This window comes from Streptomyces sp. NPDC048248 (genome assembly GCF_043201875.1).
Classification (GTDB): Bacteria; Actinomycetota; Actinomycetes; order Streptomycetales; family Streptomycetaceae; genus Streptomyces.
Genome location: NZ_JBICZL010000027.1, coordinates 1 through 57,671 on the forward strand (window position 1 = coordinate 1; position 57,671 = coordinate 57,671).

The 57,671-nt window shown below is 65.1% G+C and carries 44 protein-coding genes and 7 pseudogenes (1 of these 51 running past the window's edge); 16 read left to right on the forward strand and 35 right to left on the reverse strand.

Going from position 1 to position 57,671, the window contains the following annotated elements:
- Nucleotides 1-325: 325 nt before the first annotated feature.
- On the reverse strand, nucleotides 326-619 hold the full coding sequence (locus ACGFZW_RS35375) for a hypothetical protein (protein ID WP_393897429.1): 294 nt from the start codon (nucleotides 617-619) through the stop codon (nucleotides 326-328).
- 416 nt (nucleotides 620-1,035) lie between these two features.
- On the opposite strand from ACGFZW_RS35375, the gene ACGFZW_RS35380 reads away from it, so the two are divergent.
- Nucleotides 1,036-3,573 (forward strand): Helicase associated domain protein, encoded by a 2,538-nt coding sequence (locus ACGFZW_RS35380; RefSeq protein WP_393897430.1) that lies wholly within the window; start codon nucleotides 1,036-1,038, stop codon nucleotides 3,571-3,573.
- A gap of 664 nt (nucleotides 3,574-4,237) precedes the next feature.
- Here the strand turns inward: ACGFZW_RS35380 and ACGFZW_RS35385 are convergent.
- From ACGFZW_RS35385 to ACGFZW_RS35440, 12 genes and pseudogenes are all read right to left on the reverse strand, one after another.
- On the reverse strand, nucleotides 4,238-4,966 hold the full coding sequence (locus ACGFZW_RS35385; RefSeq protein ID WP_393897431.1) for an SDR family oxidoreductase: 729 nt from the start codon (nucleotides 4,964-4,966) through the stop codon (nucleotides 4,238-4,240).
- A 310-nt stretch (nucleotides 4,967-5,276) separates the two neighbouring features.
- The gene (locus ACGFZW_RS35390) at nucleotides 5,277-5,849 is read right to left on the reverse strand and encodes a hypothetical protein (protein WP_393897432.1); all 573 of its coding nucleotides are present in this window, start codon (nucleotides 5,847-5,849) and stop codon (nucleotides 5,277-5,279) included.
- 706 nt (nucleotides 5,850-6,555) lie between these two features.
- Nucleotides 6,556-7,846 (reverse strand): annotated as a pseudogene (locus ACGFZW_RS35395) (IS256 family transposase).
- 254 nt (nucleotides 7,847-8,100) lie between these two features.
- A complete protein-coding gene (locus ACGFZW_RS35400) occupies nucleotides 8,101-9,516 on the reverse strand; it encodes an MFS transporter (protein ID WP_393897433.1) in 1,416 nt (471 codons plus the stop codon).
- A 1-nt stretch (nucleotide 9,517) separates the two neighbouring features.
- Nucleotides 9,518-10,249, reverse strand: a complete 732-nt coding sequence (locus ACGFZW_RS35405) for an HAD-IA family hydrolase (protein WP_393897434.1) — start codon at nucleotides 10,247-10,249, stop codon at nucleotides 9,518-9,520.
- Nucleotides 10,246-10,905, reverse strand: coding sequence for a hypothetical protein (locus tag ACGFZW_RS35410; RefSeq protein WP_393897435.1), 660 nt, complete (start codon nucleotides 10,903-10,905; stop codon nucleotides 10,246-10,248). Before ACGFZW_RS35410 ends, ACGFZW_RS35405 begins: the two co-directional genes overlap by 4 nt.
- Nucleotides 10,898-12,127, reverse strand: coding sequence for a hypothetical protein (locus ACGFZW_RS35415; protein ID WP_393897436.1), 1,230 nt, complete (start codon nucleotides 12,125-12,127; stop codon nucleotides 10,898-10,900). Before ACGFZW_RS35415 ends, ACGFZW_RS35410 begins: the two co-directional genes overlap by 8 nt.
- Nucleotides 12,124-13,125 (reverse strand): polysaccharide deacetylase family protein, encoded by a 1,002-nt coding sequence (locus ACGFZW_RS35420; protein WP_393897437.1) that lies wholly within the window; start codon nucleotides 13,123-13,125, stop codon nucleotides 12,124-12,126. The genes ACGFZW_RS35415 and ACGFZW_RS35420 overlap by 4 nt, the downstream gene beginning before the upstream one ends.
- Before the next feature lie 452 nt (nucleotides 13,126-13,577).
- Nucleotides 13,578-14,669 carry a class I SAM-dependent methyltransferase gene (locus tag ACGFZW_RS35425; protein WP_393897438.1) on the reverse strand — a complete coding sequence of 364 codons (1,092 nt, stop codon included), beginning with the start codon at nucleotides 14,667-14,669 and terminating at the stop codon, nucleotides 13,578-13,580.
- Between the two features lie 595 nt (nucleotides 14,670-15,264).
- Nucleotides 15,265-16,761 carry a glycosyltransferase gene (locus ACGFZW_RS35430; protein WP_393897439.1) on the reverse strand — a complete coding sequence of 499 codons (1,497 nt, stop codon included), beginning with the start codon at nucleotides 16,759-16,761 and terminating at the stop codon, nucleotides 15,265-15,267.
- A gap of 646 nt (nucleotides 16,762-17,407) precedes the next feature.
- On the reverse strand, nucleotides 17,408-18,115 hold the full coding sequence (locus ACGFZW_RS35435) for a SpoIIE family protein phosphatase (protein WP_393897440.1): 708 nt from the start codon (nucleotides 18,113-18,115) through the stop codon (nucleotides 17,408-17,410).
- A gap of 7 nt (nucleotides 18,116-18,122) precedes the next feature.
- Complete coding sequence (locus tag ACGFZW_RS35440; RefSeq protein ID WP_393897441.1) at nucleotides 18,123-19,145, reverse strand: hypothetical protein; 1,023 nt, start codon at nucleotides 19,143-19,145, stop codon at nucleotides 18,123-18,125.
- Between the two features lie 636 nt (nucleotides 19,146-19,781).
- On the opposite strand from ACGFZW_RS35440, the gene ACGFZW_RS35445 reads away from it, so the two are divergent.
- A complete protein-coding gene (locus ACGFZW_RS35445) occupies nucleotides 19,782-20,708 on the forward strand; it encodes a phosphotransferase family protein (protein ID WP_393897476.1) in 927 nt (308 codons plus the stop codon).
- Nucleotides 20,709-21,382: 674 nt separating this feature from the next.
- Here the strand turns inward: ACGFZW_RS35445 and ACGFZW_RS35450 are convergent.
- From ACGFZW_RS35450 to ACGFZW_RS35460, 3 genes are all read right to left on the reverse strand, one after another.
- Nucleotides 21,383-22,345, reverse strand: coding sequence for an NAD-dependent epimerase/dehydratase family protein (locus tag ACGFZW_RS35450; RefSeq protein ID WP_393897442.1), 963 nt, complete (start codon nucleotides 22,343-22,345; stop codon nucleotides 21,383-21,385).
- Nucleotides 22,346-22,811: 466 nt separating this feature from the next.
- On the reverse strand, nucleotides 22,812-24,059 hold the full coding sequence (gene ectB / locus ACGFZW_RS35455) for a diaminobutyrate--2-oxoglutarate transaminase (protein ID WP_393897443.1): 1,248 nt from the start codon (nucleotides 24,057-24,059) through the stop codon (nucleotides 22,812-22,814).
- A complete protein-coding gene (locus tag ACGFZW_RS35460; protein ID WP_393897444.1) occupies nucleotides 24,056-25,006 on the reverse strand; it encodes an ornithine carbamoyltransferase in 951 nt (316 codons plus the stop codon). Before ACGFZW_RS35460 ends, ectB begins: the two co-directional genes overlap by 4 nt.
- A 51-nt stretch (nucleotides 25,007-25,057) precedes the next feature.
- Here ACGFZW_RS35460 and ACGFZW_RS35465 point away from each other — a divergent pair.
- Nucleotides 25,058-25,744 (forward strand): annotated as a pseudogene (locus ACGFZW_RS35465) (transposase family protein); the annotation flags it as partial.
- A 27-nt stretch (nucleotides 25,745-25,771) separates the two neighbouring features.
- Here ACGFZW_RS35465 and ACGFZW_RS35470 read toward each other — a convergent pair.
- Entirely contained in the window at nucleotides 25,772-26,902 is a 1,131-nt protein-coding gene (locus ACGFZW_RS35470) for an inosamine-phosphate amidinotransferase 1 (protein WP_393897445.1), read from the reverse strand.
- Between the two features lie 42 nt (nucleotides 26,903-26,944).
- Nucleotides 26,945-27,886 (reverse strand): TauD/TfdA family dioxygenase, encoded by a 942-nt coding sequence (locus ACGFZW_RS35475; RefSeq protein ID WP_393897446.1) that lies wholly within the window; start codon nucleotides 27,884-27,886, stop codon nucleotides 26,945-26,947.
- Nucleotides 27,887-30,114: 2,228 nt separating this feature from the next.
- Between ACGFZW_RS35475 and ACGFZW_RS35480 the strand changes: the two genes are divergently transcribed.
- The 4 genes from ACGFZW_RS35480 (at nucleotide 30,115) to ACGFZW_RS35495 (ending at nucleotide 34,108) form a co-directional block, all read left to right on the forward strand.
- Complete coding sequence (locus tag ACGFZW_RS35480; protein ID WP_393897447.1) at nucleotides 30,115-31,131, forward strand: ParB/RepB/Spo0J family partition protein; 1,017 nt, start codon at nucleotides 30,115-30,117, stop codon at nucleotides 31,129-31,131.
- A 336-nt stretch (nucleotides 31,132-31,467) separates the two neighbouring features.
- A complete protein-coding gene (locus ACGFZW_RS35485) occupies nucleotides 31,468-33,105 on the forward strand; it encodes a hypothetical protein (RefSeq protein WP_393897448.1) in 1,638 nt (545 codons plus the stop codon).
- Nucleotides 33,106-33,402: 297 nt separating this feature from the next.
- Complete coding sequence (locus tag ACGFZW_RS35490) at nucleotides 33,403-33,906, forward strand: hypothetical protein (RefSeq protein WP_393897449.1); 504 nt, start codon at nucleotides 33,403-33,405, stop codon at nucleotides 33,904-33,906.
- Between the two features lie 58 nt (nucleotides 33,907-33,964).
- Entirely contained in the window at nucleotides 33,965-34,108 is a 144-nt protein-coding gene (locus tag ACGFZW_RS35495) for a DUF6980 family protein (protein ID WP_393897450.1), read from the forward strand.
- A gap of 327 nt (nucleotides 34,109-34,435) precedes the next feature.
- On the opposite strand, the gene ACGFZW_RS35500 is transcribed toward ACGFZW_RS35495, so the two are convergent.
- The 8 genes and pseudogenes from ACGFZW_RS35500 to ACGFZW_RS35535 form a co-directional block, all read right to left on the reverse strand.
- Nucleotides 34,436-35,253, reverse strand: a protein-coding gene (locus ACGFZW_RS35500; protein WP_393897477.1) for an IS5 family transposase whose coding sequence is annotated in 2 segments (ribosomal slippage) — nucleotides 34,436-34,914 and nucleotides 34,914-35,253 — 819 coding nt in all. Because the reading frame shifts where the segments join, the coding sequence is not laid out codon by codon here.
- 987 nt (nucleotides 35,254-36,240) lie between these two features.
- On the reverse strand, nucleotides 36,241-37,032 hold the full coding sequence (locus ACGFZW_RS35505) for an ABC transporter permease (protein ID WP_393897451.1): 792 nt from the start codon (nucleotides 37,030-37,032) through the stop codon (nucleotides 36,241-36,243).
- 14 nt (nucleotides 37,033-37,046) lie between these two features.
- Nucleotides 37,047-37,883 carry an ABC transporter permease gene (locus ACGFZW_RS35510; RefSeq protein ID WP_393897452.1) on the reverse strand — a complete coding sequence of 279 codons (837 nt, stop codon included), beginning with the start codon at nucleotides 37,881-37,883 and terminating at the stop codon, nucleotides 37,047-37,049.
- Nucleotides 37,880-38,893, reverse strand: coding sequence for an ATP-binding cassette domain-containing protein (locus ACGFZW_RS35515; RefSeq protein ID WP_393897453.1), 1,014 nt, complete (start codon nucleotides 38,891-38,893; stop codon nucleotides 37,880-37,882). Before ACGFZW_RS35515 ends, ACGFZW_RS35510 begins: the two co-directional genes overlap by 4 nt.
- Nucleotides 38,881-39,441: a glycosyltransferase family 2 protein gene (locus ACGFZW_RS35520; RefSeq protein WP_393897454.1), complete on the reverse strand. Its 561-nt coding sequence runs from the start codon at nucleotides 39,439-39,441 to the stop codon at nucleotides 38,881-38,883. The genes ACGFZW_RS35515 and ACGFZW_RS35520 overlap by 13 nt, the downstream gene beginning before the upstream one ends.
- A 2,295-nt stretch (nucleotides 39,442-41,736) precedes the next feature.
- Nucleotides 41,737-42,543, reverse strand: a complete 807-nt coding sequence (locus tag ACGFZW_RS35525) for a PIG-L deacetylase family protein (RefSeq protein WP_393897455.1) — start codon at nucleotides 42,541-42,543, stop codon at nucleotides 41,737-41,739.
- Nucleotides 42,544-43,024: 481 nt separating this feature from the next.
- A pseudogene (locus ACGFZW_RS35530) lies at nucleotides 43,025-43,335 on the reverse strand (IS701 family transposase); the annotation flags it as partial.
- Between the two features lie 37 nt (nucleotides 43,336-43,372).
- Nucleotides 43,373-43,915, reverse strand: a pseudogene (locus ACGFZW_RS35535) (helix-turn-helix domain-containing protein); the annotation flags it as partial.
- Between the two features lie 332 nt (nucleotides 43,916-44,247).
- On the opposite strand from ACGFZW_RS35535, the gene ACGFZW_RS35540 reads away from it, so the two are divergent.
- On the forward strand, nucleotides 44,248-45,423 hold the full coding sequence (locus tag ACGFZW_RS35540; RefSeq protein ID WP_393897456.1) for an ROK family protein: 1,176 nt from the start codon (nucleotides 44,248-44,250) through the stop codon (nucleotides 45,421-45,423).
- 993 nt (nucleotides 45,424-46,416) lie between these two features.
- Here the strand turns inward: ACGFZW_RS35540 and ACGFZW_RS35545 are convergent.
- From ACGFZW_RS35545 to ACGFZW_RS35555, 3 genes are read right to left on the reverse strand one after another with little or no spacing between them, the layout of a single operon-like run.
- Nucleotides 46,417-46,572, reverse strand: coding sequence for a hypothetical protein (locus ACGFZW_RS35545; RefSeq protein WP_393897480.1), 156 nt, complete (start codon nucleotides 46,570-46,572; stop codon nucleotides 46,417-46,419).
- Nucleotides 46,500-46,724, reverse strand: a complete 225-nt coding sequence (locus ACGFZW_RS35550; RefSeq protein ID WP_393897457.1) for a hypothetical protein — start codon at nucleotides 46,722-46,724, stop codon at nucleotides 46,500-46,502. Before ACGFZW_RS35550 ends, ACGFZW_RS35545 begins: the two co-directional genes overlap by 73 nt.
- A complete protein-coding gene (locus ACGFZW_RS35555) occupies nucleotides 46,666-47,049 on the reverse strand; it encodes a hypothetical protein (RefSeq protein ID WP_393897481.1) in 384 nt (127 codons plus the stop codon). Before ACGFZW_RS35555 ends, ACGFZW_RS35550 begins: the two co-directional genes overlap by 59 nt.
- 364 nt (nucleotides 47,050-47,413) lie before the next feature.
- On the opposite strand from ACGFZW_RS35555, the gene ACGFZW_RS35560 reads away from it, so the two are divergent.
- Entirely contained in the window at nucleotides 47,414-48,160 is a 747-nt protein-coding gene (locus ACGFZW_RS35560; RefSeq protein WP_393897458.1) for a phosphotransferase family protein, read from the forward strand.
- Nucleotides 48,161-48,423: 263 nt separating this feature from the next.
- Here ACGFZW_RS35560 and ACGFZW_RS35565 read toward each other — a convergent pair.
- Nucleotides 48,424-48,682, reverse strand: a pseudogene (locus ACGFZW_RS35565) (SOS response-associated peptidase family protein); the annotation flags it as partial.
- Nucleotides 48,683-48,757: 75 nt separating this feature from the next.
- Between ACGFZW_RS35565 and ACGFZW_RS35570 the strand changes: the two are divergent.
- Nucleotides 48,758-48,892, forward strand: coding sequence for a hypothetical protein (locus ACGFZW_RS35570; protein ID WP_393897459.1), 135 nt, complete (start codon nucleotides 48,758-48,760; stop codon nucleotides 48,890-48,892).
- Nucleotides 48,893-49,381: 489 nt separating this feature from the next.
- On the opposite strand, the pseudogene ACGFZW_RS35575 reads toward ACGFZW_RS35570, so the two are convergent.
- The 4 genes and pseudogenes from ACGFZW_RS35575 to ACGFZW_RS35590 form a co-directional block, all read right to left on the reverse strand.
- A pseudogene (locus ACGFZW_RS35575) lies at nucleotides 49,382-49,638 on the reverse strand (DUF6009 family protein); the annotation flags it as partial.
- A 479-nt stretch (nucleotides 49,639-50,117) separates the two neighbouring features.
- Nucleotides 50,118-50,522 carry a DUF6009 family protein gene (locus ACGFZW_RS35580; RefSeq protein WP_393897460.1) on the reverse strand — a complete coding sequence of 135 codons (405 nt, stop codon included), beginning with the start codon at nucleotides 50,520-50,522 and terminating at the stop codon, nucleotides 50,118-50,120.
- A complete protein-coding gene (locus ACGFZW_RS35585; protein ID WP_393897461.1) occupies nucleotides 50,519-52,042 on the reverse strand; it encodes a phage/plasmid primase, P4 family in 1,524 nt (507 codons plus the stop codon). Before ACGFZW_RS35585 ends, ACGFZW_RS35580 begins: the two co-directional genes overlap by 4 nt.
- Complete coding sequence (locus ACGFZW_RS35590) at nucleotides 52,039-52,935, reverse strand: bifunctional DNA primase/polymerase (protein WP_393897462.1); 897 nt, start codon at nucleotides 52,933-52,935, stop codon at nucleotides 52,039-52,041. The genes ACGFZW_RS35585 and ACGFZW_RS35590 overlap by 4 nt, the downstream gene beginning before the upstream one ends.
- Before the next feature lie 690 nt (nucleotides 52,936-53,625).
- Between ACGFZW_RS35590 and ACGFZW_RS35595 the strand changes: the two are divergent.
- The 3 genes and pseudogenes from ACGFZW_RS35595 to ACGFZW_RS35605 all read left to right on the forward strand — a co-directional run.
- A pseudogene (locus tag ACGFZW_RS35595) lies at nucleotides 53,626-53,847 on the forward strand (erythromycin esterase family protein); the annotation flags it as partial.
- Nucleotides 53,848-54,082: 235 nt separating this feature from the next.
- On the forward strand, nucleotides 54,083-54,325 hold the full coding sequence (locus ACGFZW_RS35600; RefSeq protein WP_393897478.1) for an erythromycin esterase family protein: 243 nt from the start codon (nucleotides 54,083-54,085) through the stop codon (nucleotides 54,323-54,325).
- Complete coding sequence (locus ACGFZW_RS35605; protein ID WP_393897479.1) at nucleotides 54,250-54,519, forward strand: erythromycin esterase family protein; 270 nt, start codon at nucleotides 54,250-54,252, stop codon at nucleotides 54,517-54,519. The genes ACGFZW_RS35600 and ACGFZW_RS35605 overlap by 76 nt, the downstream gene beginning before the upstream one ends.
- Here ACGFZW_RS35605 and ACGFZW_RS35610 read toward each other — a convergent pair.
- Nucleotides 54,485-54,997: a hypothetical protein gene (locus tag ACGFZW_RS35610; RefSeq protein WP_393897463.1), complete on the reverse strand. Its 513-nt coding sequence runs from the start codon at nucleotides 54,995-54,997 to the stop codon at nucleotides 54,485-54,487. The two genes, ACGFZW_RS35605 and ACGFZW_RS35610, sit on opposite strands and share 35 nt — an antisense overlap.
- A 524-nt stretch (nucleotides 54,998-55,521) precedes the next feature.
- On the opposite strand from ACGFZW_RS35610, the gene ACGFZW_RS35615 reads away from it, so the two are divergent.
- The 3 genes from ACGFZW_RS35615 to ACGFZW_RS35625 form a co-directional block, all read left to right on the forward strand.
- Nucleotides 55,522-56,262 (forward strand): hypothetical protein, encoded by a 741-nt coding sequence (locus tag ACGFZW_RS35615; RefSeq protein ID WP_393897464.1) that lies wholly within the window; start codon nucleotides 55,522-55,524, stop codon nucleotides 56,260-56,262.
- A gap of 310 nt (nucleotides 56,263-56,572) precedes the next feature.
- Nucleotides 56,573-56,791, forward strand: coding sequence for a hypothetical protein (locus ACGFZW_RS35620; RefSeq protein ID WP_393897465.1), 219 nt, complete (start codon nucleotides 56,573-56,575; stop codon nucleotides 56,789-56,791).
- A 418-nt stretch (nucleotides 56,792-57,209) separates the two neighbouring features.
- Nucleotides 57,210-57,671, forward strand: the 5' portion of a protein-coding gene (locus tag ACGFZW_RS35625) for a BTAD domain-containing putative transcriptional regulator (protein ID WP_393897466.1). Its footprint extends 1,560 nt past the window's final position; only the first 462 of its 2,022 coding nucleotides appear in the window; it begins with the start codon at nucleotides 57,210-57,212; the stop codon falls past the right edge of the window.

Below are 57,671 nucleotides of genomic sequence, written 5' to 3' on the forward strand. Positions count from 1 at the left end.
CCCGCGGAGCGGGTACCATATCGCTGCGCGATATGCAAGCGAACCCCCTTGCTTCGCAAGGGGGTTGCCACCCGCTCCGCGGGTGGCCGGGTGGGGAGCTGCGCTTCCCACCCACCTCGACCGCTTCGCGGTCGAGGTGACGCTCCGTTCGCTTCGCTCCCGGAGCAGCGTGGGACTTCGTCCCACTACCGGCCTTCCGCTTCGCTCCAGGCCGCCTGTGGCTGGGTTCGCTGCGCTCCCCCGCCACAGGGACTTCCGGCTACGCCTCCAGTCAGGCCCGCTGACGCGGGCCAAGCTGGCTACGGGCGGGCCGGGGTAGTGGAGTTCAGGCGTTCACGTGGCCTGGGACGGTGCCTTGCCGGGGTGCGGCGTGATGCGCCGGCTTGCGACCTGAGGCGGCCTGGAGGTGGTGCAGCCACAAGGAGGCAGTGCTGAGCAGGCCCGTGAAGACTGCCAGGAGGAGCAGCGAAACCCACATCTGCCGACTCCCGGGATGAGTCCATCCCGTCCAGGCCACGGAGGCCGCCCACAGGAGGACGCCTGCTGTGTAGAAGGTGCGGGTTCGGCGCAGCTGTCGTACGGCCCGCAGGGACATGAGGTGTTCAGTCTTCGGTGCCATGCCGGCGCGCGTACCCCGGATTCGCGCTCTTACCGGGCGGCGGCGAGTGGAACAGATGTGACGGGCAGTGAGGGCGCGAGCGGACGGTGGGAGGAGGCGCCTGAAGGTGTGTCAAGGCCCTGGGTTGGCCGGCCGATGAGCCGGGCTGCCAGCCTACGACCGTGTTGGGGGATTCTTGTGCTCCAGATGCTTCATTTTTCATAGCGAGATAGACTCTGGAATCACGGGACACCACCCTGGATCGCTTCGGATAGGTTGTCGAGATCTTCTACACGGCGTTGCCGACGCTCTGGCGAAGGCGCGCACCTGGTCGACCACGCCAGCCATACCGTGGTCCATGTGGCTCCTCTACGTGCAGGTTTCTATTTCCGACAGCTCCCATCGACCGGACGGCACCGCAGGAGAGGCAGACGCATATGTCCCACACAGGCCGCGCTGATCAGCGCGAGGCCGCCCAGCGGGAAGCCATTGATGCGGTGCTTCGTGCCCTCGAATTGCCTGCACGATCACTTGTGCCCGAGCGAGGACTCCGGACGCAGGTGATCATGGCGACCGGGTCAGGGAAGACCCGGGTGGCGGTCCGCAGCGCCGAGGAGCTCCACGCAGGCCGTGTACTGGTGCTCGTGCCCTCGCTGGACCTGCTCGCCCAGACCGAGGTCGCGTGGCGCGAGGGAGGCCGCAGCGGCCCGATGATCGGCGTCTCCTCCCTGCGGGGCGAGGAGGCCGGCTTCCCCAACACCACGGACGCGGACGAGCTCGTGGAGTGGACCCGCGGCCTGGACAAGGTCACCGTGTACGCCACCTACGCCAGCCTCGGCCTCGGCACACTAGAACGCGCCCACATCACCGGCCTCTCGGCATGGGACCTCATCGTGGTCGATGAAGCGCACCGGACGTCCGGCCGGATCGGCAAGCCCTGGGCCGTCGTCCACGACAACACCCGCATCCCCTCCCTGCGCCGGCTCTACATGACCGCCACACCCCGCCTATGGCAACTCGACGAAGACCAGGAGCAAGGCGTCCCGGGTGAACTGGTGGCGAGCATGGACGACGACCCCGAGGGCCCCTTCGGCAGCAGGGCGTTCACGTTGACGCTCTCGGAAGCCATCGACCGGGGCATCTGTGCCCCTTACCAGGTCGTATGTGTCGATGTGGCGGACACGCAGTTCCAGGCCGCGGTGCTACTGGGCGCGGATGGCCGGTCGGATGAGGTGCGCGGCGCCCGCCTCGCCGCCCTGCAGACCGCCCTGGTCAAGGCGTCATCGGAGGAGGGCTTTCGCAGGACGCTGGTCTTCCACCACCTGACGCGGGAGGCCGAAGCTTTCGCGGCCGGCCTGCCCGACGTCGCCGCCCAGCTGCACGAGATCGACCCCGAGCACTACCCGCGCACGGTCTGGGCCAACTGGCTGTGTGGAGAGCACAAGCCCCTCCACCGCCGCGGGGTGCTGGGTGAGTTCGCCGACGGGATCGCAGGCGACGGCACGGTCGTGGAAAAGGGCTACCTGGGGTCCGTGAAGGTCCTCGGGGAAGGCGTGGATACCCGCAATTGTGACTCCGTGTATTGGGCGGATGTGCGCGGGGCCATGCCGGACCTGGTCCAGGCGGTGGGCCGGGCTCTGCGGATGCAGCCGGGCGAGGGCAAGGTCGCCAGCCTCGTCGTGCCGGTGCTCCTGGGCCCCGGCGAGACAGCGGACAACATGCTGACCTCGAAGGCGTACGGCGGGTTGGCGAAGCTTTTGGAAGCGCTCAGGGCGCACGACGCCAGGGTCGTGGAGGCGTTGGCCGAGCAGCAGGCTCCCAGCCGCTACAAGCCCATCCAGAAGGACGCAGAGGGCAAAGAGCAGGACGCCGGTGGGGACGGGGGCGGGGGGCCTTCGGCTCCGGCGAAGGCGCTGCTGAAGTTCTCCACGCCACGCGACCCCGCGCAGCTGGCAGCATTCATCAACCTCCGCGTCCTCAACCCCGAACACGAGCACTGGCGCCGCGGCGTGGAGGCCGCCGTCATCTACGCCCGCGAGCACGGGGACCTGCGGGTGCCGTTCACGTTCCGCGTCCCGACCGGACAGGACGCGAAGACGGCCGGGTGGCCGGCCTCACTGGCGAACTTCCCACTGGGGCAGTGGACCGCCGACGCCAGGAGGTTCTACGCCCGCGGCGACATGGACACCGACCGCGTCGAACAGCTGGAAAAGCTCGGCATGATCTGGAACCACTACGACGTCGCGTGGGAGGAGGGTCTGACCGCGGCGCGTGGGTGGGCCGCCGAACACGGGCACCTGCTCGCCCCGTTGGATGCCACGTACCAGGGGGCGAAAGTCGGGGTCTGGCTGAAGAACGCGCGGGCCGCCGCCCGGAAGGCGGCAGAGGTCGAGCAGCGGCGTGCCGAGGGTCTGCCCGTGAGGTCGTCGGCGGGGGCGTTGACGGAGGAGCGGCGTGAGCAGTTGGAGGACATCGACGCGTCCTGGTGCCCGGCATGGCCGGTGACCTGGCAGCGCTGCTTCCACCTGACCCGGCTACATCTGGACGAGAGCGGGACGCTGCCCACTGAGGCGGGCGACGTCGTACGCCAGGGCGAGGACCTCGGACGATGGGTGACGTCGGTCCGACTCGGGTGGGACAAGCTCACCACCGTGCAGCAATGGATGTGCGGACACATCCTCGGCATCCAACCCGCAGGCGAGGACGAAAAGCCCAAGCCGCGGACCAGCCAGGCACAGAAATGGGCGATGCACCTCGCCGCGGCCCGACAGTTCTACGAACGCGAAGGACACCTGAAGGTGCCGCGCAAACACGTCGAAACGATCACCCTGGGCGCGGCCGACGGTGAGGACGGCAGCCAGGAACAGCGGGACCTGCGATTGGGGGCATGGATTAGCAATCAGCGCTCCCGGGCGGCGTCGCTGACACCCGAGCGGATCGAGCAGCTCTCCGCCCTCGGCATGCGATGGAACTAGACGAAGGGACAGGACCAGACCGTTTGGGCCTTCGCAATGTGCCCGCATCGCGAAGGCGCCACCGGCTGCGTCCTCCAACCCTCAGCATGCAGATCACCACCGCCTTTCGCCGTGCCCTGGATCCGTGAGCAGCACAAGCGGATCGCGCACCACTGCAGAGTGATTCCGTCTTCTCCGGCGCGTCCTGACGACAGCGACGCCATCCGGCTCGCGGGCCTGTCGGGACTCCGGCCAGAAGCAGCGGAGCCGTATGCTCCCCCCTCTACACACACCTTGCCGACATCAGCAGTCGCTCGGCGTTCCTTGCCCTTGCCGAGGACGAGGCGGTCGAGGCGCGGGCGTAGCCGAGGCGGACGTGGCCGACCGGTTCGGTGCCCGGCCATCGACGGCCACGCCCGCCGATGGCGCAGGCCCCAAGGCGACGGCGAAGCCGCGCCGGAAGGGGCGTGCGAGCGGGCACGCGCGGGTGGGCGTCCGATACTCGTCACTGGGGCGAGTGGCCCTGCGGCGGGCGATGAAGGCGCGATCGGCCTCGATCGTCTCGGCCGGGTAGATCGCGCATGGTGGAGTCGGGTATTGGAACTGTCTGAATGCCCCGGTCCGGAGCGCATGTGCCGCCCGGACCGCGGTGTCAGTCGCTGTGTGTGGACGTGCCGGCTATCGGTCAGACTTGTTCGAAGTGAAATGCCTTGATGAAGCAGTCGCGGGGCTGGGCGACGGCGAAGAGCATGCACTCCACGAGTGACTGTGCGGTGAGGGCGGCCTTGGCCTCGCGCGGTGTGGTCTCCCACTCCTCGGAGAGCGGGTCAGGGTTGTCGAAGTCAGGCGGGTAGAGGGAAATCACCCGGACCCCCTGGGGCCGCAGGCGCTTGGAGAGGATCTCGGCGAACCCTGCCTGGGCGCTCTTGGCCGCGTAGAAGGCGTCGTGCGCGTCCGAGCGGTGATGACCGGCCGTTCCGCAGGCGGAGACCATGGTCACCACGTCCGGCTTATCCGAGCTGAGTAGGAGGGGAAGGAAGTTCTTCACGGTCAGGGCGGTGCCGGTGGCGCCGGATGCGATCGTGTCGACGATGTCGGCGTCGGAGGCGGATTGGAGGTCTGGGCCTTCGAGGTAGCGGGAGCCGTTGTTGATCAGTACGTCGATGCGGTCGGTGTGCCGGGCGACGCCGGCAGCGAAGTCGCGGATCGAGGCCGGGTCCGTCAGGTCGCAGGCGAAGGCGTGGACCTGCTGGTGCCCCCGGCCGCGAATCTCGTCGCGGACACGTTCAGCGGAGGCGAGAGTGCGCGCGGAGAGGAAGACCTCAGCGCCGAGGTCCGCGAGACGAATCGCCAAAGTGCGTCCGAAATCGCGGCCGGCTGCCGTAATGACCACGCGGTGATCGTCGAGTCTCATCTCGGTGCTCCTGATTCGTAGATCGGAGGTTGTGGTGAAGCGCGCGGCTGACCTCGGCGGCGTAGGGCCCAGTCTCCAGCGACGGCTCGCTGCCATCTGACGGCGACGGGGATGTCGAGCCGAGGGTGCGGGCGAGGACCGCGGCGGGCAGCTCGGTGGCAAGCTGGAACAGCGCGATCGAGCTGGCCCGGCGAGCCGGATACCGAGTTGGCGAAGCCGTTCGCCCCCGGCCCAGGCACTGATCGGACGGCCGGACTGACCTCCAGGGAAGAGCCAGGATGCGTCTGTCCGGCCGAGGACGGCATGGCTGCTACGAGGTCGATGACACCAGCTGGGTACGAAGGAGCGCTCGCAGCATCGCGGCGCCCGCCCCCACCGCGCCAAGGTGCAGGAGTGCCGCGAGCGCGAGGCTTTCCGGCAAGGCCGCATCGGCCGGTAGTGCGAATGCCAGGTACAGGGTGAAGGGAAGCTTCCAGCCACTCCAGGCGAACAACGAGCCCGAGCCGAGCCAGCCGAGCACCATCGGGCCCCATCGGGGGACTCGTGCGGGCCGGCCTCGGACGACAGCCCAGGCAGCGGCGGACGCGACCAATGCCCAGAGCCCGAAGACGCCGGACAGCACATACCAAGCGAGGTCCCGCTCGCCGCGGTGGGCGACACCTACGGTGCCGCCCACCGCCCAGTACAACCAGATGAGACCGACTACGGCGCCGACCACGGCCATCCATGGCAGCGCCCCTTGCGAGCCCTGCCCACGGTCCCCGAGCCGACCCGCGAACGCCACCGGCCAGCGCCGCCGCAAGTACATGGGCAACGCGATGGCCAGGCCCAGCCCCATCCCTACAAACCCGATCTGAACCAGCGCGGCCTCCCAGACCGGCATCGACGGGCCCGCTTCACTCCCGCCCTTCGGCTTGCCATCCGCTGAACCCAGCAGCGAACTGAGGACGGCCGGGGGGGCAACACCGGGACGAGGAACCCCGTCCCGACCCAAGCGCAGAAAACCAACGGCGCTCCCGGTATACGCATCCCCCACGGCCGCACCAGCGCGAGCGCCACCGTGATCCCGACACCGGCCATACCGATCGTGGCGCTGTTGAGCACCACCGACTCCGCCATGCCGAACCCGGTCCAGACCGGCAACAACCCCAAGAGCGAACCAACCACCCACGACACCTTGATCAGCAGGTAGGGCGTCAGCGCCAGCGCTGCCCCCTTCGCCGCAACCCGCCCGATGCGATCCCACCGATCCACCTGAACCCCCAACTCAAGAAACCGGGTCCAATCCTCATCCGCCACTGCCCCACGCGCGTCAACCGCCGGGCGCATCCACGTCATCACTCAGAAGGAGCGAGAATCAGCCGATCATCAGTTGTCCGACCCATTTACAGCCCGCTTATGGAGTGAAACAGGCGGGCGCGCACCTCTCCGCCGTCTTCACATCGCCAGCGACCGCGCTCCCAGCAGCCACCGACGCCATCAACTGACATGGCGCAGGACGGTGTCGGGCCTGCCGACCGGGCATGGCTCCGCGTTCTCGGGGTCGGCGAGGGACTGTCCAATCAACGGTGTAACTGGGGTTGTTGAGGTTAGTGGCGTGCTGCGCTGAGTCGGCCGTCGAAGGTGATGTCGAAGGCGTTGAGGGCGGTCTTCCAGCGGCTGGTCCAGCGGGCTTGTCCCTTGCCGGTGGGGTCGAGGGACATGATCGCCATGTAGACGCATTTCAGCGCGGCCTGCTCGTTGGGGAAGTGGCCGCGGGCCTTGACCGCCCGGCGGATCCGCGCGTTGACGGACTCGATGGCGTTGGTAGTGCAGATGATCCTGCGGATCTCGGTGTCGAACCGGAGGAACGGGGCGAACTCCTCCCAGGCGTTCTCCCAGAGCCTGACGATTGCCGGATACTTCTTGCCCCAGGTGTCGGCGAACGCGGCGAACCGCTCCAAGGCGGCGTCTTCGGTCGCGGCCGTGTAGACGGGCTTGAGAGCCTTGGCGATCTTGTCCCAATCCTGGCGGGCGGCACAGCGGAACGAGCTCCGCAGGAGGTGGACCACGCAAGTCCGGACGATCGTGGCCGGCCAGACGGTCTCGACTGCTTCGGGCAGGCCCCTAAGGCCGTCGCAGACCAGCATGAGGACGTCGCCCACGCCGCGATTCTTGATCTCGGTCAGGATATGGAGCCAGTGCTTTGCGCCCTCGCCGCCGTCTGCGGCCCACAGGCCGAGGATCTCCCGGCGGCCCTCCGCGGTGACGGCCAGGGCCACATAGATCGGACGGTTGGCGACCGCGCCGTCGCGGATCTTCACGTGGATCGCATCGATGAAGATGACGGGAGAGACCGGGTAGAGGGTCGGTTCTGCCATTCGGCCATGCCCTCGAGGACCTTGTCGGTGATGGTCGAGATTGTCTGGCGCGAGACGTCGGCGCCATAGACCTCGGCCAGGTGGGCCTGGGCCTCGCCGGTCGTCAGGCCCTTCGCGGCGAGCGAGATGACCATCTCGTCGACGCCGGTCAGACGCCGCTGCCTTTTCTTCACGATCTTCAGCGCGAACGATCCGTCCCGGTCACGGGGCACGGCAATCTCGACGGGGCCGACCTCGGTCAGCACTGTCTTGGAGCGGGTTCGTTGCGGGAGTTGCCGCCGTTCTTGCCCGCCGGATCATGCCGGTCATAGCCGAGATGATCGGTCACCTCGCCCTCCAGAGCCGACTCAAGGAGTCGCCTCGTGAGCTGCCGCAGCAGGCCTCCCTCGCCGGTCAGCTGCAGACCTTCGGCCTGAGCGCGGCCCACCAACCCCTCGATCAGCTGGTCATCCACCGCTTTCGCCGACCGCGGGGCAGCCACCTCTGAACTCTCGTCCTCAGGCGTGTTGCTACTGGTCATCAGCGCATCCTCCATGATCAGGAGTTACACCGTTCTTCTTACAGTCCCACTCGACGACCAAAAGCAGCAGGGCGTGCCGGGTGAGCTCGTCACGTCCATGGACGACGACCCCGATGGCCCCTTCGGCAGCAGGGCGTTCACTTTGACGCTCTCGGAGGCCATCGACAGGGGCATCTGTCCCCGAGGCGCACGTTGAGCGTCTTACAGGTCATTTCCTAGGTATTGTCTTGCGTCATGCTGATGGGGTAACGACTTCACTTGTCCAACGGTTGGTCCCCGACGGGCTGTGCGGGTGGTGCCGCGGTCCCGTCTGTCCGCAGGGTGGCGGCCGTAGACGCCATGGGGGCCGTGAGGTCTTGGCCGCCATCATCTTCGTAGCCGCCGGATGACCCAGCGGCTATCCGCTCGCCCAGCGCAGCCGGGCGGCCCGGTTCGGTGACCCGCCCTGCGCAGGCGCCAACAACGAGGACGAGAACGGCAGGGACGGCCATGGCGGGTGTCAGCCCGAGCCACTCCCCCAGCCAGCCGATGAACGGGGGCCCCAGGAGAAGCCCCATGTGGCTGAGAGTGGCCACGTTGGCGACGGCCGACGCGACCGACGTGTCGGCGTGCTCCCCGGGTGCGGCGGCCTGGTGCCCGGAGAGGCTGCTGATTACAGGGTCCAGGATCGAGAGCCCGGCTCCGAACAACCCGAAGCCGGCCGTCGCCCACCACACGCTGGGCGCGGCAACCACCAGGACCATGCCCAGGCACGCGAGCGTGCTGAACGCCCGCAGGAGGAAGGCCACGGACGACCGTTCGCGCAGCGCGTCACCTCCCAGTCTGCCGAGGACGAGCGCCGCGGAGAACACGATGAAGCCCAGCGAGGCCGCCGCCGACGTGGCCTGTCGCTCCTCCCGCAGGTACACGGCCCCCCATTGCTCGACCGCCCCCTGACTCATCAGGCAGACCATGCCGAGGCAGCCCAGGAGCAGGATCGACTGACCGCGCCGGCCTGCCCGGGCCCTGGGGGCCTTTCCCGCCCCCAGGGATGTTGAGGCCGGTTCATCCGCGAGCAGGTTCCGGGCGGTTGCGATGGTCGGCACTAGGCAGAGCAGCCCTGTGGCGAAGAGATGCACGGCCACGCTGCCGCCGATCCATGCTGACAGACCACCAAGAAGCGAACCCGCCAGCGTTCCCAGACCCCAGGCCGCGTGGTACAGGTTCATGCGCGAGCGGCCCGACCTCTTCTCGACCGCGATGGCCTGCGACGTCATGGTGACGTACACGAGCCCGTCGACGAGGCCGAAGACGAAGAGTACGCCGCCCAGTTGCGCCCCGTTCCCGCTGAGCCCGACGGCCCACAGGAGGAGCGCGAGGACCGGTACGGATCCACGGAGCATGCTTCGCGTACCGCAGCGCGGCACGAGGAGGCAGGAGATCTGCATGGCGAGCAGCGAGCCGACCACGGGCAGCGTGAGTACGACGCCCAGGGCGCCTGTGGACAGCCCGGTCCGCTCCTTTACAGAAGGGATCATCACCAGCCAGGTGGCAAGCATCATTCCGTTCACGAGGAAGGTGACGAGCACTGCGTGGTGAGCAGCTCTCCGTGTGTCCCTCCGGTTTGTGGTGCGGACCTCGCGGTCCTGCCGGGCCCGTGCAGGCCCTGTCCGGGGTTCTTCATCGGCCATGTCACGTTCCCCAGGGGAAGAACGCCAGCAGCACCCGCGCCGTGGCGTTGGAGGGCGTCACACACTCGACCTGCTTAAAACTTGAGAGGCGGTCGGCTGTCCCGGACGAGGTCGCGGCGTCACCGATGAGGACCGCGCTCATGCCAGCAGCCGTGGCGGCCGCGACGCCGGAGTCCGCGTCCTCGAAGACGAGGCAGGCTGCGGGGTCGACTCCGAGAAGGGCGGCGGCCTTCAGAAATCCCTCGGGGTGGGGCTTGCCGTTTGTCACCTCGTCGGCCGTCACCAGGACCTTCGGGCATGGAATCCCTGCGGCGGCAATCCGACTGAGTGCCACTTGGCGCTCCCCTGAGGTGACGATCCCCCAGGAATTCGGGGGCAATTGGGCGAGCAAGTCGCGGCCGCCTGGAATGGGGGTGATGCCGGCGACATCGGTACAGGAAATCTCCCGCATCCAGGCGAGCTCGGCGGTGACCTGATCCTCGGGAACATACTCCGCGATGACGTCCGCATCGCGGCGCCCGTGCCAGTTGTCCAGGACCTCGTCGGGATCGAGATCGTGGGCCAAGGCCCATTTCCTGGTATGCCGCTCGATCGTTGTCATGGACTCGATCAGCGTACCGTCGAGGTCGAAGAGGACCGCCTCGCCGCTCCACAGGGCGGTGCTCGAAACGAGCTGGGACATCTGAATCTCCTCAGAGTGATCAGGCCGACGCTGATGTGCTGTTTCGGTCACACAGCCACCGCCACGGCCTCCAACAGGCAGCTGCGGTAGAGCTGTTCCCACAGGGGGCCTTGGGGGCCGAGCCCGTGCGGGGAAAGGAAGCGGGTCCCGGTCACGCCGGCGGCCGCCCGGCCTTGCCCGGACTCCGGGTGGGGACGGGTGCCGCACGGCAGCGGGAGTACGCGGGGCAGTACGGTGTGGGACACCGGTCCGCCGAGGGCCAGCGCCTCGTCGAGGCATGCCTCCTCGCGGTCCGCCTCGGCGATCGCGCTCCCTGGGTCGCGACCGTTGTCCAGCCGCGCGGCCCACGCGACGCCTCGGGTACGGAAGGTGAGGGCATCGCCGCGGCTGTCCCGCAGGGCCAGCGCCGGCAACAGGGCACGGCGTACGAGCATCTCGCAGCCCAGCATGGTCACTTGGGCCTCGTCGGTACCCCGGCCCCCTTCCCACGGAACGAGCTGGGCTACGTCCGACGGTAGTGCCATGGGGCTCGCCCGGATCAGGGACTCGTCGGCGCCGCACGGGTCGCACGGCATGACCGTGACGAGGACAGTCACCCCGTACCGGGCGGCAAGTGTGTGGACGGCGGCCTCGCGGCGTGCCATGCGCACGACCGCGCCGCGCACCTCGGCGGAGCCGTACACGGAGGCTGGCGAGGGATCAGACATGGGCCGACTCGCTCCGGCCGACGTGCCGGACGGCCGGCCACTTGGTGCCTGCTGCCGCCCGGTCGAGCCAGCCTCGCCATAGGGCACGCGCGCCGAGATCGACGAGGTCCGCCTGCTCGCCTTCGGACAATGCGCGCCGGTCCCGCGCAGCGAGACCGGCGCGCACCCACGACTCCAGGGCTCTCCGGGCCAGTTCGCCGTGTGCGGTGAGCGACGCGTCCCGATGCGACCGCGTCGCCCAGGCATCGGCGCCCAGGAGGTAGCACGCGGCCCAGAACTCCAGGCCGAGGCGGCTGTGGTGCTCGTCGGCGGCCGGCTCCGTACGCCAGGTCTCAACGATCCGGTCGCGTTCCACACCGATCAGCGCGCACCAGTCGTACCAGTACCAGCCGAACCCGTGCTCGATCGGCTCCCTGGCAAGCGGCTGGACCAGTCGGAGCTGGCAGGTGGACTCCACGAACTCGACCGCGTAGTCCGGCATACCGGGGGTAGTCGCCGCTCCGGCTCTCGTAACGGCCACCGTGCCAATGCCCGCACCGGACGTCGGGAGGTGCGCCGTCCAGTGCGTCGTGTCGAGATCGAGGCCCGGTGCGTAGACGGTGGCGCGTCGCCTCCCGTGGGAGTCGTTGCCCGCCGTGCTGCGCTCGTCTCCGTGTTCCAGCAGGTGAGGCACGGAGGCCACGGCGGGCAGGCCGCGCCGGATACGGAATGGGGTGACCACCTCGTCGTCATCCTTGAGGACGTCGGGCAGGGCGGCCAGGTGCGCGGCCAGTGCGGCTGCGTGCGCCACGGGCAGGACCAGACCCAAGGTTGGCGTGTACTCCAGCGGGGACAGGGGTGCCCACGGCGAACCCGTGACCGCCGCTCGTCGCACCAGGTAGGAGTTCTGGGGGCTGTTCCAGTTGACGTACAGGGAGATGCCGCAGTCAGGGTTCGCCGTCACGGCCCGGTGAAGCTGGCGCCCGATGTCCGGGGCCGGGGTGATGTCGTCCTGGAGGACTAGGTGGTGCGTGGCCCCGGGCGCAATAGCCGCCCAGGCGAGTTTGGCGGTACGCAGCGGGCTGGGCGGGCCGCTCGGTTTGGGGTCCGGGATCACGCGCGGGTTCAGCTCCGCGAGTCGGGCCAGCAGGGCGGGCAGCCGGGCGCCCCTAGAAGGGTGGTGCATGATCACAGCACTAATGCGGATCGTGTCCTCGTCACCCACGAGGCGTCGTGCCGTCATCGCACACCCACCAGTTGGCTCACCATCTCGTCGATCGACACTAGGTCATGCCCCGTGGCGAGCAGAGACTCGATGATGAGGGGGAGCGCGGCAACCGTTTGCGAGCGGTCCCCGCCTCCGTCGTGCATGAGCACGACGGCATCACCCTCCGCGCCGGTCGTGTCCAGCGCGCGGGACACGATGCCGCTGATGCCGCCGAGGGCCCAGTCGCAGGTGTCGCGGCTCCACAGGACCGTGGTCAGCCCCGCTTCCTCGGTCCACCGCAGGGTGTCCGGGGTGCGTGAACCGTACGGCGGACGGACGAGGACGGGCCGCTCCCCCGTCACAGCAGCAACGGCGTTACCGGTCGCCTCGAACTGCCGGAGCAGTTCCGTCTGCGAGAGATCGGGAAGGTAGGGATGCGACCAGGTGTGGTTCGCCACGCTGTGCCCTTCGGTCCGCATGCGGGCGACGAGCGCAGGCGCGGCGCTCACATGCAGGCCCACGCAGAAGAAGGTGGCGACGGCCCCGTAGTCGCGGAGAATGTCGAGCACTTGGCCCGTGTACGGCTCGCTCGGACCGTCATCGAAGGTCAGCGCCACACGGCGCGAGGTTTGGGAGCCGCCACCGAAACACTTTCCCTGCTCAACGAGTTCGGCCTCGTACGCGGCGCTGCTCCCGACGGCCCGGAGGTGTTCCTCGATCCTGCCCTTGAGCGTTCCGTTCGCGGTGTCGGTCTCCGGGAGGGCGCGGGCACCGGGCTTGTGCGCCCGCTGCGCTAGCGTGAGAGCGGAGGCGGAGCCGAGGAGGGGGCGAGGAGGCAGGTCCCAGGGGTCGGCGCGGAGCACTGTCAGGCCGAGGTGACGGAGAGGACCGTCGAGCAGTCCGTTCGTGCTGTCGATGACGGCCCGGACCTCCTCGCCGCAGGCGAGCCGCACGTAGCGTGCCAGCCCGACGACGTCGGTGGCGGCGAAGCCGACAGGCGGCAGCGATCGGCCGTCCTCATGGGCGCATGCCACTTCGTAACCCTTGTCGTGCCACGCTATCCCGGCCGACCACATCTGGAACCTTCTTTCATTTTCCTTGCATTTCTGCGGAAACGCGGTATGCGTGGGTGGTTTCTCGATCAGTCCCAGCTCTGTTGTCACCGGTGTCCGCCACCATCGGCGGGGTGAACGTGGTGTCCGTTCATCGGGACACGAGGACAGCTGCCATGGATTGTCCGAGCTGACCTCCTCGTCGCTGGTCCGAAGGACGCATGCCCTGGCCGGCGACGAGGCGAAGCCGGAGCCCTCAGCGATGTCCTCGGCCCCTGTCCGAACACCTCTGTTCACGTGGAGCTCTCGCGCTGAGTCAGCCGCCGCGTGCGGGCGTCCAGCCGCTCGCCGCCACTGTGCGTTGAGGGCTGTCAGGGGCCCGGCGGTGAGCAGAAGGAACGCTGCCTCGGTCGAAGGCGTACGCGACGGCGAATCTACTTGGGGAATAGTGACTGATAGATCGGATGATTGTGCACGGTGCGGCTTCGGTGTGGGGAGAAGTGACGTGCGCGATAGACACCACGAGCAGTGTGTAGCTCTCCCGAAAGGTGGTAGTCCGGGTGGACACCGTCGTTGCTCAAGACCGAACGGAAGGTCAAGTTCAAAACATCACCCGCTTCAACTGGGATTCCGTTATCAAACAACGGTAGGTAGATCGACGCCCAGTTGGTTCTGCCTTGCAGTGCATCAAGGGGCTCCTGATCGGGTAGGCAGCGCATTACCAGCCAAGTGAGCACACCGTCTACCGTGCCTGGTCGAGTCATGGTGAGGCGAGCGTTGGTCTCCTGCTCCACTTGAAGGTCACCGTTGAACTCAAGCCGCTCCACCTGCGCGCTATCCGAGATGATGGCCTCCTGGGCCGGATTCACGACACGCAACCGGACATCAAACGGCCCACCGTTCCATTCGAAAAGCCGCTGAAGTTGAGGTAGTGCTGCGCCTGAGAAAGCCGGTGCACGACCAGCGAACAGATCGGCGAAGTTGACTGCCGCCGCACGTGTCAGGCACAGGTCCGGAATGATGACTGCGTCCGACGTCAAATGGCGTTGCTTCGCATCGGCGAAAACGGCTGCCGCACCCTCGGCACTGGGGAGGGAACCCAGAATCTCCGCCACACACACTTCAGCCTTCGGCTCGATTGCGAGCCCAGTCGACTCGCCGTGCAACAGCGTGACCCGGTGCCCGTCGGGGAGGCCCGACAATGCCTGCGACGCAGCTCCAAACGACCCTTCCATAGCTTCCATGGCGAAAACATGTCTGGCACCAGACCTCAGGCTTTCCCTTGCCCAGAAAAGTTCCGAGCCAGTGCCAATATCTAGGACGATTCGATCGTGCGCATACTTCTCAAGTGCGTCGCGGAACCTCCAATTGCGTTCCGTGTCGGCCATCATCGCATCGTACAGTTCGGCATCATAGATTGGGTACTCGCCGTGGGTCGGCATCAATGCCGGCGCGGTTTCCGTACTGGGGGACGAATCCACCAGCACTCCGGTTCGCCAGCCAGTACCTTCGATGTAATGGGTCATAGCTAACATACTCCGACTCATGTTGGCTTCGCGTTTCACTGCCTTGTGAGGGCTTTCCAGATATCAATTCTCGCTAGCTGATCGCCCTAAGCAACCATGAGGAGCCGGCCCCCACTACACGCTTCTCATACTGAGCTCCAGTCGATCTCGATGGCGTAATTGGCGGCGTCTTTCGGCTGATTGGTTGGGGCCGCATCGACGACTCCTACGTGGTCCTCGAATCCGCCCAAGCCCGAGCCGAAAAAGGGACGAGGTCCGAGCTCCGGGGACCGAGTCAAGCCGGCCTCCATGTGCACATCCTGTCGGACTGCCCTTCTTACCAGGGCCTCGGCAGCCAACGTCCACGACTTCGAGGGGCTGCAGTCGATGGTGGCCGGTCACCTAACGAGACACGGCCCCCACCGTGGCCGGTACTTCAATCCCCAGCGCCTAGACGCCGGCCGGAATTACGACCAGATCAGCCTGCAGAAATGGCTACGTGGCAAGCGCACCGGAGTTCGCGTCACCTGCAAAGGTCTCGATTCCAGCGAGCAGTTGCAGTACAGACGCTGGGTGATCGAGCCGACGACCGTTGTGACTGTCTGGTACCGCAGGCTTAGCCCTCCGACGGAAGTGAAAATGCGTACCCCTGAGCCACCAGTTTCTTCACAAGGCTTTCCGGCAGTCGGCACGTTTTCATGGTGGGACTCATCATGACATCCCGCAGTGTGGAGATTTTTTCATCGACGTTGAAACTTCGATGCCCGCGATGCGGGTCGACGATACGCACGACGTTGTCGGAGTAGCTAACCCACGGTGCAAGGACGTAGCAGGACCGCTCATCGAAGGGGAGTGGTTTCTCCATGCCATAGGCCTTAAAAAAGACCTGCGCGACTGGGTCCTCGTAGTCTGCATAGATCTTGCGCGCGCTGCCGAACAGGACCCTGTGTTCATCGATGTGCTGTAGGATCGGTGACTTCTTTAGCGGCACGGGGGCGTGATCGGACCGCCTGAGCATTTCCATAGTGCGCGCAGTCACAGAACCTTCTGAGAACGCCGCCCGTCCCCGGTCGATAGCGGCTTCCTCCACGACCACGGTCGACGACCTCTCTACCGCCGCCAATATGGCCCTAGCCAGCGACCCAGGGTCCACAACCGGACCCATGGTGGACTGGTGAACAGGAACCAGCGTCAACAGCTGTGGAAACCACTCCTGGAACCCGTTGTGACCGCCCCAGGCCGTCGTCACCACCTGATGGCCGTTGACCAGGGACGCCAGCACAGATGAACCGAAATTCTCATCGGAGTGCAAGGTCGGCGACACCAGGACATGAGGCTCCTGATGCACATCGTAGAACACCCAATCCCGAGGTTTGGCTCCGTGCCACGTCACCACGTCTTCCAAGCCCAACGACTCGGCGAGCTCTCGCAGGTACGTGCCGAAGTTCGAATGTTTGAGCCCCATGTTGGGGCTGCCGAGATCGTCTTCACCGCCGTACACATCCAACGTCACGGCCGACGCCCAGGCGAACGAGGTGCGCATGATCCACAGGGCGAACAACAGGGTGTGCAGGTTCTTTTGCTCCGAGACGCGCCCGACGTAGGCCAACCGCGTGATCTCGACCTTCGTACGCCGTTTCCCGCTGTTCACCTTGAAGTGGTCAACCAGTGGAAACGGGATCAGCTCGACTTGGGCGTTCGGGAAACAAGAGCGAACCGTAGCTGCTTCCTCTTCGCAAGTCACGACGAACGTGTCCCTCTCGGTGAGCACGTCCGCGAAGGCACCAAAGGCTTCGAACCCGTCAGTGCCGTCGCCGTGTAGATAAAGCGTCATTGGCGCGGCCTCCTCCATCTGCGACCTCAGAAGGAGTGCGGCCTTAACGGTTCCGGGCGTCACCGTGGTCAGGACAATGCGCTCCAACCGGGAAGCACCGGCATGAAGGCGCTGCTCTATTTCGGGCGGCAAGGGCACGCATAGCGTGCTGACGGTCTTACGCTCAGACCGGCCGATGCGGTCCCAGACGCGCTCAATTGCCGGGATAATTTCCTGCAGGCTCAACCACCAGTCTTTTTCCCTGGTAGTCAGCACTACGATGCCATCGTTGCTCGACACATGCCCCCCTAAGGTCCGATGTTGGCGCTTTGGTCGTCGCGAACTGCTCGCCGCTGTTCCACCTCATCTGCTTCGGGCGCCGTCCGGCGAGAGCCGACTTCACGGCCTCGTCCTGCGGCCCACGTCTATACCAAGAGATCACGCTCGAACGCCGCCGCACTGATCTCTCTGGCCACCCCGTCTGTGTTCGAAGCAGCCGACCAGCGCCCGCTTGAGAACGGGATTATTGTGACCGTATTTGAGGATTCCACCCCTGGGAAAAAGCCCAACTAGCGCAGCCGTCCACCCCGTAGAGCCGGCCGCCCGCTGCCCGGCCGAACACCACCGGCCACCGTCGGCTGTAACGGTCCGTGAGCGAGGCGGCAATGGGATCATGCGGCCGGCCGCGGAGTTTCTCGTTGGCCGATGGGGTCCCGGTGGTGGCCCTGCACTCTGACCATGCGACAGCTCGGGCCTCAGTTCAAGATCTCCTCCTCGTCCGTGTGCCGGGCGATCCAGCGGCTTGGTCCCCTGCTTGCACTGGAGCCCGTCTCCCGCCGGCTGATCCAGCCGACCGGTTGCGGATTGTGGACAGCACCCTGGTCCAGGTCGCGACCAGAACATCGGCTTCTCGTCCGCTTGTCGACGGCTTCGGAAGGCGCCTGCGTCAGGTGCGGCGGATCACGATGGCAGTGGCGTCGTCCCTAACGCCATCGGCCCCGGTCTCAGCGGCGGCCACCAGGGCATCCGCGAGGGCCTGTGGCTCGCCCTCGTACGTGAGGGCCAGTGCCTCCATCGCGCCGTGCGGCATCTGGTCGTGGATCCCGTCCGACGTGAGCACCACCAGGGGGGACTTGGTCCACGCCTCGGCCACGGTGGCTACGACGGCGGTCCCTACCGTCGTACGGACCCACTTGGCGGCCGGGCGCGGGGGCTCGCCGGTGTACCCACACCTTGCCAGTTGCTCCGCAAGATTGTGATCGACGGTCAGAGGCTGGAGTTGTCCACCCTCCAGGGCGTAAGCACGGCAGTCACCGACCCACGCAATGCGGATCTGGTCCCCATCAGCTTGCGCCGTCGCGATCACTGCGACGGCGTCCGGCTCCGGCTCTTCACCCGAGCCCGGATCGGCCACCAGCTCAGTGCCGGTGAGAAGACCAGCGAGCCCTCCCCGGCGAGCCGCGATACGAGCGATGACCGTGGCGAGCAGCTGCGCGACAGACGCGACACGTCGGCTGTGGCCGATGCCGTCGACCACGGCTGCAGCGGTGGTGCCGTCCTCTTGGAGGTGGACGGCGACCGCATCCCCGCTGGGGGCCGTGGTGCCTGCCCTCGTGGCTGTTCCAGTGCGCACGTTCCTGTGTGCGGAAGCCATGGCCATCTTAGACAACCTCGACGAGTACGGCGGATTGGACGATCCCCACGCCCTCGCTGAAGACAATGGCGAGGTCGCCCGGAGAAACTTCGCCGGCTTTGATCGCAAAGTGAAGAGCCGCGATCGGGTCCGCCCCGCCTAAATGACCGATCTCACGTCCCCGGTCCTCGCTAGATCGCGCGGGCTTAAGGTTACCGAGGAACGGAAAATATTCTTCCTCTAGCACGTGGCGCCCCCTGAAGGGCAGCACTATGCGGGCCACTCGTTCGCGTTCGATGCCAGCATCGGCCAACACTCGTTCAATCACGACGCCTATTCCGTTCCCGCGCATCTTCCAGGCTTCGTCCCGAGATATTTCGGACGTCGAATAAAAGGCGCGAGAGCGCTCTGAAAGGTTCACCGGAAGGCTTACTCCGTGACCGAATGCACGGGGGCCGCGGTGAACTCCTTCGAGGTTCGGCTGTGTGTAACTCACTGCCGCAAGAACACGCGCGATTCCGTGCTCCCTGGACATAACCAAAGCCGCTCCGCCGTCCCCGAATGGCGTATCCGGGTCAACGGTCCACCGGTCGATGACCTCCATTGGCTGCCAGCTTTCAGCGGCAGTGATCAGTGCGGCCGGATGTTCGATATTGAAGGCGAGATGAGCGGCAGCCCAGCGAATTCCGTTCACTACTCCATCGCACCCATTCATCAGTTGCGCCACGTCCCGGAAGCCGCCCTGCCCAATTTCCCGCTCAAGCCACATCACGGGATTTGACATCCGAGGGGAAGGGTCTAGGACGGACGTGTGAACGAGCAGCCCGACGTCGTCGAAGCCGTACCCAGACTCAGCCAGGGCTGATTTCGCCGCGCGGGCGGCAAACACGCCTGGAGATTCGCCCTTCGGAGCAACTGTGACGGTGCGCTGCTCTGTGCGCTCCGCGAGTTTCGACGGATAACTGCCATCTGCCACAGCCTCTGAAACCGGGACGGCATGCGGCAAGTCCACAGCCGTCGCCGCGATAAAGATATTCTCCCAACGCGCCATGATGGTCTCCGTCCACTTTTCTGTGTTTCGGATTGCATTTCTTCGAGGCCGGTCTGAGCTTCTCCACGGGACCATAGCAGAGGAGTTATCAAATTGCTTGTGGAGTAAGCGAGTTGAGGCGGCCGTTGGTGATTTGGTCAGGGCGCCTGGCTCTGAGGATGTTGCCGGCCATCTGTTGCCCGAGGAGGCGACGGTTGACATCTCTGCTCTCAGTAGGGAGAGACGGTTACCGCCCTGCGAGTCTCGTCTGTCCTACTTCCCTCGGATCTCACCGTACTTCCGCCCCAGGCGCCACTGGATGTACCGGAGTTCCCCACCCGGGTTTTAAAGTATTTCCCCGCTTCGGATGTTTCGCCACCGGCATCGCCTTGCGGGGAGGACGCCGCTGCGGAGCTTGTCCGCCACTATCACGCGCGGCATGGTCTCGATACCTTGAGGAGGTCGCTGCGGAAGCAGTCGCCTCCGGGATGATCACCCCCTCCCCCTCACCTTAGTGTCGCGAGCGGGTGTTGGATTTGTATGAACGTCACTCCGGCAGGGTGGAGTTGGCCTCTCGGAAGATATTTGCGCCTGCCGGCGTCTGCGTGATCACATGACACGGTGAATAACTTTGATGAGGAGACGACTGTCCGACCGATGACGTTGGCTTGGGTGAACCAGCATCTGGACGTCGGCGAACGGATCGTCAAGACCGAGACGCTGCACGGCGGCATGACTGCCGAAATGCGCAGGCTGACTATCGGCACAGAAGACGCAGTCACCCGTCACCTGGTGCTGCGCAGTTTCGTCGACCCGTTCTACATGGAGAATGCCAAAGACTGGCTGAGCAGGGAGGCTGGCGCCCTAGCACTACTCGCAGGGACCGGTGTGCTCGCTCCTGAGCTGGTCGCGGTCGACCCGACCGCCGCGCATTGCGAGTATCCATCGCTGCTGATGACGCATCTGGCGGGCCGATCGGTCCTCGACAATGAGGGAGTTGAGACCCGCGTTCCCTTGCTGGCTCGTCAACTCGTGGCCATCCACGCGCTACGGCCCGCCGAGCGCCCTCAGGAGTTTAGGACGTTGACGACGGCCGAGAGCGTCGTGGTTCCGAAGGGCGGCGACGCTACCGCCTGGGCCGCAGCGATCAACGTGATCCGCAAGCCCGCACCGCCCTACGAAGGTCGATTCCTGCACCGAGACTTCCAACCCGGCAATGTGCTGTTCGACGTGCCGCCTTCAAGCCCGACACGTGCCCGGATCACCGGCGTCGTCGACTGGTCACAGCCCTCCTGGGGCCCTGCAGACCTCGACGTCGCACACTGCTGCACCAATCTTGCGCTGCTACACGACCCGGCCTGGGGTTTGCGGTTCGCTGAGGCGTATGAGGAGGCCGGCGGGGCGCTGGCAACGGCGGCGAGCGAGCGACTGTACTGGCTAGTGCGGGATGCGCTGTCGTGCTCCGAAGAAGTTGAATTGTGGGCGCAGGCATACCAAGACGCAGGAAGGACCGATCTCACGACGAGCATCCTGGAACGGCGGCTGGATACCTATGTCACCGGCCTAGTGAACGCGCTGGGCTAAGCCAAAAACGGCCTACAGCAGTACCCTGACCTCATTACTCATCGTGCCCTCATCACGCCACCGAACGCGACGAGGGCACGATGACCGCATCATCCAGTTCCCGCGGGAACTCCGTACCATGCTCGATGGTTTCGGCACAGCGCCGGACAACCTGACTCATGTACGAGGGCCTGCCAGTCCAGTCGGCCGCACGGTTCTGGAATTTAGTGGATCGCCAAAGCACATCGGCTGCGGACGTGCCATTGGGATAAGGCCTGCACGCCACGCTGATTTCAGCAGGCGCGGATCTGGCCATCGGCGACCTCCACGGCATGCCGATCGAACCCGCGGCTTCGCCGCCCAGTTCACTTCTTGCCTAGGATTTCGGCGCCAGCCCAAACCCGAACAGGCCGAGCCCCCGCCCTGTAGCGGCAAGAAGCAGCTCCAGCCCTGCCCGGCCATGCGCCGGACCGGACAGCACCGACCAGACCACGCCGCCGACGGACGGCGCCGCGTTGAGCAGGCCAAGCGTTTCGGGTTGCCGCCGAAAACGCGTCGCGTTGATTCCGCTTACAACGCGGCAGGCTTGCCGATCACCGTCACCCCACCGACCACACGATTGCCTATGACGAACCGCGGCCCCGGCACCAACGACCGCGGGCCCGGATGGGCCGGCGTGGGGACATGGGGAGGGATCAACGGCCGAGTAGGACGCTGTTCTCCAGGAACCAGTCGATGGTCTTCTTGATCCCGATTTCGAGGCTAACTGCCGGCCGCCAGCCGAGGGACTGCTCGGCCTTGCTGATGTCCGGCTTACGCACGGCTGGGTCATCCTGTGGACGTGCAACGAACTCGATGCCCGAGGAAGAGCCGACGAGCCCGCAGATCAGCTCGGCAGTGGCGAGCACCGTCATCTCATTCGTCCCTCCGATATTCACCGGTCCCTGTTCGCCCTGCGCCCACAGGAGCCGGAGGAGTCCTTCCACGGTGTCGCTCACATAGCACAAGGATCGGGTCTGGCTGCCGTCCCCGGTCACCGTCAAAGGCTCTCCGGCGATAGCTTGGCGAATGAAGTTGGGGATCATCCGGCCGTCGTCGGCGCGCATGTGCGGTCCGAAGGTGTTGAAGATCCGGGCGATCCGGGCATCCAGGCCACGTGCGTCTCGATGGGCGACGGTTAGCGCCTCGCTAAAGCGCTTGGCCTCGTCGTAGACGGCGCGCGGGCCCACCGGATTCACATGGCCCCAGTAGCTTTCGGGCTGGGGGTGGACCTGAGGGTCGCCGTAGACCTCACTGGTGGACGCAAGCAGGAATCGCGCATCCTTGCGGCAGGCCAGGTCCAGGGCATGCTGCGTCCCCGTGGACCCAGCATGCATCGTCTCCAGGGGACGCCTCATATAGGCGACAGGGGACGCGGGGGAAGCGAGGTGGAGCACCGCATCGACCGCGCCCCTGATCTCAAACCCGGCCGATACATCGGCCTCCAACAGCTGGAAGCCGCGGTGGCGGGCCAGCGGCTCGACATTGCGTACGTCGCCCGTACTGAAGTCGTCGACGCACACTACTGCAGAGCCCTCAAGTAGGAGCCGCTCGCACAGATGCGAGCCCACGAAGCCGCCGCCGCCCGTGACCACTACACGTCCTTCGTGTTGCACCATGGCTCTTCTCTCCTTGATTTCGATATGACTACGGCGTCGCGGTCCCACGCTTCATGCGTGGGCCGTTTCACCACGTCTGGAACTGTGGGGTGCGAATACGCAGCCTGAGCCAAAAATTCCTTAACGGGACTGCTGAGTAGGCGACGTGTGTTCATAGAAGGCCACATCACTAAGCCACCGGTTTGGGAATTATGCGAAGACGCTGAAATTTTCTCTCTCGGTCAGAACATCCGGGTCCTCGCCAAAGGCGTGAATCCTTCGGTGGAGGCGTCGTAAACGCAAACGATCGTCCGCGCGTCCACCTTCAACCGCCATTGCAGGTGGAGTGCGATCTCCACGATGCCAGAAAAATGGCTCTCATCTGCGCAGCGTAGAGTTCGGCACCTTGCTTGATCTTGGCAGCAGGGGAACGCACAACGTGCGGACGTTCCGCTGCTGTCCCACGATCCGGCGTCGGCGCCCCCGCTCAGACGCGCGTGACGAGAGCCGACTTCACGGATGCATCGAGGATTTCCAGCGCGTGGTCGATGTCGCCGTTGGAGACGGTGAGTGGCGGCAGTAGTTTCACGACTCCACCGGCCGGGCCGCAGGTTTCCACCAGAAGACCGCGTTCGAATGCCGCTGCACTGACCTGGTCGGCCATGGCGCCGCCGGCGGTCCTCAGGCCCAAGGCGAGGCCACGCCCACAGGCCGCCAGCCCTTCCCCGGGGTATGAGGCCACGATCTGCTCGAGGCCTCCGGCGACGTGTTCTCCCTTGGCCCTGGTGGACTTCTCCAGCTCGTCATCGTTCCAGTAGAGGCGCATCGACTCGGCTGCGGTTACGAACGCCAGGCTGAACCCGCGATAGGTTCCGTTATGCTCCGCCGGCTCCCACACGTCCAACTCGGGCCGGATCAACGTCAGCGCCATTGGAAGCCCGTAGCCACTGATGCTTTTCGACAGGCACACAATGTCCGGCTGGATCCCGGCGTCCTCGAAGCTGAAGAAGGAACCGACACGACCACAGCCCATCTGAATGTCGTCGACGATGAGGAGCACGCCATGACTTCGGCACACGGCGGCGAGTCTCCGCATCCACTCGGCGCGGGCGACGTTGATCCCGCCTTCGCCCTGCACGGTCTCCACGATGACGGCGGCCGTCCCGGTGAGACCGCCAGCGGAGGCCGCCAGCTGGCCCTCGATGTCCGCGACACCAACGTGGTCCTCGTCGTAGGGCAGTTCCACGCAGTCCGAAAGAGCTATCCCGGCGCTGCGGCGGATCACCGGATTGCCGTTCACCGAGAGGGCTCCCAGGGTCATGCCGTGGAACGCGTTGCTGAAGTGGGCAACCCACTTTCGGCCGGTGGCCTTCCGCGCCAGCTTGAGCGCCGCCTCCACCGCGTTCGCTCCGGCGGGGCCGGGAAAGACGACCTTGTACTCCAGCCCTCGCGGAGCGAGAATCTTCTCCTCCAGCGCCTCCAGCAGCTGCCCTCTGGCCACCGTCCACATGTCTAGGGCGTGCGTGACCCCGTCCTCTTCGAGGTAGTCGACGAGCGCCCGCTTGAGAGCAGGATTATTGTGACCGTAGTTGAGGGTTCCAGCCCCGGCGAAAAAGTCCAAGTAAGGCGTGCCGTCCACCCCGTAGAGCCGGCTTCCCGCTGCCCGGCCGAACACCACCGGCCACCGTCGGCTGTAACTGCGCACCTCGGAGTCGAGCCGCTCGGCGATGCTCAAGACGGCGCACCCGCCGTCCACAGCAACGCCGCCGCAGCAGCGGACGCCTTGTGGTAGGCCTGCCGCTGCACGAGCGAAGTCACGCTGTTGCCATCCAGGACATCGGACGTCACCTCCTGGTCCCGGACCGCGGGCAGGTCGTGCATGAACACCGCTTCAACCGATCCGCTGAAGCGCCTCATCAAGTCCTTGGTGACGCTAAAGCCCGCGAAACGCGACAGCCAGTCCTGATCGTGCCGAGCCGCACTCATCGACTGCCACCGCGTCGTGTAGACCACGTCGACCGGGTCCGGTGCGGTAGGCACTTCGTGGTGCTGGCGAACAACGCGTGCGCCACGAATGGCGTTCAGCGAATCGATCTCCTTCGCTGAAAATCCCGAGCCGTCCGGGCTGTAAACATCGAGGCTGCGGAAGGGCAGCTTGCAGACGAGCAACGCCAGTGCCCGAACCGTGTTGTTCACCTCTCCCAGATAGGCCAGGCGCAGGTCCTCGACGTCACCGAAGTGCTCACGCATCGCGCAAAGGTCCGCGATCGCCTGAGTGGGGTGCTCCTCGTAAGTCAGGGCATCGATCGTCGCCGGCACGTGCACCGCCAGCTCGGCCAGGTCGCGCTGTGGGCCGTTAGTGCGGGCGACGACGACATCGAGGTAATTGGCCAGCATCGCGCCTGTGTCGCTCCATGTCTCACCCGTGGAGACCTGCAGATCGGCCTGACCGAGATGCAAGATGTCGCAGCCCAGCGTCAGCGCCGCGCTCCAGAACGAAGTCCGGGTCCTGGTCGACGGCACGGTGAACACCAGGCCCACCCTCGTCCCGGCCATTCGGCCCCTGAAAGATTCCGGCGTCTGTCCGTAGCGAAACGCGATTTCGCCGATATCCGTGATGTCTTCCGTGCTGAGATCCGCCAGGCTCAGCAGGGGCCGCCGGTTCGGAAATCCAGCATTCATTGAATTACACCTACTCCTCTAAAGGTTGTCCCGTAACTGATCGGGTTGATGGGACGATTGCAGCAAATGATCGAAAGCTGTGGTGACATCCAACGCGGCTGGCCATTGCGGTTGCCGCTGGAGGACCGGGTGCCGTTGGTGGGCACGCACTGGCGCGCGACCTGACGCCCTGACAGGTGCTCCGCTGTTCACGTTGTTCGGGGTCTCGAAGTCTGCCGCGGATCGGATCCTGGACCACCTCGCACCGCTGCTGGCCATCTCCCCGGCCCGCCGCAAACGCAAGGCCACTGTGTACGTCGTCGCCGGCACGCTGGGTGCCTGCCCGGGACCCCAGCATCGCGGCCTCTAGCACTACCGCTACTCGACGAACCTCCAGGTTGTCATCGGCGCTAACGGCCGCCTCGTGGCGGCCATCGGTGATCCGCTGCCCGGCAGCCGCAACGACTACCGGGCCTTAACGGAGTCCGGAGTCGCCGCGGCTGCCGCGGCATTCCCACCTTCGCCGATGGCAGCAACCAAGGCACCGGCCTGCTGGTTCCCCACCGCCGACAACGCTTTCAGAAGCACCTGAGCACCGAGCAGGAAGCCGAGAAGAAGGTCCATCGCAAGGCCCGCGCCCGGGTCGAGCACGAGCTCTCCCGTTCGAGAACTGGAAGATCTCGCGTGACCGAGGGCAACGGCGTACACCAGGCCGTGCTCGGCATCGCACGCCTGCACAACATGGCCCTCACCGGATAACTCCCACCCGTGCGGGACAACGTCTAGTCAGTCCAGATAGCGTTCGGGACCGCCCTCGCGCACCGTGTCCAACGTGACGCAGTGGAATCCGCCGCCAAGCACTCGCGAATGACGCAGCTGCCGCGGCACGACCGTGATGCCCTTTGACTCCAGCGCCCGGATCAGGTCGATTTGATTGGAATCGACGATGGCCAGCTCCGGACTGACCATCAGCAGGTTCATCCCCACCCAGGGAGTGCTCAGCGTACGCGTGAGCAGTGGTGCCACCGGCTCCTTGATCGGCGGGCACCAGATCACGTCCCATCCGCGCAGCACCTCCGGGATGGTCTCCGGCTTCACGCGCTCGGGGTTGAGCAGCACCAGGCCCGGCCGCAAGAAGCAGATCGTGCTGTCGATGTGCGTGCCCTGGTACAGGTCACGCAAGGGATGCACCCGGATGTCGCCCAGCAACTGCAAGGTTGACTGCAGCCAGCGCAGGCCGATCTCGTTGCCGCTGCGGGAAACCTGGTAGAAGACGTCACGCCCAAGCCGCAGGACGTTGGCCGCCTCGAATGCCGGCTCCGCCTCGCCCAACGTCGGGTTGCCCGCCTCGTCGGTGAGGAACAGGTCGTCCCGCAGCTGCGGTCGCGGAGCGCCCAGCCAGTGCGCACCGCGCTGCAGATAGTCCTGGAACAGCTCCCTCAGATTGGACAGCTCAAAGTACCGGCCACGTGACGGGCTCGGAGTCTCAATGATCGTCGAGCCGACGACCAGGGCGAGGTCTCGCGGGCAGTACGAGTGACGGCCTCGTGTGTGCCAGCCAGGGCCACCGAACTCCTGCTCGTGATCGGACGCGGGCGGCTGATGAACCACCACACCCATCTCGCGCAGTGTCGTCACGAGATCGGCCAAATCCTCGTTCGTCTCCTCAATCACCCGCTTCGGGAACTGCCCCCCGACCTGTTCTCGTTCGGACGGTGAGAGCTCGGGGTAATCGTTGAGCCAGGCCGAGAGATCAGTCTGTGACGGAACTCCCGCGCTCGTTGCGTCGCCGACGATGATCTCTCGCAGCGGACTGAACTCGTCCCAGGAGTTCACCGCTTTCGAGCGGTACTCCGGTTGCGTCGCACTGCTGACGCCGAGGTCTACTTTGGACTTTGTTTCCGGTAGCACTGTCATGTGTTTGGTCCTCCTGTGTCCTCTGCGGCTTTTCTGGCTCGGCTACTCCGGTATGCGCGTGCCCCAGCGACGGAACGTCAGGGCGGATCCGCAGATCATGGTTCGCATCAGCCAGCGATCCGTTCCGTCGAACCGGGGGGTGAACGGCGTGCGAGCATGGACGACCCGCTTGTTGTCGAAGATGAGGAGATCGCCCTTCTCCATCACATGGGAGATGGCGACCTTGTCCAGCGCCACACCGAGCTCTCTCAACGCGTCCGCCGCCTCGGCGTCGGCCTCATCGACCGGTTCCAGGTGGTGCGTGTCGTAGGCGATTTCCGGCGAGGACTCCGATCCCGACAGGATCGGGAGAGGACGCATCGGCACATCGTCCGGCAGCACATGCGCGGGGTCCGGCCGCACGTGGTAGCGCGCCTGGCGGAGAACCGCGATCTGATCGCTCGAGAGGTCGACGTCCTTCACCTGAGCGTACTTGGACGCCCCAGAGGGGTCGCCCCTCAGACAGAGCAAGCCAGCGTAATCGCAGCGGTCCTCGCGAAAGCTGTCCTCGCAGTGCCAGTCGAGCATGCCGGTGCTGCTCTGGCTGGTCTGGGTGAACTCCATCTTCCGCACCGGCACCATGTTCTGGACGATGCGACCGTTGTAGAGGCTCGCGTAGTTGAAGGGCTCCCCGAGCATGACCGTCACCGCGGTGAGCAGCAGGGAGGCGTGCTGTGCCGGCCCGGGAGGCGGTGGTGCGTACGGGGCTGACGCCGTCGCGGGAAGCTCTGCGCTGTCCGGCAGGAGCCCACGCAGGAGGATCACGTCCCCCTCCGGCGCGAATCGCCGGTACCCGATGACGTGGCGGCGCAAGTTGGCGGGCAAGAGCGAGTTCACTTCGAGCGCTAGATCGACGAAATCGTCCGGTGCGAGTTTTTCAAGATCCCTGTTACCCACCAACTTGCCGATCGCAGTCCAAAGCTCTTCAGCTTCGTGCGGCTGCATCTTGATCGTCGATGTAGGCGTATTCGTTGTAGATTCCACTCCAGTCCCCTCTCACTTAAGCGTTTCACCCCTGAGCGTGGATACATAGCGCTCGCATAAGGAAGGTGATATTGCACCTCGATGAACACGTCGAGACGTGACCTGAAAGCGAAGACATCAGCGTATGCCGTCATTAGAAAGGGACTCACGTCGCTCTCGCCGCCGTCTACCGATCAGCCGCATCTTCGCTACACCATTGCCCAGAGTGTTTTCCGTTTCGGAAATGACCAGTGGTAGCGATGTGTTTCACGCTCGGCGTGTTCAACATCTGAGCATGTCCGATCGTGAAATCGCAAGACCCAGGCGAGGCGCAGGGTTCCGCCCTGGAAATGGACGGGCCGAATGTTCGCGGTACGCGAAGATCGACCAGGAAGATGCTTACGCCGACGAACGCAAAAGGGCATCGGCGCTGGTTGCCGTGCTTGACGCAAAGGTCCGGTACAGGGACCTCGCCGTGGATCGTCTCGGATGAGCTGGGGGGCCGCCACCGCCGCGTGGAACACGTTCAGGAATTCCGGGTGCATGCCACGGCCGGGTCAGGAAGTGCTGTGTGGGATCGCGTGTGGCGACATCTGCACGCGGGTCCAGCCGGCCAACCGGCAGTTCACCGGCTGGACTGGTCCCGTTGTGTGTTCGCCCCCTCCCACGTCTGGAGGCCAAGAGGGCAAGCCACACGGTCCCTCGTCGGGCGGGCCGCCGTCGACGAGCACGTCCAGCTGCCGGACTCCCCCACGGAGAACCGACCGAGGCCGGATCGAAGCACCAGGCGCAGGATCCTGCCGATCACCTCCCGCGCAGGCGCCCCGGTATCAAGAGTCTCGGTCAAATCCGGACCGGCGTTGAACAGACCTTCCCCCGCTACGGCTTCGGCGCTCGGAACGTCAGACCGAACTACATGACGCTCCGTCTCGTTGGCCTGCAGCCTCACCTCGGCTCAGGAGGGCCCGCTCAAGACCCTGTACAGGCTGTAGCCACGTCCTGCCAGCGGCCCCAAGGCACAGCGGGAAGGCCCCAGGGAGGCGTGAGAGGTGGTGCCGACATACCAGCGTGGCATGTGCATCCGCGGAATTTCCGCGGTTGCACGACCAGCCCAATGACATCTTGGGCGGCTTCAATGAGTCTTTTACCGACATTGTCCTTCCTGGGCGCTTTCAGTTACCCCGTTGGGCGATTCTCCATCCGCAGCTCCTTGCAAGTGCCCTCCACGTGTGTCGACCGGCGAGCGGTACGCGAGGAGCGGCAACTCGCCGACAGAGGCGCTCCGGACGTGAGGCTCAGAGGAACGATGCGCGTGTGCCGCGATTCATCAGCGCACCCCGCCGCGCGCTGGAAGACCGCTGACCCATGGCGTGAACTCGGTTTCGAGGCGCGATGGTCCGCGGGGAAGGAACCGACGTCGGACCAGTTGCAGGCAGGGGACGGCATCGGCGTCCTTGTGGATGTGGTGCGTCGACAGTCCAGGCAGTCTTGACCAAGGCACGCCGGCGCTTCAGGCTCGGGATCCGATATGCACCTGATCGGCATCGACGGTGGTGCAAGACCAATATCACAACGGAGGAACACGCAGACTCACGCGGATGAGGCGGACGAGATCGTAGCCCTCCATACACATGAGGACATAAGGAAGAGGGACCGAAGCCGAGCCTAGAAGCAGCATGAGAGCCAGGAACCTGCCGCGCGCGGCGGTCAAGATCCTGCTGCGCGACGCTACCGGACAGGTGTACTTGCGTCGCCGCACCGCGGGCAAGGACCTCTACCCGGGCTGTTGGACATCTGGTCGGAGGATTGGCTACTGCCGGGGAAACCCACTCCCGGCCCGCCAAAAAGGAAGCTGAGCGAGGAATTGAGCCTGCACGGCTGCACTCGGCGTTCCGTGATGCACCGTTGGCACATCGATACAGATACCAACTATCTTCCTTAACCTTACGAAACACCCTACGAGTCTGGCAAACACGGGCTGATCGTTCATTATGAGAGCGAGATCGTCGGTTCAGCTGGGACGAACGCAGAGTCTGACTCTCCGACCTCGCATAGATGCTTGCCCCTGATGCGCAGTCGTACCTAGACCACTGACCGCACTATTACGGCAACCAGAAGGCCGGTGCACTCGGGCCCGGATCTCCCCATTGACCTCAACCGAGTGCATGATGCATGATCATCGGCGGACGCACCGATGGGGGAGTTACGTCATGGATATACGTGAAATCGGGCTAACCCGGCATGAGATCGAAGTCGCACTGAGGCAGTTTTCAGCCAATGAAGATCTTCCAGTGGTGGAAGTTCCGGTCACTGAGTTGATCCTCACCGAATCACCTCGTTCGCAAGGAATCTGTACAGCTCACGTCCACACCCTAAAGGAAACGGACGCCACGCTCCCTCCGATCCTCGTGCACCGCGATTCCATGCACGTGATCGACGGTATCCATCGAGTACAGGCAGCCATCCTAAAAGGGATGAAGAAAATCCAAGCCCGACTGTTTAAAGGCAGTCACGACCAGGCTTACCTGCTAGCAGTAAAGCTTAACACCACACATGGTCTACCTTTGCAACTGACGGACCGGCGAAACGCCGCCTCACGCATACTTGACATGCACCCAGAATGGTCAAACCGAGCCATTGCCGAGGTCACCAACCTATCCGACAAGACGATCGCAAAGCTGCGCGGTCGAAAATCAGGGGAATCGGAAAAGCAGAAGCACAGAATGGGCAAGGATGGGAGTTCTCGTCCACTAGATCTCAACGACGGACGCCTACGAGCAAGCCAGGTCATCGCCGACCGCCCAGACGCTTCACTGCGCGAAATCGCAAAGGCCGCAGGCGTATCACCGAACACCGCGAGGAGGGTTCGAAACAGACTACGGGAGGGACAGAATCCTCTTTTCAAGCCAGCTTTTACAGATGCCGGCTCGCTCGTTGAAGTCGACAACAAGGACAGTCACTTACGTTCCCTCACGAATACTATATCGTCGAGGCCTACTGATGTTAGAGGACCGACCTGGGTTAAACTCAAGCGCGACCCCTCCCTGAGGTCGACGGAGACAGGACGATTCCTCCTTCGCAGCCTGAGTGTGCATGCACTTACTGCTGACACGTGGGACAGCGTGATTAAATCGATCCCTCCTCACTGCGCCAGAGCTGTAGCCGACGCCGCCCGTGAGTGCGCGGCGGCATGGCAACAGCTCGCTGACAGGCTTGACAACTCCTAGAACTAATACGTTCGCCGCGACACCCAATGCCTACTCGAGCAGAGTCATAAGCGGTTCTTTCCAGGACCGCTTCAGACGTCAACGCGGTGACCGCTACCAGTTGCCTCGACCTTTCGTATTGATACGTCAGTTTACTCGTAGGTTCTGTTGTTGAGATCCGCGATTTCACTCTCGTGAGCACTCACATGGGGCTGGCGTTTCTGGCTGAGAACCTCGTACCGCAGCGTGATGCAACGTGCCTACTGTCCGTCAGGTGCGCCGTGCGGGACGTACCGGGCCTCGTGGTTGCCGATCTGCTGGTGGCTCGTCCTCGTTCGTTCGTTTCAAGGAGTGCATATGGCCCCCTCAACCCTTCATGAGGAAGACCAGAACCTGTGGTGCTCGGTATACACAACTGCCGACGGCTGGAGTAAGGACGGGGTGTTCGCCGACCACAAGAGCGCGGCCGCACCAGCTCTTGCTCAGGATGGCGACAACCTGGTCTGTGTCCACCGCGGGGCCCGTCAAGGTGTGGGAAACATTCCGCTTCGCTGGACGTCGTACGTCCCGGTGGACGTTAAGGGGCTGCTGGCCAAGGTCGACCAGGTGAAGGGGCGCTGCAGCGAGGGCCTCTCGGCCGCGGATCGGGCTTCCTTGGACGCGGACCTGGCCAAGGCCACTGCCGCAGTCGACGAGGCCCGCCGGTGGACTCCCGACGCCGATCTTGGCAACGGCAACTTCACCTGGCACACCCCAGCTATCGCCGCGTACGAGGGCAGCGTCTACGCGGTGTACTACCGCTTCTGGGACGGAGGCTGGAGCGGGCTCGGCACGACGCACCGACCTGCAGGCGGCACGTGGAATGAGGTGAGGAAGTACGGGGGTGACCTAGGCAATGGGCCAGGGCGCTGGCCGGCCCTGGCCGTTTACAAAGACCAGCTCCACCTGGTCTTCGCCGGCGATGAAACCGGCGAAGAGCCCCAGGGCTCGAAAGGTGGGGTCGTCCAGCACGCAACGCTCGCCGAAAATCATGAATGGGTGCCCGTTCAGCAAGGGCGCGGCGTTGAGCACCTCGAGGTGGCGAACGCCGATCAACAGGAGGTCGCCCTGTCTGCCAACATGCGGCCTCCGGGGAACTATGCCGTGACCGAGCACGACGGCCTTCTCCACCTGCTCTACCGCAAGGAGTACGACCTGCGCCTGTGGCACGCCACCTACGACGGCGACAAGTGGAGCAAGGCCATAGCCCTGGACGGCCTCACCAGCCGCCGCGGCGCATCCATTGCCTCCTACGATGGCAAGCTGCACGCCGTCTACCCCTCCGTAGACAGCGATCTGCTGCGCCATGCCGTCTACCAGGACGGCAAGTGGAGCAAGGGCGAAGTCATCGCCGGCCACGAGAGCCAGCACGACCCGGCCCTGCTTACGTACACCGAGGCTGACGGCAGCCAGAGTCTGCTCCTGGTCCACCGCGGCGTCGACACATACGTGCCCCCGCCGCCAAAGCCATATGTCCCGCCGAAGGCCATCTTCACTCTCCGCGAGAGCGTGTCCAGCCCGAAGGGCGAGGACTACTCCTCCTCAGGCGGCCTCACCTGGGCCGGCCACCAGATCACCCTTTACCGAGTTACGTCCAAAGACGACGGCAGCCAAGGCATCGTCGCCCGGTGGACGGCCAACGTGCAGTACAAACGGGGCCCCTTCTGGTACTACGACGACGGCTCCATCAGCGGCGAACTCCGGCTCCACAACACCGACGACAAGGGCAAAGGCATCCTGGGAGCCCAGAGCATCCAGGGCGACTTCACCGATGGCCTGTACGAGTCCACCGGCCTGTTCGAGAACCTCGCCCCCGGCACCTACGAGGTCGCCCTAGTCCAGGGCCGCAAGACCAGCGGCTACTGGTCCAGCGTCGGCCCGGGCGGAGCAGCCAACCACGCCGCGGCCGAGATCGACCTCCACCCCGTCCGCACGACCATCACCATCCCTGCCTGACCCAGCAGGCAACAGGGCAAGGGGAAGGGGAAGGGGCTGGCCCACTCACCCACGAAGTGGTCCGCAGCGGTGAATGAGTGGGGGCGTAGCTCGTTGGCCTCGCCAGTGAGGAGCTGACGGGCGTACACGTTGACCTCCATGCCGGCTACGGCCGCGTGTGCCTGTAGCGCTGCGTATTGGGCACTACAGCACGCGTGCGCACCCGTGGAATCCCATGCCCGCGGGCTGCCACGAAGCGGGCTTTACGTAGGCTTGCGGAGATCACCCACTGAGGACCACACCATTGGGAGGCATGCTGTGACAGCGCAGGAGCCGGCCGGGGCGATCAGCCATGTCAGCGTAGTGACGAACTGTCAGGGGCACCCCGGCGGGGATTTCGACCAAGGCATCCAGGTCGTGGCCACCGCTTATCGCGCGATCCCGGGGATCGCCGTCGTCTCGGCCTGCGCGGGCCACCCCGGCCGCGACGGCCTACACGCCGCGTGGTCCATTCGCTGGCGGCTGGCCCCAGCCATACCTGGACGTCCGGTCGCCCAGGCTGGCGCCCACCCTCAAGGCGTAGTGAACACCGAGCGCCTGCTCGCGCACGTCGCGATGTACGACGGTGCTATATCCCGGGATCTGGAGCTCCCCCTCCCCTGGCCCGCGGTCTTCCCAGAGCACACGCCGGGTGACTGTCTGGTCTTCGTCATCAAGGGCGCTTTTCACGGTGAACTACGGCCTGTCAGCCCCGCCGCCTACCTTCAGACCCTCAAAGATCACTGGGCCGAAGTCGGCTTCGAACCTGTCAACTGGCCGTAACCTGTGCTCTCGGCCTGTTCCTCCCTCCACGGCCGCACCGGTCGCCGAACTCGGGCGCATGAGACCCGATTGCCTCCCCGGACAAACTGATCGACTTCATTGCCAAGTTCCGGAGGACGGGCTGATCATTCACGACGGCCGCACGTCGAGCATCAACGCCGACTTCTATCCCTGGTGCGGACGGCGTCCCCCTAAGCCATAGCGGGGCCGCTGGTTCGACGCCGTGGGGTCGATCCGTTGGAGGACGAAGTGTCTGTCGAGTTTCAGGACGACCGCTGGCTCACAGCCTGCCCCGGGACTGGCCCGCACCCTGCCCTGCAGGGGCCGGAGGTGGACCAGGTTCATGACCAACACATCGCCGATGCCGACCCCGCCGTCGTGCGGTGTGCATGGTCGCCGGGGTGCGCGACGACGACCCGAACGAGAGGGCGGTCTTGCAGGCGGTAACCGAGTAGCTCGCCATCGGGTCCCGCGAGACGCTGCGGGCCTGGGTGAAGCAGCACGACGTTGACGCGGAGACGCGTCCGGGCTAGATGTGCTGTCCGGGGAGGTGGACTGCGGCCTGGTAGGCGATGGCGAGTTTGTCGGTTCGTGTGGCCAGGCCGCGCCACTGCTTGAGGCGGTTGATGCAACGTTCGACCGTGTTCCGTTGCTTGTAGGACTCGCGGTCGAAGCCGGGTGGGCGGCCTCCGTGGCGGCCTCGCCGTTGGCGGTGGCCGAACTGGTCGGACGGCTGCGGGATGACCGCGCGGATTCCCTGGCGTCGCAAATGTGCCCGGAGGGCACGGGAGGAGTACGCACGGTCGGCCAGAACAGCGTTGGGCCTGGTCCGGGGCCTGCCCGGTCCGGTGCGGGGCACCCGGATACGGGCCATCACCGTCTCGAAGGCAGGTGCGTCACCGGCCTGGCCGGCGGTGACGGTGAAGGCCAGGGGCCGGGCTAGGCCGTCGGCCGCCAGGTGCACCTTGGTGCTCAAGCCTCCGCGGGAGCGTCCGATTGCGTGATCGCCCGGCTCCCGGTGTCCCGCCGCCCCTTTTTCAGTGCACCGGCGGCGTGCTGATGGGCCCGGACGACCGTGGAGTCCACTGACACGGTCCAGTCGATGTCATCGGCGGCGTCAGCCTCGGACAGGACGGAAGCCAGGATCCGTTCCCAGGTGCCATCCACAGCCCATCTGACCAGCCGTTTGTGAGCGGTCTGGAACGGACCAAGTTCGCCTGGCAGGTCCCGCCAGGGCGAGTTGGTGCGGTACTTCCAGGCGATGGCCTCAAGGGTGCGACGGTGGTCGGCCCACCGTCGTCCGCGGACCGGATCGGCCGGCATCAGCGGCTCGATCCGGCCCCACATCGCATCGGTGATCACTAATCGGACAGGCACATCCGATCAACTGACCAACCCATCAAAGAGACACGCACTAGACGACGGAAAAGTCCGCCCAGCTCGAGGCGTTGAAGAAGGAGAACGCCGCACTGAACAGGGCGAACGACATCTTGAGGACCGCGGCAAGGTTCTTCGCGGCCAAACGCGACCGGCCACACACGCGCTCCTAGCGTTCGTCGACGAGTACCGGGACCGCTTCGGCGGCGTCGAGCCGAGTTGGCGCTGTGGCCACGCGACCGGGCGGATATCCCGTCTCGAGGGGGGCGAGTTGATCCATCACTTGAAGGAGGGGCCGCAGCAATACACATCGCTTGCGCTGGCCGACGATCAGAACCGAGCAGGGGTCGCGGCATCGATCGGCTCGTTCGGCGACGCCTACGGCTGTCAGTCTCTTCGCACCGGATTCTTAAGGATCGGGTGGTCCCGGCGGTGACGGTCTGACTCTTGCTAATGACTGGCCCTGGGGATCATGGCGTTGATCTGTCGGGCCTCCGGCCGGGCACGCAGCAAGCGCTGCCGCCGGGCGGACGTGACCTGATAGGAGCCCGGAGCCAACTCGTCGAAGCATCCCTGTGACTGTCCTGTCCGTCCGTTCGGCGACAGCGTATCCCCCCAACTCAAGGGCGCCCACGACCAGGCCGTCGAACCAGGTACGGCGGCGATGAAAGCGATGCTCGTCCACGCTCCCCATGCCTGCGCCAGGAGACCGCCGGCAACGCGCAGATCGCCCTGGCCCGGCACCTGGCCGCCCTTCCGCCTCGCCAACTGGGAAGCCACAGAATGCACTCCGTCATGCCCTGCGCACACTGGCCGAGCGGTGGCAGTACCTTAACGACGAGGCCAGGCAGCCGACGAAGATGATCGCCGATCTGCTCCATCAGGCTGCCCCACAGCTATGACTGCCCGCTCGGCACCTCCCTGTGACGAGCCCGTCCCCTCCTGCCGTCTCCCGGCTCAGGCGCCGACGCTTTGGTAGCCGCGCACCTGCCGATGCCACCACTTGTACGCGGCACCGAACCACAGCACGCCAATGAGGGGTGCGGCGACAGCTGCAGGGGCCGAAATGTGAAGTGAATCGGTCTTACCCAGGAGGACGCTCGACGGGATGTAGGCAACGACAGCCACGGGCAGCACCCAGGTGAGGCCCCAGGTCAAGACACCGCCGAAGACTCGCGTCGGATAGGAGCCGAACATTAGGTAGATGTTGTCAACGAGTTGGCTGGCCGCCCACGTCTGCACAAAACGGAAGCTCAGAGAGGAGACGATCACCGCGGCTGCTCCTTCGGCGAGCGCGCCCCCGACGACCGCGAGCACCAGGTATACGACACCGAGCGGCGAGAAGTCGATGTCGACCAGGTTCACGGCGATCGTGAACAGGATGACCGCAGCCGTCACGTCGCCGATCACGTTCATCTGGAACCGGCTGGTGATGACTTGGAGGAACGGGTTCAGCGGCCGCACCAGGTAGCGGTCGAACCGGCCTTCACGGATTGTGATGTCCATGGACTCGAGCTGATGGAAGGGGACGACCCATGCGGCGTGTGCCATCAGGCGCAGCGAGTAGAGAAAGGCCAGCTCTCCGAAGTTCCAGCCAGCGATGGTGTCGAAGGTCCGCAGCACGGTCCACACGAAAGCGATGCCACTGCCCTGGTAAACCAGGCCCAGCGCGCACAGCATGACGAAGTTCAGCCGGTACTGCATCTCGCCCCTCACCGCCGCCCGGTAGAGCGAGAAGGTGATTCGCATACTTCCCACAGCCGTCATCCTCCCTGAACCACGATGCGGTGAAGCGCCCGCGACCAGATCAGTCGGGCGGCGCCCGCCAGCAGGAAGATCCACAGAAGCTGGATGCCGATCGCCTCGACTGCTTCGCCTCCTGCCAGTCGCCCTCCGTAGATGGCTACGGGGGTGAACGTTGTCGCCTGAAAGGGAAGGAGTTCGGCGACCGACCGCAGCAGGCCCGGGAAGAAGTACAGCGGGATAAGTGCTCCTGCCAGGAACTGGCTGACGAGGGTGAAGAGCATGCTGAAGGCACCGAGCTCGGTCGTCCAGAAGGCGCCGAGGCTGACGATCAGGTTGAGCAGCATGGAGATGCCGAACGCGCAAAAGAGACTGACCAGCCAGTACCCGCAGGCCGCTGGGGAGGCGGGCGGCCCGAGCGTCCCGACGAGCGCGACGAGGGGAAGCGCGGCTATCGCGAACAGCACCATGGAGAGGGTTCCCCCCACCAGGTGGGCCAACATCTGCGGTACGAAGCCAGCGGGCCGCATGATGTCGAAGGCGATGCGCCCTTCCCGGACCAGCGAGTATAGATAGGAACCGACGGCCGAGTCCTGCATCGCCCAGTTCTGAAGGTTGGCGATCGTCAGATAAACCAGGACGTCCGCCAGCGCGACCCCGTCCACCAGTCCCGTTTCGCCGTACAAGGCGGTCCAGACCTTGCGGAGCATGAAGATCTGGACGATGACGACGGCTAGCATGAAGAGCGCGTTCTGACGGTAGGTCATCGCTACGTGCAGCCTGCCGCGGATAATCTGCAGGTAGGCAGGCAGGTTGCGCAAGGGGCCATCGGAGCGCGTGGCCTGGCCGGCGTTCATACGGCGCCCGTACGGTTGCCGTACAGGGTGCGCATGACGTCCTCGAGCTCGGGTTCCACGATCGAGAGGTCGGTCACGGGACAGCGGTTGGTCACCGCCGAAATGATCTCCTGGGCCGAGATCCGGTTCGCTTCGAAACGTATCCTCAGCGTCGACCCCTCGTCCGCGATCACCTCGCCAGCGATTTCGGGCCCGAGCGATTCGGCGCCCCGGGCTGCGGTCAAACCCGGGGCGAGCTGCACGACTAGCGTGCGGTGTGGCGCGTAGGCGGCCTTCAGGTCTACGACGCTTCCGTCGTAGAGGACCCGCCCCTGGTCGATGAAGACGACACGGGTACACAAGGCCTCAACATCCACGAGGTCGTGCGTGGTGAGAACGATGGTGGTGCCGCTCTCCCGGTTCATCTCGGCTATGAAATCGCGCATCCGGTCTCGTGCCACGGCATCCAGCCCGATGGTCGGCTCATCTAAGTAGAGGATGGACGGTTCGTGGAGCATGGCCGCGGCCAGGTCGCCGCGCATGCGTTGGCCTAGGCTCAGCTGGCGGACCGGCCGGTCGAGGAACGGGCCCAGGTCAAGCAGATCGATGAACCCGTCCAGTCTGCGGCGGTAGGCCGCAGCAGACATGCGGTACATCTTTCCCAGCAGGGTGAAGGAGTCAACCAAAGGCAGATCCCACCAGAGCTGGCTGCGCTGGCCGAACACGACTCCGATGCGCATCGCGTTCTTCTCCCGTTCCCGCCAGGGGGCAATGCCGTCGACCTCGAGCAGACCGCTGGTTGGGACGAGCACCCCGGTCATCATCTTGATGGTCGTGCTCTTCCCCGCGCCGTTGGGCCCCAGGTATCCGACAAGCTCGCCATCCGACACGGTGAAGTCGATGCCGTCGACGGCCCGAACCTCGTCGTACTGCCGGGTGATCAGGGTCCGCAGACCGCCGAGCGCACCTTCGTAACGGCGCGAGCGCCGGTAGTACTTAGTCAAACCCTCTGCTCTGATCAGCGCCGGCATGCGGCATCACCGAGCCCAGGAGCGAGCGAGTAAGCGGCCAGGACCCGATCGAACTCCGCTTCCAACGGGGGGTGACCTAGTGCGCCATCCGACTCCGTGCAGCGCACTGCGGCGGCGGAAGCGGTGGGGCCCGTCCGGTCGATGACGAGCAGGTCTGCGGACCCTGCACTCTCCGGAAAGCCCGGGGTGGCCACCGGATTGCCGTCGTTACATACAGACGCGCGGCCGGAAACGTGAGTCCTCAGAGTGTGCAGAGAGGGCAGGTTGAATTCTTTCACCGCCGATTCCGCGTCGTCGTCGGACCAATCGTCGGCGACGATCTCGACTTTGCGGCTACTGTCCACAACCTGGTGATTCTGCATCAGCAAGCAGGTCCACACGTATTTCCTCCAATTGCACGACGGAATGACGACACTCACCTTCATTTGCGCGCTTTCTATAGGATGCACGGCGGCCTGCCGGAGCGTACCCGCGCCCGGGACGACAGGCGAGGCAGGCCGACTGCTGACGAGGTCGATCGGCCGGGCCGACGAGGAGGGCTTCACCACGAGTGCGCGAGCACCTACCCGTTCATGCAGCCCTTTCCACGACTCACTGGCGGGCCCCGCTGGCAGCCGTGAAGAACCAGCTCAGGACACAATCCGCTGCCGGAGTAGTAAGAACGGATCCGCAATTCCCGCGACACCGTCCTGCACGACCTCCCCGCTGCACGACATAGCGCAGAATTAGTTCTGGCTCGATCGAGATCGTCGCCGTCGCGCTCGACGCCGGCCCTGTATGCCGGTGCTCGCCCTGCCCGATTACACCCGCCGCTGGAACCCAAACGGCCCCGACTGCGAGAGTTCTCCACCGCCGCACAACTCGTGAACACCGGCCGCCGCCGCTGGCTCCGCCTGGCCGCCCGATGTCCCTGGACCGACGTCATAACCCAAGCAATGGATCTGCTCCTATCCCTGCTAACCCCGGCTGACCAGCCACGTCGACCGCCCCGAGGACCCGCACCACCATTCCGGGAATGTGGAACCTGATCCCACCTGACCAGAGCACGGGCCTCAACTTGACCGCCCCCAAAGGTCCCATCACACGAAAACAAATCCCTCTTCAGTAAACTGACTGATGCTCATGAACCATCGAGGCAACCGGGTCATCAGCCAATTCATTTGACCCAAACTCTGACCTGATCAGCTAAATCACGAACCGCTACCATGCCAGTGAGTCAGCCACAGCCAATGCACCATGATCCGCTCCGGCCATTGCCAGGTGGTGTAGCAGGGGTCGGGCTTCATTAAGCTTATGCCATTTCGCCATTGGAATGAGGCCACCTACTCCAAGTGTATTCAATGCCGCCGAACGGACATGACCCCCTGGAGTCCACCCACTGGGGCGCAATCGTGAGCTCGCGACCCCAAGCAAATAAGCCGCGGCCCAAAGTTCACGTACTGCGGAGAGGTCGATGAGCCTCTCGATGTCCCGAGCCACGGGATCACACTTGGACCACTCGTCCCAACTGGCATCGACCCGAGCAGCGTCCACACCGAGTGCATCTTTTGCGTGCCGCCAAGGTTTCCGTCGCCAAATTCGGTGGTCGGCAGATTCGTTCTCCTGCATAAGAACGTAGGCCGCGCCTTCTCGATAGTACGGAACGGCATTGAATCCGTTGAGCACTTTATAACTTGGGCGATCAGAATTGCTATAACTGCACGCAGATCGCCATCTCTCAGCAGAGTTTCCGGCGATGCTTTCTATTCCCTGATGCTCAACTAAATTGGGGATTGACAAGACGACGGGAACTTGATGACGCTGCAGGTATTCCAGCATCACCGCATCATCCTCGCGGCGCGTTGAAAGCAGAGACCTTGCCTCTTTGGAGAATTGGGATGCGTGATCTGCAGGCAACATCAGAGCCAGAGTTGGTGTATAGATCTCATCGATTGCCGACACCCACCCAGCGCCAGCTAGAGCACCCAAACGGACTGCCGCACCGTCGGGTCCATCCCAATTCGTATAGAACGCTACGGCCGATCGAGGAAATCTTACGGCTGCCGAGCGCGCAACGGACAGCAAGTCAGTTGATGGCGCGATGTCATCCTGGAGCACCAGGTGATGAGTTGAGCCTTCTTTACAAGCCGCCCATGCTTCGACGCTAGTGCGCAGAGGGTTGGGTGCCCCACCCGGCTCCGGATCCACGACCACCTCGACTTCGCTGTCAAGTAGGCCAACCAAGTTGCTTGCCATCGCGGAACGGGTTGGGTGAGTCATGATGCTTACGCTCAAGAGAACTGTTGTCACTAATCAGCCTCGACAATCGAGCTATGGGAATGTGGCATTCGATCGAACAAATCGACTACAGGTACCTCTATTTAGTCCTTTTACGAGTGAATGGACTATTACGGCACCTTCTCGCCCCCGGATCGGCAACGAGGTTTACCGACGTCACGGTGAGATAGTTCGCGGCGGTCGCCTCAGTGCTGGTCAGCGGGTATTCCTGGCGGGAATTTCCGCCGTACTTCGGTATATCGCAGTCGACCGCGAATAGCCGGTCCTTGATCGGGTCGCGGGCAGGTGTCTGGACGGCTGCACTAGGAGATTCTGCACCGTCCGGACGCTGCCGGCCTGCTCAACATCTCCCGCGCGCCAACGACTCAGCTCATCTACGGGTGAAAAAGGCGGCGAACAGGTCCGAGAGCCGTGGACCGCCAGGCAAGCCGGGTTCCAAGATGCGCGCCCTCTCGGACGCGAACGGACTGCCCCTCTCATGGGCCTCTCAGCAGCCAACGTCCACGACAGCCTCGCCACAGCCCCTGATGCTACTAACGGCTTATCCGCTCACATAGGACGCAGTCTTACAGCAGCACGCGCCAAGCCACTTCGTACCCCAGTACCTGATCCCAGCGCTCTACATCCGTCGGCCCAAGGCCAAGCGCAGGGAGCTGACTCTTATACGAGCGGACCGCACTTCGCTTACGCTCTTGGCTGCCTCTGTCCAGGGGAAATACTTTCCGCGTGACGCAGATGTCGTCAATCCCCTGAGCAGCCAGTTCGGAATTAAGCCAAAAATCGGTGTCGAGATATTCAGGAAAAGGTTTTCCCGTTACCCAGCTGGGCCATCCGTATGCCAGGGAGTACGGAAGATCGGCATAAAAGTACAGCTCGGGAGCAAGGTCCCCTACGGCGCGGCACGCCGCGAGCGCAGCTTTCCGGACTGCAATGTGATCGGCATGTCCACCGATGGCCGCCGGAGCCCAAACCTCCGACGCATTACTCACCCAAGGCGAGATAAGACCCTCAAGACGGCCGATATCCACTTCAGACGTCGAACGATATTGCTCTTCTGGTTCACCCAAATGCCGAACGGAACAGCCGATACCGCTCATCGCCTCCGAATCCTCGGCCACCCTTTCCCAATGGCGTGACACGGCCGATTGGGCACGTGTCAACGCATCCCAGACCGTTTCCTCCTGATTTTCGGAAGGTGCTCCACTAAAGACGGTTACCACTGTGCTGCCCGGACGGATCGCCTGTAACGTGACAGACAAAGCGGCATCATCAAAGTGGGGTGATAGTACGAGTTGAGCACCTTCCCTTACCGGCGGGGAATCAATTCCTTTACTTTGAGAGCACAGCTTGCCTTCATTCATGGAACTGATCATCGACGTATCCCTCTTTTCAATGCGGCATTCTTCTTTTCTATTTTTCCAGAAGTGCCAGTTAGAGAGCTCACCAACAAGACGTGCGCCGCGTCGCGGTGAAGCAACTCGTCATGTTAGCCAGCTACTTGAGCCGTGGGCGCTGGAATTTCTACGCGACTTACAACATTCGGCGTATCACCAAACTCGCCGGATTCGATGATGCCGTGTTCGTCGAACGTGACGGCCAAGGGGCGATCAATTCGGCGGCGTGTCCGACGACCAAGATTCCCTCACCCCACCAGAGGCTTCACACTCTTGTCTACCCGTGCAGGCTGCACACGTGCAGCTTGCTTTGCTTGATGCAACCAGTGCACATCTACGTCACCGTGAGTTCGTAGTGCTTCGTTAGGTTCTGGCTCGGGTGAGCGAATGGCCGCATGTGGTGTAGGTGCCGGTCCAGCACCGCAGCATGTCCTGCAGGGTGTCGAGAACGTGTAGAGACTCAGGCTGCGGTGGGGGCTTTGGGGTGGTATCGCCGAAGGGTCAGGAAGACCTGGGCGGCAGTGACGAGGGTGACGTGATGGTGTCAGCCGCGCCAGGTGCGGAGCTCGAAGTGGTCCAGGCCGAGGCCGTGTTTGAGCTCGCGGTAGTCACGCTCAATGCGCTGGCGCATCTTCGCCCACCGCACCAAATCGGCGATCGGCGTGGTGACGGGCAGTTGCTCATCCAGTAGCGGGCCGGGGTCCTCGCCCCTTTGGGCTGGGCGGGGCCAGCGCACTCCCTCAGCCAGCAGGATTCGGCGGACCTGGCTGCGGCCGACCTCGATGCCCAGCCGCCGAGCCTCTGCGGCCGGTGCGTCGAGAGTCCATTCCAGCGGCCCGGATTCATCCGCCGCGACCAGTTCACCGTCGGCCTCCACGGTCCGCCGGCCCGGGGGTAGCTGTCTGGCCAGGCCGATGATCCTCGAGCGTTCTGCCTCGGTGATCCGCCGTCTGCGGCCTTGCCCGCCCAGGTCCTCCAACCCGTCCAGACCCAAGCGGTTGTAGCGGTGCAACCGGTGAACCGTCTTGGAGCTGCATCCCAGTTCGTCCGCGATGGCCGAGACTCGTTGTCCGGACCAACTCAACACGACCATGTGTGCTCGCAGCACGAGATTACGCGGCGCCTCCCTCCCGAGAGTCGACACACCAGTTGTTTCTCGTTCATCTTGCTTCAAGGCTGCCCGGGATGGTGCATGTTGGATCGGCTCGGCCCTCAGTGAACTGCTTCTGTACGGACTTCCCCTCTCGTCGTGGGTGCGAGATCCACCTGAAAGGGGGAATCTATGACAGAAAATGGTTTTCTGCCCGAAGGGGGACCAATAAGTGCCTGACAGGCGAATACCAACACCCATATTTCCGACATAAGCACCCCCAAGCTCCTTCTCTTGCTAGATTCGTAGATTCATGTTGCAAGGATTCACATGGTGAGCTCGAACGGCTTGCCGGGCCCTAGGGTTTGATGCGTAGCTTGTGGGCGATTTGGCACTTTTTCACGTTGCTCAAAACTGGAAGGCCGGCGAATCGGGAGGAGGATTCGCGTTACGCTATTCGTGCACGAGTTGAGGAGGCCTTAGGGTCGCTTGACCACTAGGCCTCCCTCGGATGCTGTAGATTCATCTAGAATCCATTTACCAGACCGACGCGACCAATGGCGCGATCACTAATCAATTTAGGGAGGCCGGTCATGTCCCGAAAGAGTAGTGGGCCAGGCATACCGAGCCTCCTTCGGACTATGAACGATCGTACTGTGCTCAACCATCTCGTTGCGTACGGCCCCCTTGCGCGTACGAGAATCGGGGAGCTGTCCGGTCTGTCCAAGCCGACTATTTCTCACATTATCGGGCGCCTTGAATCTCTTGAGCTCGTGAGGACCACCGGAATCGAGACTGGTCGTCGGGGTCCGAACGCTCTGCTTTACGAAATTAATCCGAGCGCCGCGTACGTCGCTGCTCTGTCCGCCGATGCGACTGGCATAACCGCCATCATCGCCGACCTCCTCGGCACCGAACTGAGCCGTTCCCGTATTGACACCCACGCGGTCTCCAGTGCCGAACCAAAGCACTACGCCCGACTGGGACTGGTAGCTGAGGTCGTGGGCAGCGCCCTACGTCAGGCCGGGCTTGAGCACGAGAATCTGACAACCGCCGTCATCGGCACCCCGGGCGCCATCCACCCGCGCACCGGTCGACTGCGCCATGCCTCGCATCTGCCGGACTGGCACTCACGCACCCTGCCCGCCGAGCTGTCCGAGGTGCTGGGCACGCCCGTCTCCATCGAGAACGACGTCAACCTCGCCGCCATCGCCGAGCAGTACGAGGGCGCCGCCCTGGACCAGGACAACTTCGTGCTCTTCTACGTGGCTGAGGGCGTCGGCGCCGCCATCGTGCTCGGCGGCGTACTGCTGCGCGGGGCCACCGGCGGCGCGGGCGAGATCGGCCACATGCCGCAGCCCGGCGCCCCGCTCACCCGCGGCGGCACCGGCGCCTACGCCGCCGAGGACGTCGGCGACGGCTTCCAGAGCCTGATCGCCGCACCCGCCGTGCGCCGCCTCGCAGGCGGCAGGAACCTGGCCGCGGCGCTGGCTGACGAGCGGATCCTCGACGAGGTCGCCCGGCGGCTCGCCGCTGGCATCGCCGCCGTCGTCGCCGTCGTCGACCCCGAACTCGTCGTGCTGTCCGGGCAGGTCGTGCAGGCCGGCGGCGACGCCCTGCGCGCGCGGGTGGAGGACGAGCTCACCGGGCTCGACCTGCCCCGTCCCCAGCTGAGGATCAGCGCGCTGGCGGGCAACCCGATCCTCGCCGGTGCCCTGCGCACCGCGCTCATCCAGGCCCGCGACACCGTGTTCGACACCAGCACTTGACCTTGAGAATCAAGGGATACTGCGGAACTCCTCATCGCACGAGCACTCAATTGCTTGCTCCGTGCCCAGCTCCAGCATCTCTAGGTCCGAAGCGGGAAGCATGGACGGAGAAGCAGTTCGGACTTTATTGGGTGCTGGTGACACTGCACGACCGGAGCGTGATCAGGATTATCGAGTCGGCCAACGATGAACGCGGTGATCTGATGGTGGTCTCGGACGCCGGTCGCGATGCCCTCGCTCGATACGACCGCGGCCCCGACGGTCATGCTGACGGGGCTCGCTCCCCGTCAGTCTTCCGCGTGAGCACAATGGCCGACAGCCGGAGGATTGTCGGGCCTGTTGCTTACGTCACCCTCCACGTGGTGTGTCCAAGCACCAGGTGTCGGGTGCCTGCCAGCCGCAGTACTTCGTTGACCAGCCTGTGGCTGAACTGACGCCTCGCCGAGGTCTCGCCACGAGCGTCGATGTGGCGAGCACCACCTGGTGCTCCTTCATTGAGCTGCACCCGTCAGCCACGAATCTGGTCCGGGTCAGCTGCTTCAAATCGAGGGCCTCGTCCTCTCCCTGATGGTCGGGGGTGCGCTGCGGCTCGACAAGGCCGTCGGGGAGCGGTTGCGGAGGTTGCGAGAAGGCCTCGGCGAGTAGGCGGCGGACAGGGCTGGGCTCTGGCCGACAAGTCCGGCCACTCCTACCGCTTCGGCAACCTCCGACTGAACGGCCACCGGCATCGGCCACGACAACCAGCACGACGTCTACCAGGACCGCCGCGCCTACGCCTGGGACAACAACGGCGACACCGCCACCCTGCGCAACGGCCACCATCACATCATCGACACCAAGCACTGGGGCCACCGCCACTAACCTCACCTGATCCACAAGAGCTCGGAAGCCGGTGACCCAAGCCCCCATTGACCGTCCCCGACCACAGTGCGCCGCAGGCCCGGCCTGCGGCACATCGCCACGTCCACAGCAACCACCGTCCTCGGCGAGAGGCTAGGCCTTCTCATACCTCACGGTCGTGTCGGCGCAGGTGGAGGCGAGTTCGCGCGGCGTGCCGCGCTCGTTGGCGTCGACGGTCAACGACCAACGGAGTTTGGTGGCCACCCAGTCTGCGAGGTAGGTGCAGGTGGCGTCCTTGGCCGGCGGCATCCACTCGGCCGGGTCCTTGTCGCCCTTGGTGCGGTTGGGCCCAGACTGACGGCGACCAGGCTGCGCTCCGCGCCGAGGTCGTTGGCGTACTGCTCACGCCGCTCGGCGCTCCATTTCGAGGCACCCGAGTCCTGGGCCTCGGAGAGGGGCACGACGTGGTCGACGACGAGCTTGCGCGCATCGGGTAACCGTCTTGTCGTCGTAGTAGGAGCGCCAACTTCCGCCGGTGAGCTTGCAGGTCTTGCCCTCGCGGGGCCTCTTGACCGCGTCAGAAATCAGGACCTCTGCGGGTGTCACAGGCATGTGGTCGGCGTCGACCCACAGGAGCTTGATCCGCTCGTACCCGGTGCGCACCTGGACGGCCGTCTTGAGTCGGCCCACCGCGTCCGCCAGGCGCAGGGCGCCGCCCTTACCGTCCGAGGCGCTCGGTTTCTCCTTCTTGTCGTCGGTCGTGTCGTGGGGCGAGCACGCTGCCACGGCGAACAGCAGAACAGGACCAGCAGGGAAACAGCCAGGCGGCGCGTTCGATTCACAGGGGCTCCGTCAGTGAGATGACGTCAGCTCCCGCACCCCGGACCCGCACCACAGGGTTCGTCAACCGCACGCGGCCGCCCCGTGGTGATGTACCGCCGTGAACTCTCCACCTGGCTTTGTCCACGAGTTTCAAACGGCAGGTGTGCAGCACGTTCTCGTGAACATCGGCCCTTGCTCCAGCAGGCTGCCTTCCGAAGCGCTGCACACCTGCTGCTGGAACTCGTCGGCAAAGCCAGGACGTGGCCAGCCGCACGATCGCACGCGTCTATCCGGCGACGCCGACGGTCATCTCGGAATACTGGTCGCCATGGATGAGGTCAAGGTCGTTGTCGCCCATTCCGAGCGCGCGACCCTGCGCGTTGGCGACGTGTTCTTGAAGGTGGACGCCGATCAGGCGCGCATCGACGTCGAGGTCGAGGCAATGTCCCTTGCGCCGGTCCCAACCCCGGAGGTCCTGTGGCGCAAGCCGCCCGTGCTCGCGATCGCCGCCGTCCCGGGAACGACGCTCGGCCGCCTCGACGAGCCGTCGACCGCGTCCCCAGCGGCATGGGCCGCTGCGGGCTCCGCCATCCGCAAGCTGCACGACGCGCCGTTGCCGCCCCGGCCCGGTCGGGCCGGCCGGGACCTCGACGAGCTGGCGGCGGAACTCGACGACGAGTGCGAACTACTCGTGGCGGACGGCGTCCTGCCCGCCGACCTGGTCACCCGCAACCGCCGGATCGCCGAGGCCGCGCTCCGCCCGTGGACTCCAGTATTCACACACGGCGACCTGCAGATCGCTCATGTGTTCGTCGACGGCGACGAGATCACGGGCATCATCGACTGGTCCGAGGCGGGCCAGGGCGATGCCCTGTACGACCTCGCCACCCTCACGCTCGGACACGAGGAGCACCTCGGCGACGTCACCGCCGGCTACGGCTCCGACGTCGACCTCGACGTGATCCGCGCGTGGTGGTCGTTGCGAAGCCTGCTGGGGGTTCGCTGGCTGGTCGAGCACGGCTTCGACCCGCACGCGCCGGGCTGTGAGGTCGACGTGCTGAGATCCCGGATGTGAGGAGCGCGGGCCCGACTGCTACGAATGCTTTCACCTGCGCAGTGCTTGTCGCCGGCGAAGCGGCGGGAGGCTACTGGGACCGTAGCGGTGGCGGCGCCAGGTCAGTGCGTACCGCTATCTGCGGTGCGGGGGACTCAATGCCGGTGACCATCCGATGCTCGCGGCCAGCGTCACCAAGCCCGGAATACCGTCGGCGCCGTACTGCCCCTGATTTATCCAACTCCCGGCCCTCAGCAGCCCCACGTCTCGACGCAAAGCCCGTGTCAGGCGGCTGGTGCGTCGTCGAGGAGGTGAGGGCCGTTCTTGCCTACGTTGTTGACTGCGGTGGAGACGGTGCGGGCGTCCAGGCTGCCGTCGGCGGGCGTGGTCAGCAGTGCGCGCAGAGCGTCGAGGTCGTCGTGTGTGGGGCCGAGCCAGGCTTCGTAGTGGTCCGGAGTGAGGGCCAGCGGCATTCGCGGGGATCGGGCCGGCCGCGTCGGTGGCCTCAGTAGTGATGATGGTGCACGTTGCCCACCACGCCGCCGTCACTGCACGCAGCAACCGGCAAAAGAGCGGCCAGGGCCCGGCCACCTGGATGCCACCTGGCGCCGACGCCCAGTGCGCGCCTACCTGTCGGACTGGGTCTCCACCAAGCTCCGCTGGTCCCTGACCATCAACCGGCTCGAACGCGACACCCTGCGCCGCCTCGCAGCCAGCTGCGAGGACACCGACGTGGAGTTCGACCGGGTGTAACCAACATAGCGGCCGCAGAGGTCCTGTCGGGGCGTCTGCTGGCCTCGGGTGTTCGCCGGGGCCAAGCAGCACGGGTCGGGGGGACGCACCGTTCAACGGGCACGGCAGCAATTGGCAACGACCCAAAAGCCGAAGAAGCAGCATCTACCGGATCAATGCAATGCTCGCGGGAGACGAGTCCCTGTCCGAGGCTCAACGGGCCATCGATGACCTACTTTGGGCCCTTAGTCCCGCCTGCGGCGTCACGGGCCGATGAACCATCCGGCTATGGGGATAGCCAGGGACTGAAGCGCGGAATCTGCCAGCCTGGCCGCGCGGAACCTAGCCCTGCACGCACCTACGGCCGGCGCAGACTCAAGGCTTTCAGGGGGTTGTGGCCGCGGCGGAACCCTGCTGGGAGCGGTGCGTCTTCTTTCCGACCTTCTAGGGCTTGGGCGCGATGGTCCGCGGGTCGATGTTTTCGCCCGGGGCTCCTTGGCGGTAGACGCCTTCGGGGTCCGTGTCACGGTCGTGGGGCAGGAGGAAGAAAGCTCGGCGGCGGTAGAGGCCGCTGTCCGGATCGGCGTCGGCGCTCTCTTCGAGTTCCGTGTAGCCGATCGTGCGCCCGCCCCGGGCGTAGCGGGGTTTGTTGCGGCGGCGGGGGGCTTTTCGAGGGCCTGGCGGACGTAGTCGAGGTGAGTGGGGTCTTCCAGCCACACGCTGCGGGCTTCGTCGTCGACGTCGCTCTCCGTCATTAGCGAGCTCATGGCCGCGCTGCCCCCTCGTGTGGTGACTCGGCGTCGGTACGACCGCAGCGCAGGGGCCGAAGGCGGCACGGTGACCGAGTAGTGCCGTCTGCGATCTTCGTCGTGACCACGACCGGTGGCAGCTGACGGCAACTGCCACCGGTCTTCGGTCTCTTGTCCCGGCCGCACATGGCCGATTCAGGGCCGAGCTTCACCGCCTAGTCCTGGCCGAAGTCGGCTCCCGAGGCGGCTGGTCACGGTGCGCGACCGACTCGGTGAACATGCGCGCGCTCGAGGGCGAATCTGACAGGCCCGAACTGCTGGACAGAGGTCAAGAAGGGTTCGAGGGTCCACTTGATCAGAGGCAAGAGGCACTCCAGCCGCCGGCACTCGCCAGTCGCTGCTGGCTCTCCATACGAAACGCCTGTTCAGGAGACTTCTTAGCGCTTGGAGCGACTCAAGCGACGCAACTTGGCAATGGCATCGAGCTGAGCCGATGCTCATGCCTTCGGAAGGGTTATTCCCATCTCGCGCATGGCGTCGGATGCCGGTCCGCCTTCGGAGCGTTCAGTTTTGTATCCCTTGGCGCCTGGGGCGATGGTGCGGGGGTCGACTGCTTCGGAGGGTGCTCCGGTGGCGTAGATGCCGTCGGGTTGGGAGTCGCGGTCGTGTGGGGCGAGCCAGAAGACGCGGCGCAGGTGGGTTCCGGAGGCTCGGGAAGCCTTGGCGTTGGCTCCGAGGACGGCGTAGCCGACAAGGCGGCCGTCGCGGTGGAAAGCAGGTTTGCGATTGCGGCCAGTGACGCGGTCGCGGTGTTGGCGTACGTAGTCGAGATCGTTGATCTCCTCGAGCCACACGAGTTCGATTTCGTGGGTGAGGTCCGCGGGGTCGATCAGGGCGCTCACGCACTCTCCTCGGTGATGTCGGTGAGCAGGCCGAGGCCTGGGTAGTACTTCTTGGAGTTGGAGGTGGCCATTTCCTTGGGGGAGCGCAGTCCGAGTACTTCGCGGACGCGGCCGGCGAAGGCGCGGGAAGAGACCGGTGTAGCTCCTTCGCTCTCACACCAGCGGGTGTAGGCGAGGTAGAGGTGCTTCTGTTCGGCGCGCAGGCCTGCATCGAGCTTGCAGCATTCGCCCAGGAACCGCCCCAGGTGGTCCTCGGTCTCTGCATACGCGGTGGTGGCCACGCGTACCCGCTCGGGTCCCGTGAGGTCCTTTTCGCCTCCAAGGTAGCGGCTGGCGCCGGTGACGAGCCAGGCCAGGATGCCAGGGCCTTCCTCGGTGACGAGGATGTCGGCGAGGTTGTCGACCTTGCGGGCGTCGGGGACGACGCGTTCGAAGGGGACCAGACGCATCCGACGCCAGAACGCGAAACCCCCGGTGCCAACTTCGGGGCGGTGGTTGCCGAGCAGAAAAAGTTTGTGAGTGGGCACGAAGCTGAAGAAGTCCTGACGCATCCGGCGGGCTTTGATCATGTCGCCGCCTGTCAGGAGTTTGACACGGGCTTCGTCAAAGCGGTCGCCGGCCTTGAGCTCAGAGCAGACGATGACACGGCGGCCGTGGAGTTCGGTGAGGTCAGTGGGGTGGCCTTCGAAAGGTTTGGCCATCAGAAAGCCGGGCGGTGCGGCATCGGCATAGTCGCCGAGCAGTTTGACCAGGACGTCGAGAAGGACGCTCTTGCCGTTCTTGCCTAAGCCGTAGAGGAAGGCGAGAATCTGGGCGCCGACGTCGCCGGTGATGGAGTAGCCCAGCAACAGGTGCAGGAAGTCGATCATCTGGCGACCTTCGACGTCCGAGCCGAAGGTGTCTGTTAGGAAGCGATCCCAGCGTGGTGTTGCCATTTGCCGCGGGCTGACGGAGCTAGAGCGGGAGTGGAAGTCCCTGCGGGGGTCGGGGGCATGGACTCGACCGGTGCGAAGGTCGACGATGCCGCCGGGTGTGCACAGGACATAAGGGTCGGCGTCGAGCAGGGAGGCGTCCAGAAGCATGCCACTGGCTGACTTCGCCTGCATGAGCACGGATTTGATGCCGGAAGTGGACAACGCGCGCCGGCGTTCTCGACGCAGTTCGGCATCGGTGTGGAAGCCGGTGGGGTCGGTGGAGGCGAGAGACTCAGCCATGTCGCCGGCTGCCCAGATGACGGTGTCGTGTTCGTCGGGCTCCCAGCGGAAGCCGGTCCACTTGTACCAGCCGAGGCCATTGACGTGCCGGAAGTCGCCTGCATACAGATGGGCGAAGCATTTGGCGAGGCCACGGTCGGTGAGCGAGTCAGGCAGCAGGCCGGTCTCCGCTGTGCGGAACGGTGAAGGCGGCTGCTGATAGGGCGTGCCTTGGATGGGGAGGCCGTGGGATTTCTCGGTGGGCAGTGGTGAGCGGTTGTATGCCAGGATTTGCCGTGCGACCTCTGCAGGATCGAATTCGTTCACGCGCGGCCTCCCGGATAGAGGGGGCGTCGGGCACCCGTGGCGATGCCATTCATGTCCTTTGCAGCGTCCTGGGAAAGGCGGCCAGCATCTGTCAGGCAGCCAGCGGGAAGGGCGGCCCGGTGGAGTTCGTCGCAAAACCCTGCCCCCTCGGGGGTGGGTGTGCAGCCTACGATGGCGGCGACCAGAGTCTCCAAGGTGCTCTTCGTGGCCTCACGGCCTCCGTCGACTGATGTAGGGGCTTGGCGTGCCGAGGGAAGGGTGGTCAGGCCGAAGGGCTGGAGACCGGTGCGTACCAGCCTTCGGGAGAGCCACGTGGGCAGGGGTGTGAGTTTCCTGCAGGGGCCGATAGGGATGTAGGTGTCGTCGGCGGTCATCGTCCCCAGGGCGATGTATCCGCCGTCAGCGCGGGTGCCGATCTGCCTGGCTTGGGCTCGGGCGGTGTGATGGTCGCTATCCACGCCGTGGCGGTCCACGTCGTCGTGGACAGGAATGCTTCGCAGGAGCCGTTGGTGGGACGGTGGTGCGGTGGCATGAGTTTCGATATCAGCGACGACGAGCCCAGCTGGGCCGCAGGCGACGTGGAGGCCAAAGTCGCAGTTTTGCTTCCACCATGCGCGTAGCCGTTCTGTGGTGCAGCGAAAGCCGCGGCACCACGTCTCCTGTCGAGGGCAGAATAAGTTGTGGCAGGTGTGGCCGGTCGCTTCACCTACGCGGCAGTGGCGGCCCGACGTTTCGCGCCCGGGAGTGAGCGGCTGCACCGACCATCGAGCCGTCGCCCACCGCTGTGCGACGGTCAACGTGTCGGGGCGGGAACGCGTTGTAGAAATGGTGGCCTTCTGCGATGTGGAGGGGCGGGCAGCAGGCTTGAGTCGCTGCCCAGAAGCCCAGGTCAACGAGCCCCTCGTGCATCAAACAGTGACTAAAGCGACGCAAGTTCTTATGTTGGTCGGCCGACGGCCGACCAACATTCAACGCAGCGGTGATCAACGTTTACTAAACGGGTACTCATCTCAATCCGCGGCGGCCGACTTTGCCTGCCCCACCCCCAGGGCTCGGCCGGCGCAGCGGGCAGCATCGCCCCCCGGGGGGCCCCTGCCAGCGCGGTCCTGGCCCCGAGAAGCAGCTCACTCAGGGCAGCCAGCTACTCCGTGCTCGATGCCTTTCCTTCGTCCGGCCACCCGTCACCGCCCGCCATGCGGAGACCCTAGTGGCCGTCTCCGCGGTGGTATCCGTCTCGTCCAACCTCGCCAGAGCCGAGACCTCGACCGGCCCGTCGGCAGCACCGTGAGAAGACCCACGAACGGGTGCGATGGCCAAGGCGTACCGACGCGCCGCCCGGCCGCACGCAGGGAGGAGAGGCACCGCGGTGCCCGACGACATCGTCCGCTGGCTGACCGAGCACGCCCACCCCCTGGGCACGCTGACACGCGCCCACGCAGGGCCTCGAGCCGCTGGGCGAGGCCCTGCACGGGACGCGGATCGTCGGCCTGGGCGAATCCACCCACGGCACCGGCGAGTTCTTCCGGCTCAAGCACCGCATCGTGGAGTTCCTGGTGCGCGAGCATGGATTCACCACCCTCGCCATGGAGGCCAGCCAGTCCGAAGGCCGTGCGCTCGACGCCTACGTACGGCACGGCACCGGCGACCCCGAACGGCTCCTCGCCCGGCTGGGCTTCTGGACCTGGCGCACCCGGGAGATGGTCGACCTCGTCGAGTGGCTGCGCGCCCACAACCGCGACCTGCTCAAGGAGCGCCGGGTCCGCTTCGTCGGCACGGACCCGCAGCGCTGCGCCGACTCCGTCGGGGCCGTCGCCGCCTTCCTGCGCCGGATGGTGCCCGAACGTGCCGGGGAGGCCCACGCCCTCGAGGTGCTCGCCCAGGCACGCCCGGCCTCACTGCCCGACCCGGACCAGGTGCTGATGCGCCACGTCGAGGAAATCGGGCCGCCTCGTCGCGGACCACCGTGTGCTGTCGGGGCCCGGCGACGGCGCGGACGAGGCCCTGGAGCACGCGCAGATCTTCATCCGCGCCGCCGACCTCGTGACCCGGCCCTGCGACCCCTCCGCCGGCGAGGACAGCGTGTTCGCTCAGCGCGATCGCTACATGGCCGAGGCCGTTACACGCCTCGTGGACGACGCCCCGGGGGCGCGCGTCATGGTCTGGGCGCACAACGGCCACATCACCGCATCAGCACCGGCATCCGCTCCCTGGAGGCGCGACTTGCGGACGTCGTACGCGGCGACTACTACGCCGACCTGCGGACCGGAACCGCGCGCTGGCTGAACAGCCCGCAGGCACAACGCAGTTTCGGCGCGAACTCTCCCCGGTTTGTCTACCGCTTCCACACGGCCCCGCTCGTTCCGGCCCAGGACTACGACGGTCTCGCGTTCGTCGCGCGTTCGACCTGCTCCCATCCGCTGCCCCGGACAGAATTTCCTCGCCTCAAGGCCACAGTTCGAGCGCGACGTTCAGGGTGAGCTTCCACATCGGCTCTGCCTCGGTCCCGAAGGCGGCGGCCAGCGCGTATCCCACGGACGCGTCGTACGGTTCCGGAGTTCGGCTGGAGTCGCTCTCCGTCTCCCACTGCGCGGTCACGCTCCCGCCGCCGGACGACGTCAAGACACCGAGCAACGGACCATCGCACAGCAGCCTGGCGGAACCGAGGGAATCCGGCACCAGCAAGTACCCGCGCCTCCACGCGGAGACGACCTCCACCCGATACGACCGCCGGGTCAAAAACCCCTTGGCGGGCCGCAGCGCCTCCTCGGCGCCTTCGACGGCCAAGGTGAGCCGCTCGGGGTCGCGTGTACCGATCGGCACGTGGCTCTCCGCAGTCGTTCCGGGAGCACGGCAGACCTCGACCGTCGGCAGTCCGTCACCGCTCACGGTCAACGTCCCGGCCTCGTGATCGAGTGCGATAACGACCGCGCCGAAACGCGAATCGTCGGCAGGCACGTAACGAGCGGTTCCATCGGACGCCTTCCCTCCTGATCACCTGGACGATCGCCCTCCGACCAGCTCCACCAGGGGTCCAGAGCTGATCCCCTTTTCGGCCAAAGACGCAGGACCGCCCCTGTCGCCTCACCGCCTCCGTGACGCTCACCCCGGTTGGCCATCAGTCGATCAACGCCTCTGATCAATCCAGCAATGGAGATCAATCGGGCACTTTCCGCCGTGGGATGTGTGTGGGACCGCGCCATTGCGGCCGCCTTCATCGCAGTCGGGTACCTCGGTCTGCAGCTCGTACCACCACGCACGCACCCACACGATCGCGACGCCGGTACACGACAGCGGCCTGCAGACGCTGCCCGTCGCGCAGGGTGACCTCCGCCCGCGGCCGAGCATCGGTCGCGTGATCGCGGGGCCAGTCCATCGCTCGGCGGCAATGTCTTCCGACTCGGAGCCTCGCAGCCGGAGGACAACGATCACGCCACCCGCAAAGCCGCACGACGTCGCATGGCTCGGTCGCCGATAGGGTCATGTTCATTGTCGATAACGGGGGTTGGCTGGTGCCGGGTAAGCAGCGTCGAATCAGCGGGACGGTAGCAGTGGCTGCCTGCGGGATCCTGGCCTTAGCAGTCGGCTGCAGCAGCACACCCGCCACGGCTAAGCACGACGCCACATCGACTGCATCCCGGGCTCCAGCAGCCGGATCCCCCGAGCTCAAGCCCATCCGGGTCCAGCAGTTACGTCACCACCTGTTGACTACTGACGACTTGGGGCCGGGGTACACGCAGACCGAGACCCCTGACGACGAGAAGGCTGCCGACCCTCACCGGTACGACGACATGGGTGTAAGCGGCTGCCCCGCGCTGGAGGAGCTAGGCAAACACAGCGACGAGGTGCGGTTCGCAGCGAAGACCTCCGCCGGCTTCACGTTCGGCGCGGACTCGACATTGGGCGAGGAACTGCACAGCGATACGCCATCCAAGCTGGCCACAGGGCTGCGCATGCTCATGCATGCTCAGACGTCATGCCCCACCTACACCATGACCTCCGGCAGCACCCCGATCACCGTCACCGTGCGCAAAGACAAGACCCCCGGCCTCGGACCAGACGCCTACGCCTTCACCACCACGCTCAGCGGCCCAGGAGGGTGGTCGAACGTACTGAAGACGGCCGCCGCCCGCCGCGGCAACATGCTGGTAATGCTCGTGGGCGCACCCGCCCTAGTCGACCGACACATCCAAGCTGCCATCGACAAGCTCCAGGCCAACTGAGCGAGGGCAGCGCGAGCTCCCTGAGCAAGTCGGCGTCGAACCGCTGCCCGCGCCGAAGGATGCGGCGGGTGAAAGGTGGGCAGCGGGTACTGTCCCCGCTGCCCACTAAGGGACCACAACTCGGCTGCTGCGAACGTCGCACAACGGCACGAGTTCTCGAACTCACAAGGCCAGCTCGATTCCACGGGGACAGGACAGTGTTTCCTTTTGGGGTTCGATGGCAGTGGAACACGAGCAAGATGCGGCGCAATACTGAGGTCAGGGTGCGGCTAACGGCCCCGCCCGGCAGACGAGGACGGAGAGGGCACCTGTGACTGACGTCTGGCACGGCAAGCAGCTCCAGGACGCCGAAGTGGCCTGGGAGACGATTCACTATCGCGTCCACGATGCCGAGACGGGTGCCCTGCTTGGTTTTGGCTCTGCCGGTGGTGATGGCGCCTTGATGGCAACCGTGCGGCACTTCTTGGACGTTCAGGCCCAGCACCCCGACCGTCAACTGATGATACGACGATACGATCAGCCCGCCTAGCAGGGCTGGCCGCACCTTGGTGCGGCATCCCGCGCATAACCACCAAAAGTTGGCCAGACATGTCGCCACGAGCTCCGAACCATGTTTCGCCTCACGGCTCAAAAAGGATTCACCCGGCGTGTCTCAACAGGGGAAGCTACACCGCATTCGCTAGCGTGCACTAACGAAGGTCTGCCTGCTACTCACGTTTCACAATCCGGGTAGCAGGAGGTCTTAGCCTGGGGGAGGCGCGCACATGCGGTTTGGCTTACTCGGCCCGTTAACCGTTCACATCGACACGGTTGCTCGTCCAATTGGCAGCGCCAAGGTTCGGACATTACTAACAATGCTCCTCTTGACGCCCAACCGTACCGTCCCGCTACGCACCTTGGAGGCAGCCCTTTGGTGCGGGCATCCACCCGCCACCGCGAGCTCCTCAATGCACAACCACGTGTCGCGACTGCGACGCATCCTCGGCGAGGGGGGCCGGCCCCGGTTAGAGACTGCGCCGGGCGGCTACGTGCTCACCGTCGAAAAGGGGGAGCTAGACAGTGAAGTTTTCACAGAGCGGCTGGCTGTCGCCCGCGCTGGCCGAAAGCGGCAGGACTGGGTGACAGTCGCGAGGGAGACGGCTGCAGCGCTGGGTCTATGGCGCGGCGAGCCGCTAGCCGACTTGCCGGACCTCAGCTTTTCGGTGGCTGGGATACGGCCACATATCCAGCACCTTCGAGAAACCCACCTGCAGGCGCTGGAATGGCGGTTCGACGCAGAGCTCCGCCTGAACCAGCACGGTGGTTTGACCCCCGAACTCGCCCAGTTGACCGAGGAGCACCCGCTGCGGGAAGAGTTCCATCGCCAGTTGATGTTAGCCATGCACAGGACCGGCCGACAGGCTGAGGCG

Bases quoted from the DNA above. Each gene is read 5' to 3' on its own strand.
- ACGFZW_RS35510 (WP_393897452.1), bottom strand. From the start codon at position 37,883: ATGAACGCCGGCCAGGCCACGCGCTCCGATGGCCCCTTGCGCAACCTG.
- ACGFZW_RS35505 (WP_393897451.1), bottom strand. From the start codon at position 37,032: ATGCGAATCACCTTCTCGCTCTACCGGGCGGCGGTGAGGGGCGAGATG.
- ACGFZW_RS35440 (WP_393897441.1), bottom strand. From the start codon at position 19,145: ATGGCGCGTTGGGAGAATATCTTTATCGCGGCGACGGCTGTGGACTTG.
- ACGFZW_RS35540 (WP_393897456.1), top strand. From the start codon at position 44,248: ATGTCCCGAAAGAGTAGTGGGCCAGGCATACCGAGCCTCCTTCGGACT.
- ACGFZW_RS35495 (WP_393897450.1), top strand. From the start codon at position 33,965: ATGAGACCCGATTGCCTCCCCGGACAAACTGATCGACTTCATTGCCAA.
- ACGFZW_RS35525 (WP_393897455.1), bottom strand. From the start codon at position 42,543: ATGATCAGTTCCATGAATGAAGGCAAGCTGTGCTCTCAAAGTAAAGGA.
- ACGFZW_RS35400 (WP_393897433.1), bottom strand. From the start codon at position 9,516: ATGGCCGATGAAGAACCCCGGACAGGGCCTGCACGGGCCCGGCAGGAC.
- ACGFZW_RS35450 (WP_393897442.1), bottom strand. From the start codon at position 22,345: ATGGTGCAACACGAAGGACGTGTAGTGGTCACGGGCGGCGGCGGCTTC.
- ACGFZW_RS35515 (WP_393897453.1), bottom strand. From the start codon at position 38,893: ATGCCGGCGCTGATCAGAGCAGAGGGTTTGACTAAGTACTACCGGCGC.
- ACGFZW_RS35460 (WP_393897444.1), bottom strand. From the start codon at position 25,006: ATGAATGCTGGATTTCCGAACCGGCGGCCCCTGCTGAGCCTGGCGGAT.
- ACGFZW_RS35475 (WP_393897446.1), bottom strand. From the start codon at position 27,886: ATGCAGCCGCACGAAGCTGAAGAGCTTTGGACTGCGATCGGCAAGTTG.
- ACGFZW_RS35380 (WP_393897430.1), top strand. From the start codon at position 1,036: ATGTCCCACACAGGCCGCGCTGATCAGCGCGAGGCCGCCCAGCGGGAA.
- ACGFZW_RS35470 (WP_393897445.1), bottom strand. From the start codon at position 26,902: ATGACAGTGCTACCGGAAACAAAGTCCAAAGTAGACCTCGGCGTCAGC.
- ACGFZW_RS35410 (WP_393897435.1), bottom strand. From the start codon at position 10,905: ATGTCTGATCCCTCGCCAGCCTCCGTGTACGGCTCCGCCGAGGTGCGC.
- ACGFZW_RS35375 (WP_393897429.1), bottom strand. From the start codon at position 619: ATGGCACCGAAGACTGAACACCTCATGTCCCTGCGGGCCGTACGACAG.
- ACGFZW_RS35480 (WP_393897447.1), top strand. From the start codon at position 30,115: ATGGATATACGTGAAATCGGGCTAACCCGGCATGAGATCGAAGTCGCA.
- ACGFZW_RS35390 (WP_393897432.1), bottom strand. From the start codon at position 5,849: ATGCCGGTCTGGGAGGCCGCGCTGGTTCAGATCGGGTTTGTAGGGATG.
- ACGFZW_RS35485 (WP_393897448.1), top strand. From the start codon at position 31,468: ATGGCCCCCTCAACCCTTCATGAGGAAGACCAGAACCTGTGGTGCTCG.
- ACGFZW_RS35545 (WP_393897480.1), bottom strand. From the start codon at position 46,572: ATGCCGCCGGCCAAGGACGCCACCTGCACCTACCTCGCAGACTGGGTG.
- ACGFZW_RS35425 (WP_393897438.1), bottom strand. From the start codon at position 14,669: ATGACCCATTACATCGAAGGTACTGGCTGGCGAACCGGAGTGCTGGTG.
- ACGFZW_RS35385 (WP_393897431.1), bottom strand. From the start codon at position 4,966: ATGAGACTCGACGATCACCGCGTGGTCATTACGGCAGCCGGCCGCGAT.
- ACGFZW_RS35560 (WP_393897458.1), top strand. From the start codon at position 47,414: ATGGATGAGGTCAAGGTCGTTGTCGCCCATTCCGAGCGCGCGACCCTG.
- ACGFZW_RS35445 (WP_393897476.1), top strand. From the start codon at position 19,782: ATGACGTTGGCTTGGGTGAACCAGCATCTGGACGTCGGCGAACGGATC.
- ACGFZW_RS35615 (WP_393897464.1), top strand. From the start codon at position 55,522: ATGTTCATTGTCGATAACGGGGGTTGGCTGGTGCCGGGTAAGCAGCGT.
- ACGFZW_RS35435 (WP_393897440.1), bottom strand. From the start codon at position 18,115: ATGGCTTCCGCACACAGGAACGTGCGCACTGGAACAGCCACGAGGGCA.
- ACGFZW_RS35415 (WP_393897436.1), bottom strand. From the start codon at position 12,127: ATGACGGCACGACGCCTCGTGGGTGACGAGGACACGATCCGCATTAGT.